The sequence below is a fragment of the Pseudomonas sp. LP_7_YM genome, assembly GCF_004364435.1.
In the GTDB taxonomy this organism is placed as follows: Bacteria; Pseudomonadota; Gammaproteobacteria; order Pseudomonadales; family Pseudomonadaceae; genus Aquipseudomonas.
Map to the genome: position 1 here is coordinate 1 of NZ_SOCT01000014.1, position 57,671 is coordinate 57,671.

Genomic DNA, 57,671 nt, shown 5'->3' on the forward strand with positions numbered 1-57,671 from the left:
TCCAACTCTTTGATTATCAAGGAGTTTTCCGTTTCGTCTGCGCCGGAAGTGGGGCGAATTATAGACACATCCAGAGGGGCGTCAACACTTAATTTGATGTTTCCATGAAAAAGATAAAACTCGAGGAAAATCAGCCGGTTCTTTCTGTTTATATAGGACGCTGCAAAAGATCGTCTTATAAGGAGCAAAACCTAAAGCACACCAGCCTTGCGTAAGGCCATGACAGCTTCCTCGGGCAACCCCAGGACCCCCGTCAGCACCTCAAGGGTATGTTCACCGAGCAATGGCGGCGCCCTACGGTATTCAACAGGCGTGCCCGAAAGCCGAATCGGGCTTGCCACCTGAGGCACTATGCCTCCCAACGCGTGGGGTAGGTCGAGCCTCAAGCCGCGCGCTTGCACCTGAGGATCGGCAAACACCTGCGCAACATCATTGATAGGCCCGCATGGCACGCCTGCACGCTCCAGCGCCACTACCCATTCACTCGTGGTCTTGAACACCGTGGCCTGCCGAATAAGCGGGATCAGTTCTGCCCTGTGCGCGACACGCTGCTTATTGGTTATAAAGCGCGGATCCTCCGCCCACTGTGGCTGCTCTGCGACTTCTGCAAACTTGCGAAACTGGCTGTCATTGCCCACGGTAAGAATAAAATCGCCGTCGGCTGTGGGAAAGTCCTGATAAGGCACGATATTCGGATGAGCATTGCCCAAACGCCGCGGCGGCTTTCCGGTCGTCAGGTAGTTCATCGCCTGGTTCGCCAGGCAGGCGACCTGCACATCGAGCAGCGCCATATCGATATGCTGGCCAGCGCCACCTTGGTCACGGTGGGCCAGGGCCGCCAGAATCGCAGATGTCGAGTACAGTCCGGTCAGAATGTCGGTCAGCGCCACACCCACCTTCACCGGTCCGGCACCTTCTTCACCTTCAGGAAGGCCGGTCAGACTCATCAGCCCACCCAACGCCTGAATCATGAAGTCATACCCCGCGCGTTTCGCATAGGGGCCGGTTTGACCGAAGCCGGTGATAGAGCAGTAGATCAGTCTCGGATTCTCAGCCTGCAACGACTCGTAATCCAGACCATAGGCCTTGAGGCCGTCGACCTTGAAGTTCTCGATCACGATGTCGGACTTCGCTGCCAGTTCGCGCACCAGCTTCTGGCCTTCGGGGCGAGTGAAATCGATAGTGACCGACTGTTTGTTCCGATTGGCCGACAGGTAATAGGCGGCTTCAGAGGTATTCTCGCCCCGAGAGTCCTTAAGGAAAGGAGGCCCCCAAGCGCGAGTATCGTCGCCACTGCCCGGGCGCTCGATTTTGATGACGTCCGCCCCCAGGTCCGCGAGAATCTGTCCGGCCCAAGGTCCGGCCAGTACCCGGGAAAGGTCCAGCACACGCAAGTGCGACAGCGCGCCCATGGTCGGCTCCTTAATAGAACGCCTGAATGCCGGTCTGCGCACGCCCCAGAATCAGCGCATGCACATCGTGAGTGCCTTCATATGTGTTCACGACTTCCAGATTGACCAGATGGCGAGCAATCCCGAATTCGTCGGAAATGCCATTGCCGCCGAGCATGTCACGCGCCATGCGAGCGATGTCCAGAGACTTGCCGCAGGAATTACGCTTCATGATCGAGGTGATCTCCACTGCGGCGGTGCCTTCGTCCTTCATACGCCCCAGACGCAAGCAGCCTTGCAAAGCCAGAGTAATTTCGGTCTGCATGTCGGCCAGCTTTTTCTGGATAAGCTGGGTGGCTGCCAGCGGTCGGCCAAATTGCTGACGGTCCAGCGTGTACTGGCGAGCGGTGTGCCAGCAGAACTCCGCAGCACCCAGCGCGCCCCATGAGATGCCGTAACGAGCGGAGTTGAGACAGGTGAAGGGGCCCTTGAGACCACGGACATCGGGGAAGATGTTCTCTTCAGGCACGAATACGTTGTCCATTACGATCTCACCGGTGATCGACGCACGCAGCCCGACCTTGCCGTGAATCGCAGGCGCAGTCAGACCCTGCCAGCCTTTCTCCAGTACGAAGCCACGGATGTCGCCGGTATCGTCCTTGCCCCAGACCACGAAAACGTCAGCGATCGGGCTGTTGGTAATCCACATCTTGCTGCCCGTCAGCCGGTAGCCGCCATCGACCTTTCTGGCGCGGGTAATCATCGCACCGGGATCGGAACCGTGGTTGGGCTCGGTCAGGCCAAAGCAACCGATCCACTCGCCAGAAGCCAGCTTCGGCAGGTATTTCTGTTTCTGCGCCTCTGTACCGAATTCATTGATTGGAACCATCACCAGTGACGACTGCACACTCATCATCGAGCGGTAGCCGGAATCGATACGCTCGACCTCACGAGCAATCAGGCCATAGCAGACGTAGTTCAAACCGCTGCCGCCGTATTGCTCAGGAATGGTCGCACCCAACAGACCGACTTCGCCCATCTCACGGAAGATCGCCGGGTCAGTGTGCTCATGGCGGAAGGCGTCCAGAACGCGAGGGGCGAGCTTGTCCTGCGCAAACTGCTCGGCGCTGTCGCGGACCATGCGCTCTTCTTCAGTGAGCTGCTGATCCAGCAACAATGGATCGATCCAGTTGAAGCTTGCCTTGGCGCCCATGATCTTCTCCTTACCAATAGTGTCCCGGCCAGCGCCGGGAAAAGTCGTGGTTGATCCTAGGTGCCGACCATGCCTTGGACAAACGAGGATTTCGCATAGCGCTGTGCTAATTTCTCACTCCGAAATCGTAAAAAGCGCCAGCTTCCCGCCCAACGAGTGAGGTTCATGTACATGCGTCGCAAGATCCCCAGTACCGCCGCACTGGTCAGCTTCGAGGCTGCCGCGCGTCATGAGAGCTTTACCAAAGCGGCCGAAGAACTTTCGCTGACTCAAAGTGCTATTTGCCGACAGATCGGAAGCCTTGAAGAATTCCTTAACGTGGAGCTTTTCCGACGCTCGCACAGAGGTGTGAAGCTGACAGAGGCCGGGCTTTCCTACAGCAGGCGCGTGGCGACACAACTCGACGCAGTGGAGCGCGACACGCTTTCAGTCATGGGTCATCAAGGTGCGAACGTGATCGAGCTCGCAGTGGTCCCGACCTTCGGCACCCAATGGCTTCTGCCTCGCCTTAAAGATTTCCAGCAGCAAAACCCTGATGTGACCATCAATCTGACCAATCGCACCCAGCCCTTTCTGTTTGCGGATACCGAATTCGACGCTGCCATCTATTTTGGGGATGCTGATTGGTCGGGTACGCAATCTCATCGTTTGATGAGCGAAAACCCCATGCCGGTGTGTAGTCCTGTTTTACTCGACAGCAAGCGCTACCTAAGCGCTGGCGACTTATCGGAAATGCCACTGCTGCAACAAACCACCAGGCCCTATGCGTGGCGCCAGTGGTTCGGCTCGCTGGACATGAATATCGCCCGTGACATGACAGGCCCGAGGTACGAGTTGTTTTCCATGCTGGCTCAGGCGGCCATGCATGAAATGGGCGTGGCCCTGATACCGCCATTTCTCATCCAGCGCGAGCTCACCGAGGAGCGGCTGGTGATCGCGAACGCCCACATACTGTCGAGCATAAAGGCCTATTACTTGATGATCCCCGAGCGAAAGGTCGAATCAGCTTCATTAAAAGCCTTCCGCGACTGGCTGGTGCAACAGGCTGCAACCTTTGCCCTGCCTTGACCTTAGGGGTGAAGCGTCAGCATGCCAGATTTGTAGCTCTAACTTAAAAAGCACTACAGATATACGCATATGTCGCATTTAAGAAACGCAGTGTTCTTTATCTAAAACATCCTAAGAGCTCTATAAAACGTGGCTTTCAGCCCGATTTGCAGTTCAAGCACTGCCAGACGATGAAAAAACTTAAAACCCTTCCATGACCTCTACAAACCTTTAATAAAAGGGGCTGTAGCGCTTTGTTGCGGCAAACGGTCACAGGGTGACTTGTAGTTAAATTGTCGTCACGTTACAGAATCCCTTGAAGGCCTCCCTGTTCCGCCTGCAAAATGCCGCGCCCCCGTCTTGTCCGGGTGGAACGTGGTGATCGCTGCCCCAGACGCACCATCCGCAGTGCGCTGGCCTATTTTTAAAAGATAAGAAGATCACGCAGGAGATTTTGACGTGCACATCGGTGTCCCTTTAGAAACTCAGTCCGGCGAAACTCGGGTTGCTGCAACTCCGGAAACCATCAAGAAGCTCATTGGCCAAGGCCACAAGGTCACTGTCCAGGCGGGTGCAGGCATTGCCGCCAGCGTCACGGACAGCGCCTATGAGGCGGCAGGTGCGACCACTGGCAGCGCTGTCGATGCCTTCGGCGCCGAGCTGATCCTCAAGGTCGTCGCGCCCGGCGACAGCGAGCTGGCTCTGATCAAGAACGGTACGGTCGTTATCGGGATGCTCAACCCCTTCAACAACGAGACCATCGCCAAAATGGCCGAGCGTGGCATCACTGCGTTCGCCCTCGAAGCGGCGCCGCGGACGTCCCGTGCGCAAAGTCTCGATGTGCTTTCTTCGCAAGCCAACATTGCCGGTTACAAATCGGTATTGCTGGCCGCGCATCACTATCCACGCTTCATGCCGATGCTGATGACCGCCGCCGGTACAGTGAAGGCTGCACGCGTGCTGATCCTCGGAGCGGGCGTTGCCGGCCTGCAGGCCATTGCCACGGCCAAGCGTCTTGGCGCCGTGATCGAAGCCTCGGACGTTCGCCCGGCGGTGAAGGAGCAAATCGAGTCGCTGGGCGCCAAGTTCGTCGACGTACCTTACGAGACTGACGAAGAGCGCGAAGCCGCTGTCGGCGTCGGCGGTTATGCCCGCCCGATGCCTGCCAGCTGGATGCAGCGTCAAGCGGTAGCAGTCCATGAGCGCGCCAAGCAAGCTGACATCGTGATCACCACAGCGCTGATTCCCGGCCGTAAGGCGCCCGTGCTATTGAGCGCGGACACTGTCTCGCAGATGAAACCGGGCTCGGTGGTCATCGACCTCGCGGCAGCTCAGGGAGGCAACTGCCCGCTAACCGTGGCTGATCAGGTAGTGATCGAACATGGTGTGACCATTGTCGGCCATACCAACCTGCCCGCCATGGTCGCTGCCGACGCTTCGGCACTTTATGCACGCAACCTGCTGGACTTCCTGAAGCTGGTCTTTAAGGAAGGACAGTTCGAGATCAACCTCGAAGACGACATCGTCGCCGCGTGCCTGATGTGCCGCGACGGTCAGATTGTCCGCAAGAACGGCTGAGGATAAAAACAATGGAAGACATGCTGATCTCTCACGGCGTCTACAACCTGATCATCTTCGTGCTGGCGATCTACGTCGGCTACCACGTGGTCTGGAACGTCACCCCTGCGCTGCACACACCGCTGATGGCCGTGACCAACGCTATCTCGGCCATCGTTATCGTCGGCGCCATGCTCGCTGCCGCCCTGACCGTGACCCCGCTGGGTAAAACCATGGGCACGCTGGCAGTGGCCCTCGCTGCCGTCAATGTGTTCGGTGGTTTTCTGGTGACCCGGCGCATGCTGGAAATGTTCAAGAAAAAGGCTCCGAAAGCCAAAGCCGAGGATGCCAAGCAATGAGCATGAACCTTGTCACTCTGCTGTACCTCGTCTCGGCGATCTGCTTTATTCAGGCACTCAAGGGCCTGTCGCATCCGACCACGTCCCGCCGCGGCAACCTGTTCGGCATGCTCGGCATGGGCCTGGCGGTGCTGACCACGATCGGCCTGGTGTTCAAACTTGCGGCACTGTCCACCGACGGCGCAAGCGCGGGAATCGGTTATATCGTCGTGGGCTTGCTGGTGGGCGGCACAGCCGGTTCTATCATGGCCAAGCGTGTCGAGATGACCAAGATGCCTGAGCTGGTGGCTTTCATGCACAGCATGATCGGTCTGGCCGCGGTGTTCATCGCCATCGCGGCGGTGGTCGAGCCTCAATCGTTGGGTATCGTTCAACACCTTGGCGACTCGATCCCGGCCGGTAACCGCCTGGAGTTGTTCCTCGGCGCGGCCATCGGTGCGATCACCTTCTCGGGCTCGGTCATCGCGTTCGGCAAGCTCTCCGGCAAGTACAAGTTCCGCTTGTTCCAGGGCGCGCCCGTACAGTTCGCCGGACAACACAAGCTCAACCTGATCCTGGGCCTGGCGACGCTGTTCTTCGGCGTCACCTTCATGCTCACCGGCAACCTGTTTGCGTTCAGCCTCATGCTGATTCTTGCGTTCGTGATCGGCGTACTGCTGATCATCCCGATCGGTGGCGCTGACATGCCGGTCGTCGTGTCGATGCTCAACAGTTACTCGGGCTGGGCGGCGGCCGGTATCGGCTTTTCGCTCAACAACTCGATGCTGATCATTGCAGGCTCCCTGGTGGGTTCGTCCGGTGCGATCCTCTCCTACATCATGTGCAAGGCGATGAACCGCTCGTTCTTCAACGTGATCGGCGGCGGCTTCGGCAGCGCGCCAGGTGCAGACACCGGGGGTGGTGCGAAAGAAGCACGACCTGTGAAATCCGGTTCGGCTGACGACGCGACCTTCCTGCTGACCAACGCAGACACCGTGATTATCGTTCCCGGCTACGGCCTGGCGGTAGCCCGGGCGCAGCACGCGCTTAAAGAGCTGACCGAGAAACTGACCCACGCCGGAGTCACCGTTAAATACGCCATTCACCCGGTGGCTGGCCGAATGCCTGGCCACATGAATGTCCTGCTGGCTGAGGCCGAAGTGCCATACGATCAGGTGTTCGAGATGGACGACATCAACTCCGAATTCGGTCAGGCCGACGTGGTGCTGGTGCTCGGCGCCAACGACGTGGTAAACCCGGCTGCGAAGAACGATCCGAAGTCGCCCATCGCTGGCATGCCTATCCTCGAAGCCTTCAAGGCCAAGACCATCATCGTCAACAAGCGCTCGATGGCCAGCGGCTATGCGGGCCTGGACAACGAACTGTTCTACCTCGACAAAACCATGATGGTTTTTGGCGACGCCAAGAAGGTCATCGAAGACATGGTTAAAGCAGTGGAATAAGGCTTTACCCAGGGACAGGGCCAACCCTCGACGCGAGTATCGGTCGAGGGTTTTTTACATCGAAAGCAAAAGTGATTTGCCGTGAAACCCTCTAATTAGTGCCCTTGAATGCGACCTTGGTCGCGGGACGAAAAAAGCCCAAGCCTCTAGACTTGGCCGCTTGCACCTTCGTGACGAGATGAAAAATCATGCACCGTGAACGTATTCGCCTGCCTTCTTTAATGAGCAAGGTAATGAGCGCGGCCGATGCCGCCTCCATGATCAAGGACGGTATGACCGTCGGCATGAGCGGGTTTACCCGCGCCGGTGAAGCGAAGGCCGTACCCAGGGCATTGGCCGAACTGGCGAAAGTTACCCCGCTGAAGATCAGCCTGATGACCGGCGCCAGCCTGGGCAACGATCTGGACAAGCAGCTGACCGAAGCGGGCGTGCTGTCCCGTCGCATGCCATTTCAAGTAGACAGTACCCTGCGCAAGGCCATCAACAACGGCTCGGTAATGTTCATCGACCAGCATTTGTCCGATACGGTCGAGCAGTTGCGTAACCATCAGATCAAGTCGGTGGATATCGCCGTCATCGAATGCGTGGCAATCACTGAAGAAGGGCATCTGGTGCTGAGCACGTCGGTCGGTAACTCGGCCAGCTTTGCAATTCTCGCCGAGAAAGTGATCATCGAAATCAATACGGCACACTCCCTTGAGCTTGAGGGTCTGCACGACATCTATATACCGACCTATCGCCCCACACGCCTGCCCATTCCTGTACTCAAGGCAGACAGCCGCATCGGCAGCCATGCAGTGAAGATCGATCCGGCGAAGATCGTCGGCATCGTATTCAGCGATCAGACCGATTCACCTTCAACTGTCCTGCCCGCCGATGATGAAACCCAGGCCATTGCCGGGCATCTGGTGGAGTTCTTCAAGAACGAGGTACGCCAGAACCGCCTGACCAATCAGTTGATGCCGCTACAAGCAGGCGTTGGCACCATCGCGAACGCGGTAATGATGGGTTTGATCGATTCGCCTTTCCACAACATGTCCATGTATTCCGAAGTGCTGCAGGACTCCACCTTCGATCTGTTCGAGGCCGGCAAGCTGGATTTCGCCTCGGGTAGCTCCATCACGCTGTCAGAACGCATGCACGATGCGGTGTTTAGCAACATCGAACAATACAAACCGAAACTATTACTGCGCCCTCAGGAAATTTCCAACCACCCCGAAGTCGTAAGACGCCTCGGCATCATCGCCATTAATACGGCACTGGAGTTCGACCTTTACGGCAACGTCAACTCCACACACGTTTGCGGCACGCGAATGATGAACGGAATCGGTGGCTCGGGTGACTTCGCCCGCAATGCGCACCTAGCCATTTTCGTCACCAAATCCACTGCCAAAGGCGGGGCGATTTCCAGCGTGGTGCCAATGGCCAGCCACGTTGACCACACCGAGCATGATGTGGACATCCTCGTGACCGAGTACGGGCTGGCCGACCTGCGCGGTTTGGCGCCTCGCGAGCGCGCGCGCGTGGTCATCGATAACTGCGTTCATCCCGCCTATCGTGAGGCGCTAAACGACTACTTCCGCAGGGCCTGCGCCATTGGCGGTCACACACCTCATGTGCTGCGCGATGCACTCGGTTGGCACATCAGGCTGGAAGAGACCGGTCGTATGCTCGGAGTATGAGAGAACAGTTGGTGACTGCCGGTGATCAGTCGTGGCTGTTATCCCGTCGCTGACGCCATTTGTTTGCAAAACTGTACTGCTGTACCGGTCCGTTTCTGCCACGGAAACGCAGATTTCACTTTTTCAGCGCACAAAATGCACTGATTCGGTGCCAGCCGGTACAGTTGCCCCCTAAATGAACAAAACAGTGCGCTTTCACGGTTAACTGGAGCAGCACAATACAAATGAACTGTGTCTGGAGAGGGAAGCGCAACGAGAGGAAGATTGGCACCAATCAAGTCAATCTCTAATCCCGCCACAAGCGGAAGGAAGAAGCACCATGGAACGCACCGTAAGTTCCGAACTGTTCTACGAAGAAACCGCACAATCCGCTAAAGCCTCGTTGCCGCTGCGCCTGTTCGCCAATGTGATGCTCTGGCAGCGCCGCCTGTCCAGCCGCCATCAGCTGGCCCGCCTGGATGCTCGCCTGCTGGCTGACGCCGGTATTAGCGAATCCGAGCGTTACGAAGAGCTGAGCAAGCCGTTCTGGCGCTAATTTAGCGTCTGCTGGTCCCAGGCTACGAGCCTCTCGCCAGCAACCCGAATTGTTCGTACAAGACCCGTCGCGGGCAACTGCTGACGGGTCTTGTCGTTTATGGGCCTGCAAACCGAAGGTTCCGTTGTCTTGGCTCGTGATGAAACTGCTCCGGCAATAAAATCACTATCATGACGATACAGTTAAACAAAAATTAAAAACAACCATTACAGTTCTTATTCTTCAGGCTCTTCAGCCATAAATTCTTTCTTCTGTCTGGACGATGAGGGCACGCGCGGGTAGTCCGTAAAGGATTGTTACGCTAGTCTTGCTGCATCTTGTGCCTCTATCGCCTGCGAGACAGCTTTGCTCATCGCCAGATTTGCGTGTGGCTTTTCGATTGACCCTTGTGGAGTTCCACCATGCCTCGTCTTCGTCTGTTGAGCGTAGCTGCACTCTTGATCGCAGCCTCCGGAGCCCAGGCTTCCAGCTTCGTTGTCACGACCGATACCGTCGTCCGTGCACTGGATGCCTCGTCTAACGCGACATCGAACATTTCGTCTTCCTTCCATAACGACAAGATCGTGCTTGCCGCTCGCGATGATGCTGCCAGCTTCGTTGCCAGCCAGGGTGACGTTCGTGGTTCTCGTCTGGAAGGCGCCTTTCAGCATATTCGCGAAATCAGCCCGGACTTGAAGGCTACCGACGAGCAACTGGCTCAGGCGATTCTGGCGATCTGATTCAAATCGTGACAGCTTTGGAAACGCTTGCCCCGTTACCTTCACTGGTTCTTGCCGGGGCATTGCGCTAGCCTTGCGCTTCGTTTTGCCGATACCGAAAACTCATGCGTTCATTGTCTCGCCTGTTGATTGCAACGATTGCCAGCCTGATGTGTATGTCTCAAGCCCAAGCATTCGACACAACCACACAAAGCCTGATCAAAACCGGGTACGCCACCAGTCAGGTGACGACCGGACCTTTCGATAACAAGCTGATACTTGCCGCCCAGGATGATGCAGCAGCGTTCATTGCCACTGATGGCCAACTGCGAGGAGCACAGCTGGAGTCGGCATTGATTTATCTACGTCAAACCTCTCCAAAACTTCATGCAAGCGACCTTGAACTGGCGCAGGCAATCCTCGTCCAATAATCACCTTTTACACCCCCCCTGTATTTTGGAGCCGTTCCATGCGTACCCCGCTGATCGCTGCCGCCCTCGGCCTGCTGTTGCTGACCGACGTCGCGCACGCGCAAACCCTGAAAGCCACCAGTAATATCGTTGTGCGTGCCTTGGGCCGCAGTGTCGATTTCACTTCTGACACCACATCCTCGGTTCGCAACTGGAAGATGGTTGTGGAAGCTCAGGACGACGCCGCCAGTTACGTCGCCAGCAATGGCAATATCCACGGTGCCCGTCTGGACGCCGCATTCGTCACCCTGCGCGAGCGTCTGCCCGAAGCCCGCAACGCCACTGATCAGGATCTGGCCGAAGCCATTCTCGCGCTGTGAGGCCCTTCTTCGTCTGGCTGCTGGCGTCGGCGCTCTCGCTGATTTGCCCGAGCGCCTTTGCCGGTCTGAGCCTGTCGCTGTACACCGACGGGCTTAATCCTGCACAGCAGCAGGCCAGCCAGACGTTGCTTGACGAGGCCATGGCGCACTTGCCGCCCATGTTCGTCAGCAAGCTCGACCGCAAAGTTGAAGTCCACTGGACCGATGACATGCCCTCCAACGCCTACGGGCGTGCGGATGGGCCTTATCGTCTGGACCTGAATCAACGCCTGTTGGCAGGTCTGACCGACGGCAGTGCAGCCACCGCTCGAACCAATCGACCCCACGGCACTGTGCGCGAAGAGATGCTCGCCACTGTCCTGCACGAACTTACGCACATTTATGATCATGCGCAGCTGTGGTCGCCGGAAGACCGCAAGCTGATCATTGCATGTGCGCGTCAGGGCAAAAGCGTGGGCAAGGTAGGGCTGCGCGACAGCTGCCGGGGTCAAACGGAGCGGCGTTTGACCTTGAGCGATGATCCGCGATTGCTGGATCTTGCAGGCTGGCCGCAATACGTCGGTCGGCGAGGAGCGCGCGAGGAGCGTAACGGCCAGGTTGCTCGCAGCCCTGACATGTACGAAATCAGCAGTCCGCTGGAATTCGTTGCCGTGAACATGGAGTATTTTCTACTCGATCCGGCGTACGCCTGTCGCCGTCCTGCGCTGTATGACTACTACAGAAAGCTGTTTGATTGGGCGCCTGCCGACAAAACTGAATGCCCGACTTTCTACCCGTACCTCAATGCCGGCAACGACTTCGCCCGCGAGCCGTTGGGCAAACTCGACCCGGAGCGGGTGTATGAAGTCGACTACCTGCTGGCCGAGGCCAACCAGAATCTGGTGAGCCGTTGGGGCCACAGCATGCTGCGGCTGGTGATCTGCAAACCGGGAAGGCCGCGAGGGCCGGATTGTCGTCTGGATCTGGATCAGCACCTGGTGCTGTCCTATCGCGCCTTCGTCAACGATTTGCAACTGTCCAGCTGGGCCGGTCTGACCGGGGGTTATCCGTCACGTCTGTTCGTGCTGCCGTTGGGTCAGGTCATCGACGAGTACACCAAGACCGAACTGCGCAGCCTGGCGTCAGTGCCGCTGAAGTTGTCGCGCGAGCAGATTGACGGGCTGGTCCGGCATGCGGCCGAAATGCACTGGGCTTACGACGGCGACTACTGGTTCCTGTCCAATAACTGCGCTGTGGAAAACCTGAAGCTGCTGCGCAGCGGCACCAACGATCCGCGCCTTGTCGGTCTGGACAGCATCATGCCTAACGGCTTGCTGGAGGTGCTAAAGGGCAGGGGGCTGGCGGACACCAGCGTGCTGGACGACCCAAAGAAAGCGTTACGGCTGGGTTATCGCTTTGACTCCTATCGTGATCGCTATCAGGCAATGTTCGACGTGCTGCGCAAGGCTACCGATGTGAAGCAGACGACGGTAGAGGACTGGCTGTCGCTGCCTGCAAAGGATCGGAAGCCGTATTTTGCCAAAGCGGATCTGCGTACCAGCGCGGCCATGTTGTTGCTGGAGCAGGCAGGGCTGCGCCGTCAGTTGCTGCTGGCTCAGGATGAGGTCAAGCAGCGCTATCTGAGCGCTGTGGAAAAAAAGGACAACCGCGTGTCCCAAGCCACCGGTACGCTGCAGGACATTCTCGCCAACAGTGGTTTTTTGAGTCGGCCTGCGGAATTACTCGGCAGCGGCGGCTATGGTCTGCCGCAGCAAGGTGAGTGGGTTCGTCTGGAAGCCGAGAGCAGCCAGCGGCAGAAACAGCTGCAACGGCTCAGCGGTGCTCTGGACACCGAGGTGAGGGCTTTGCTGGACCCTGGCCGCGCTGCAGAAATCGCCGCCACCGAAGACAACCTCAAGCAGGTCGGGGAGCATTTACGCGCGCTGCACAAGGCAGCGGGTGGGCTTGAGTTGCCTTGAAGACCGCTGGAAGGGGTTATTCACAAGGCGACAGCGGTATGGCACTCGTGCCGGCCTCTTCGCGACCGTCGTAACCTCCGGTTGCTCCCACAGGTCCCGTGGGGTCCCGCCGTTTTTGGCTGATTCAAGTGAGCTGCTGTCCTGCATGACCCGAAAGTCCACTGTCCTGCACAAACCTGTGGGAGCAAGATTGCCCGCGAAGGCGGCGAGCGGGGCGACAGAGATGCAGGGCACATGCTGCCTTCCGCGACCGGCTCAAGGCCTAGGCAGCCTCACCCGGCTCGGCGGGCAAGTGCTCGTCCAGATGCAGCCATGGCAAGCGGCTGTCGGTCCAGATGTGCCGCTCTGCCGGGGCCTGTTCGGGGTGGTCCAGGGTGGCGATGATGACGTCCATCGTTTCAGGGCTGTCGCGGGTGAACAACGCCACCTGCGCGCCACAGTTGTTGCAGAAATAACGCACGCACGTGGGGCTGGAGTCGTACGCCGCAGGGCTGCCAGCGGTCCATTTGAACACCTCCAGCGGCACGGTGATCCAGGTCACGGCAATCCCGCCCGAAGTCCGTCGGCATACCGAGCAGTGACAATGGGCGATGTCGCGCAAGGGCGCGTCGAGGTGGTAGCGCAGGTTGCCGCAATGGCATCCGCCAGTGTGCGTCTCACTCATGGTCGTTCTCCGGTTGGGGTTTAACGTCTGACTGCCTCTGCGCGTTTTTACTTCATATTTACTGCATCGATCATCGGCACACCATCGAAAGCTGGCTGAAAGCTAAGCGCTTTAGCATCTGCCCACCGCTGGCAACAGACCGGCAGAGCCAAGGCAAATCCTTCATGAGGTGCCTGGCCCATCTACAACAACAATTCGGTGATTCTGATGCTTGCATATGCTCCGCTTTATCCCTCTCTCGCGCCTCAACTCCACGCGCAGCTCGCCTTGAGCTGATTGCTTCGTTTCGTCTGTTCCTACGTCACGTAACGCCTGGAGTATCTCTATGTTGACCTTCCTCGGCTTTGCCATGGTTGTCGCTTTCATGTACCTGATCATGAGCAAGCGCCTGTCAGCGCTGATCGCTCTGATCATCGTGCCCATCGTCTTCGCCCTGTTCGGAGGCTTCGCGGCCGACATCGGCCCCATGATGCTGGCGGGTATTACCAAGCTTGCGCCCACTGGCGTGATGCTGATGTTCGCCATTCTCTATTTCGCGCTCATGATCGACTCAGGCCTGTTCGACCCGGCCGTGCGCAAGATCCTCAAGCTGGTCAAAGGTGACCCGGTCAAGGTCTCGGTCGGGACCGCCGTGCTGGCTTTGGTGGTGTCTCTGGACGGCGATGGCGCCACCACTTACATGATCTGCGTCGCGGCCATGTTGCCGCTGTACAGCCGCTTGGGTATGAGCCCGCGCATCATGGCCGGCCTGATCATTCTGGCAGGCGGTGTGATGAACATGACCCCTTGGGGCGGGCCAACGGCTCGGGCTGCCAGCGCGCTGCATGTCGACCCTTCGGACATCTTCGTACCAATGATTCCGGCGATGCTGGCAGGGGTGGTCGCGATTCTGGTGATCGCCTGGTGCTACGGCAAACGTGAGCGTGCCCGGCTGGGCGAGTTGCACTTGCCGGGCGACGAGGTCGATCACAGCGAAATCAGCGTCTCGCAGTTCCCCGACGCCCGTCGTCCGAAATTGATCTGGTTCAACGCTGCACTGACATTGGCGCTGATGGTCGCGCTGATCATGGGCCTGCTGCCCCTGCCGGTACTGTTCATGATCGCCTTCAGTATCGCCATGATCGTCAATTACCCATGCCTGCAAGCGCAGAAAGATCGCGTCGCGGCTCATGCCGGTAGCGTCTTGGCCGTGGTCGGACTGATCTTCGCCGCAGGCATTTTCACCGGTATCCTGTCCGGCACCGGCATGGTCGACGCGATGTCGAAAAGCCTGCTGGCGGTGATTCCAGACGCGATGGGGCCTTATCTGGCGGTGATCACAGCGGTTGTCAGCATGCCGTTCACCTTCTTCATGTCCAACGACGCCTTTTACTACGGCGTCCTGCCGGTGTTGTCAGAAGCCGCTTCGCACTACGGTATCAGCCCGGTAGAAATGGCACGTGCCTCGATCGTCGGCCAGCCCGTCCATCTGTTGAGTCCGCTGGTCCCGTCTACCTATCTGTTGGTGGCACTGGCGGGCATCGAATTCGGCGATCACCAGCGCTTTACTCTCAAGTGGGCCGTGCTGGTTTGCGCATGCATCCTGATTGCCGCACTGCTGATGGGGATATTCCCTGCATACAGCAGTCTATAACGCACATAACCTCCTAGCTGCCGCGCAAGCGGCACTGTGGATCAGACAAGTTCAAAGGAAAACCTAATGGAATGGCTGACCAACCCTGAGATCTGGGTTGCTTTCTTCACCCTGACCGCCCTTGAGATCGTTCTGGGCATCGACAACATCATCATGATCTCGATCCTGGTCAGCCGCATGCCCAAGGCAATGCAGCCGCGTACTCGGATTTTCGGCCTGGCGCTGGCGATGATCACGCGAATCCTGCTGTTGCTGTCGATCACTTGGGTCATGCGTTTGACCGACGATCTGTTCGTGGTGCTGGGCCAGGGTATTTCCGGCCGCGACCTGATCCTCTTTTTCGGCGGCCTGTTCCTGCTGTGGAAAAGCTCGCAAGAGATCTATCACGGCATGGAAGGCGAAGAGGAAGCGATCGACGAACCCAAAGGCAAGGGCGGGCTGTTCCTGTACACCATCATCCAGATCGCCATCATCGACATTGTGTTCTCGCTGGATTCGGTGATCACGGCGGTGGGCATGGTCTCCTACGTGCCGGTCATGGTGGCGGCAATCATCGTGGCAGTACTGATCATGATGTTGTGCTCGGGGGTGATCAGCGATTTCATCGACAAGCACCCATCGCTGAAAATGCTCGCGCTGTCGTTCCTGATCGTCGTCGGTACGGTGCTGATCGCCGAAGCTTTCGACGTGCACGTGCCTAAAGGCTATGTGTACTTCGCCATGGCGTTCTCGCTCGCGGTGGAGGCGATCAACATCAAGATGCGCACGGCGGTGGCCAAAAAGAAGGCATTGAAGGACGATGTGAAACTTCGCGACGATGTTTAGGGTCAAAAATGGCCGATGCGTTGTAGCTGAATGAAGAAAACGGGGCATTCGTGATGCCCCGTTTTTTATTGTGCGGTGAAGTGCCTGGGGTGTTTGGAGCGAATTCATTTCGCGAGAGGTTGGTGCATCTGGCCTCTGGCCCATGCATTCGCTCCTGCAGGAAATCTTCGCCGCTTAGCACGATGTCAAATGCCTGATAAATGACAGATTTGTTTCAAGAAATAATCGTCTGTGCCATGCTGGCAATCAGGCTTCAAGCCGACTAAAAAGCTATAGCAGAGCGTGTTTGTGGCAGCCATGCCCAGACGTCTTCGCTCACTACACGCTGCATTTTCAATCATTGCCCATCGGGCGTTGGCTATTCTGGCCCGCCGGGCATTTAACAGGGGGCTTTCCGTATGCTGACCCTGCTCGATTTGCTTTCCGCCGTCGCGCTGTTGATCTGGGGCACGCACATCGTTCGGACCGGCATTCTGCGCGTTTATGGCTCGCAGTTGCGCCGTGTGCTCAGTCAGAACATGTCCAAACGTCCGCTGGCTTTCGTCGCCGGGATTCTTGTCACCGCTGTGGTGCAGAGCAGCAATGCCACCGCGATGCTGGTGACTTCCTTCGTCGGTCAGAGCCTGATGGGGCTGACACCTGCCTTGGCGATCATGCTGGGTGCCGACGTCGGTACGGCGGTGATGTCGCGAATCCTGACGTTTGACCTGTCGTGGCTCTCGCCGCTGCTGATCTTCCTCGGTGTGATCTTTTTCCTTTCGCGCAAACAGACCCGCGTTGGTCAGCTTGGCCGCGTCGGCATCGGCCTGGGGCTGATCATTTTGGCGCTGCAATTGATCGTCACTGCCGCCGCGCCCATCACGCAAGCGGCCGGGGTAAAGGTGCTGTTCGCCTCGCTGACCGGCGATATCCTGCTCGATGCCCTGGTCGGGGCGATGTTTGCGCTGATTTCCTACTCGAGTCTGGCCGCTGTTCTGCTGACCGCGACCCTTGCGGGGGCGGAAATCATCAGCTTGCCGGTTGCGATCGGTCTGGTGATCGGCGCCAACATCGGCAGCGGCCTGCTGGCTTTTCTCAGTACCAGCATGCAGAACGTTGCCGGTCGCCAGGTAGCACTGGGCAGCCTGCTGTACAAACTGATCGGCCTGCTGCTGATCATCCCGGTGCTGACGCCGCTGGTGCACTGGATGGAAACCCTGGACGTCAGTCCTTCGAGTCTGGTGATCACCTTCCATGTGATCTACAACTCCCTGCGCTGCCTGATCATGCTGCCGACCGTCGGGCCGATGGGCCGCCTGTGTGCGTCGATCCTGCCGCAGGCCGCCGAGGTCAACGGCCAGACCAAACCGCGCCACCTGGACCTGACCGCGCTGGCGACACCAAGCCTGGCGCTGGCCAATGCCGTACGTGAAACCCTGCGCATGGGCGATCTGATCGACAGCATGCTTAGCGCGATGCAGGAAGTGCTGCGCGGCAATCAGACGGCCGTGACGCAGGAAGTCCGCCGTCTGAACGACGATGTCGAGGTGCTGTACAACGCGATCAAGCTGTATCTGGCGCAGATGCCGCGTGAAGACCTCAGCGATCAGGACAATCGACGCTGGGCGGAGATCATTGAGCTTGCGATCAACCTTGAACTGGCCAGCGGGCTGATCGAGCGCATGCTGCGCAAGGTCCAGCAGCAGAAGACTTCCCAACGCCGGTCTTTTTCCGACGTCGGCCTGGAAGAGTTGTCGGGGCTGCACGCGCAACTGATGGCGAACTTGCGACTGGGCCTGTCGGTGTTCCTCAGTGGCGACCCGGAAAGCGCGCGGCAATTGCTGCGTGAGAAACGACGTTTCCGGGCACAGGAACGGCGTCTGGCCCATGCCCATGTCAGCAGATTGCAACGCAAGATCGTGCAGAGTATCGAGACCAGCTCGTTGCACCTTGAGCTTATCGCCGATATGAAGCGACTCAATTCACTGTTCTGCAGCAGCGCCTATGCTGTTCTTGAAACCACCGATACCGGCGCCTTGCCGAGCGAAAGCCAGCCAGACTGATCAAGGTGAACGCCAGGGCCGGGTGGAAGTCTGTAACACATACCGGCCCGCTAGGAAGCCCGTTTTTATGCGTTGCCTGCTGTTCGCTTTTCTGTTTCTGACATCCCTTCCATCCCTGGCTATCGACCGCTTGCAGGTGGAGGGCTATGTGTTGCCCAACGGCCTGCAGTTGCTCCTAAAACCGGCTGAAAAGGGTCATGTGTCCATACGCCTGGTGGTCGGTATCGGCTTCGACGACTTCCCTTGCGAGGACAAAGAGCTGCCGCACCTGCTGGAGCATTTGCTGTTCAGTGGTATCGACGATTCCGGCGAGGGTGGGCTGGAGCAACAGATGCAGGCGCTGGGCGGTGAGTGGAATGCATTCACCAGTAATACCGACACCACGTTCGTGATCGAGGCACCGGCGCGCAATCAGCGCAAGGTTCTGAACCTGCTGCTCAATGTGCTGACCCACACGCAAATCAATCAGGCCAATCTGGATACGGTCAGACGTATCGTCGAGCGTGAGGACGGCGGCCACTATTCCCACTTGCAACGCTGGCTGGACAAGCGTGACCTGGGGCACACCGCCAGCAATCAGCTAGCCGTGGAACTGGGGCTCAAATGCGCCGAGCGCCCTGAAGTCGATCACCTGACGCTGGAGCAGATCCAGAACATTCACGACAACTGGTACGCCTCCAACAACATGACGCTGATCATTGTCGGCGATCTGGACAAGCTGCTGCCGGCCTATCTGGAGCGTACCTTCGGCCAGCTCAATGCCGTGGACCCGACCGAGCATCCGCCTCTTGCCACCGTGACCCAAAAAGCCGAGCCCGGGCGTACGTTGATCCGCGGAACACTGGGTGACGGTGCGCGGCTACACCTGCTGTTTCCCGAGCCCGACATGGGTGAGCAGCACGACGAAACGTGGGATCTGGTCAAGGCTTATCTGGACTGGGCGCTGTACAGCGAACTGCGTCTGGAAAAGGGCTATTCCTACGGGCCGTGGGCTGATCGCGAGGCCTTTGGCGATACCGGCTTTCTCAGCCTCAATGCCGATCTGGACCGCGACCAGACCGACGCGGCGGTGACGTCGGTCCGTTCGATGCTGGAGCGACTGCGCAAAGACGGCATGGATCCGGCCACTTTCGCCCGCTTGCAGCACGCCTCGATTGCCAAGCAGGCGTGGGCGGCGCAAGGGAACAGCGCGCTGGCCGATTATTACTGGGGCGCCTTGAACGATTATGAAGACGGCCGATTCGAAGATCCGGCAAAGCGCACTCGTGCGGTCAGTCTGGATCAAGCGAACAAGGCCATGCGCCAATTGCTGGCTCAACCGGGTTACCTGCGTATCGAAGAGCCGTTGCTAGGTTATGACGAGCTGTATGAGATCGGTTTGACGTTGGCAGTGCTGGTGGTTTTGCTGATTGCATGGCGATGGCGGGTGTACAGGAAACGGTCGCGCTGAGTAAATGTCTACGCGACCTGTGGGCGCGCACGCTGACAGCCCTGTGTGTTGGATATTGCTATCCTGCCAAGGATTTTTCCCCCCTTCAAAGTGAACACCGCCATGCCGGACCTTAACGCCCTCATGCAGAACTCCTACGTACAGCGCGTGCTGGAGTTCATCAAGCGCTACCCGGGGCTGATTGCGTTCTTTGGTTTCTGCTCTGGCATTGGCAGTTTCATTCTGGTGGATCGGCAAGCCAAGCTGGCGACCTGGATCGCGGTGATCATGCTGGTGAGCTGGATCTGGCTGATGGTCGAGAACAGCGCCGTCGCCCTGATTGCCAGGCTGTTCAAACGCGAAATTCCCCAACCGCTGTTGCGTTACGCCACACAGATGATCCATCAGGAAAGTCTGTTCTTCGTGCTGCCATTTTTCTTCGTCACCACGACCTGGAACAGCGGGCAGCTGGCGTTCACAGGCTTGCTGGCAGCCGCAGGACTGGTGTCGATCACTGACCCGCTGTATTACAAATGGCTCGCGCCGCGCCGCTGGCTGTTCATGGCGCTGCACACCTTGACGCTGTTCGCCGCGCTGCTCACCGCGTTGCCGATCATCCTGCACCTGACCACCGCCGAGAGTTACAAACTGGCGCTGGTCACGGCGATGGTGCTGTCCATCCCGAGTCTGGCGTCGAGTTTTCCGATCACCAACTGGAAGCGCGGTGTCGGGCTGATATTCCTGACGCTGGCCATCGGTGGCGCCGGCTGGTTGCTGCGCTCCTGGGTGCCGCCCGCGACGCTGTGGCTGACCGAGGTTGCGGTGAGCACGCGCTTCGACAACCAGAACCGAACCCCTGGTGAAAGCATTCAGGAGGTCGGCGTCAATCAACTGCGCAGCAGTGGCCTGTACGCTTACACCTCGATCAACGCACCACGGGGGCTGGACGAACGGATCTATCATGTCTGGCGCCATAACGGCGAAGAGGTGGATCGCATCGCCCTGGATATCCACGGCGGTCGCAAGGAAGGCTATCGTGCGTGGACGCACAAACAGAATTTCCCGCCAGATGTGCTCGGCAAATGGCAGGTGAGGGTGCTGACAGAGGATGGCCAGATGATCGGCGTATTACGCTTTAAAGTGACCGATACCGATCAGCCAGCGGTGACCCGCAAGAAAATCACGCCAGCAGGTTTGAAGCCCGGTGCAGATACTGCGGGCTCGGACAATGCCGACAACGCGCCGGCGGCGAAGCCGTCCGATGCAGCAAAACCCCAATAAGCCTGCCACCATGACCGCATCGAGCTACCTCGCGACCAGGGCTGCCAACACAGCCGGCAGCGTCTCGCTGGATACGTCGACCCATCCCACGCAATTGAGAATCGCCGGGGACTGGACGCTTGCTCATTACCACGAGCTCAGGCAACAGACCGATGCGCTCAGCGATGGCTTCGCAGCCTCAGCGCAAGTGGACATGAGCGAGCTGGGCGCGCTGGATACAGCAGGGGCCTCGCTGCTGGTCGAGTTGCTCGGCGTACAACGCCTGCGTCTTCTGGCGGTTCAGGCGCCCAATCTTCCCGAATCCAGCCGCGCCCTGATGCAGACCATCCAGAGCGCGTTGACTGATTACCACCAACCGCAGAAAGACTCGGAAATCGCAACAGGCACCCAATTGCTGGCACGGATCGGCTGTGCGGTGGAAGTGGTCTGGAACGACACCCTGCAACTGTTGGGCTTCATCGGGCTGATCCTGCAAACCTTCGTCACCACGATGCTGCGCCCCAAGCGCTGGCGCACCACCTCGGTCATTGCGCACATCGAGCAGATCGGCCTGGATGCCGCACCCATCGTTGCGCTGCTCACGTTCATGGTCGGCGCAGTGGTGGCGTTTCTTGGGGCCACGGTGCTCAAGGCGTTCGGCGCAACCATCTTCACCGTCGACCTGATCGGCTTTTCCTTTTTGCGGGAATTTGCCGTGTTGCTGACCTCGATTCTTCTGGCAGGCCGCACCGCCAGCGCATTCACCGCACAGATCGGCTCGATGAAAGCCAATGAGGAACTCGACGCTCTGCGCACTCTGGGGTTGAGCCCTACAGAACTACTGGTCCTGCCCCGCGTGCTCGCCTTGCTCGTCTCGCTGCCGATGCTGACGTTTCTGGCGATGATCTGCGGCATTGTGGGCGGCGGCGTGGTCTGCGCCGTGTCGCTGGGGATCTCGCCGGCCATGTTCCTTTCCCTGATGCAGGCCGATATCGGCGTACAGCATTTTCTGGTGGGAATCATCAAAGCGCCGATCTTCGCCTTTTTCATCGCGGCGATTGGTTGCCTGGAAGGCTTCAAAGTGCAAGGGAGCGCTGAATCGGTAGGCGCTCACACCACATCGAGCGTGGTGCAGTCGATTTTCGTGGTCATTGTGCTGGATGCACTGGCCGCAATGTTCTTCATGGAGATGGGCTGGTGACACGACGCTGCGTTCAACCCGGCGAGGCGGTGATTCAGGTACGTGGCCTGTGCAACCGCTTCGGCCCGCAGGTGGTTCACGAAAATCTCGATCTGGATGTGTATCGCGGGGAAATTCTCGCCGTGGTCGGCGGCTCGGGCAGCGGCAAGTCGGTGTTGCTGCGCAGCATTGTCGGACTGCAGCGGCCGAATGAAGGGACTGTCCAGGTCCTGGGTCAGGATTTGCTGAATCTATCGGATAAAAATCGCTCACAGGTTGAGCGACGCTTCGGGGTGCTGTTTCAGAAAGGCGCCTTGTTCTCTTCGTTGACCATTACCGAGAACGTCGCACTGCCGCTGATCGAGCACGCGGGCCTGAGTCGGCAAGACGCTGAGCATCTGGCGGGAATAAAAATGGCTCTGGCCGGCTTACCACTGTCGGCGGCGCATAAATACCCCTCGGAGTTGTCCGGCGGGATGATCAAGCGCGCCGCCCTGGCCAGAGCGCTGGCGCTGGACCCGGACATTCTGTTTCTCGACGAACCCACAGCCGGTCTCGATCCGATCGGCGCAGGCGCGTTCGACCAGTTGATCCTGACCTTACGTGATGCGTTGGGCTTGAGCGTGTTCATGGTCACCCACGACCTGGATACGCTGTACACCATCACCGACCGCGTGGCGGTCCTGGCGCAGAAACGCGTGCTGGCTGCCGACAGCATCGACAAGGTGGCGGCTTACAAGGACGCCTGGATTCACGAATACTTCCATGGCCCGCGTGGCCGCTCGGCCTACGCAGCGGCCACCCACCCACACGAGGTCTCATGATGGAAACCCGCGCCCATCACGTTTTGATCGGCCTGTTCACGGTTATCGTGGTTGCAGCCGCGCTTTTGTTCGGTCTGTGGCTGGCCAAGTCCAGTGTCGATACCGCTTTCAAGGATTATCAGGTGGTGTTCAACGAGGCCGTGACCGGTCTCTCCCGCGGCAGTCCGGTGCAGTACAGCGGGATCAAGGTCGGCGACGTGGTCAATCTGCGCCTCGATCCGCTGGACCCACGCCGCGTACTGGCGCAGATCCGAGTGGCAGGGGAAACCCCGATCAAGCGCGACACCTTCGCCAAACTGGCTTTGGCAGGAATCACGGGCACCTCGCTCATTCAGCTCAGTGGCGGCACGCCGCAAAGCGAAGAGCTGAAGAGTCAGGACGGCAATCTGCCAGTGATCGTCGCCTCGCCATCGCCGATCTCGCGTTTACTCAATGACAGCAACGACCTGCTGACCGGAATCACCAGCCTGCTGCACAACACCAACGAGATGTTTTCCTCGGACAATGTGAAGACCCTCACCAAAACCCTCGAACACCTTGAGCAGACGACAGGGGCAATTGCCGATCAGCGCGACGATATCCGCCTGGCGTTGAAACAAATGACGGTGCTCAGCAAGCAAGCGGGCGCCACGCTGGAACAGACCTCCACCCTGATGCGCAATGCCAATCAATTGGTGACCACTGACGGCAGACAGACCATCGCCAGCGCGCAACAGGCCATGAAGTCCCTGGAGCAGAGCAGCATGACCATTAATACGCTGCTCAAGGACAATCGCGACTCGGTGAACGGCGGCCTTCAGGGCCTGGGTGAATTAGGTCCGGCAATTGGCGAACTGCGTGACACCCTGGCCTCGCTCAAGAACATCTCGCGTAGTTTGAACGCTAACCCCAGCGGCTACCTGCTCGGTAGCGAGAAGCACAAGGAGTTCGAGCCATGAGGCCTGCCAATCACTCTCTTATCCGGCTGTTAACGGCAAGCGCGCTGCTGTCGCTGGGCGCCTGTTCGATTCTGCCCAAGCAGGCGCCATCGGACGTGTATCGCCTGCCGACGGCGGCAAGCAGCAGCCAGGCCGCACCACCGGTCTCCTGGTCGTTGCGTGTAACGAGGCCCAAGTCCAGCGAAGCCCTGGACAGTCCGCGCATCGCGGTCATCCCTCAGGGCGATGTGATCAGCAGCTATAAAGGCGCGCGCTGGAGCGATCCGTCGCCAGCCCTGCTACGTAACCACCTGACCGACGCGTTTTATCGCGACGCTCGGGTGCCGTCGATCAGCACTGACGACAGCAACCTGCAAGCGGACTTCGAACTGGGAGGGGAACTGCAGGCGTTCCAGAGTGAATATCGCGGCAAGGCCATCGAGGTGGTGATTCGACTGGATGCGCGGCTGGCCGATGATCGTCAGCGTATTGTCGCCAGCCGTCGTTTCGAGGTGCATCAGCCGGTCGCCGACAAGCAGGTCCCAGCCGTTGTGGCGGGCTTCGGGAAGGCCAGCGATACGCTGACCGCCCAAGTGCTGCAATGGACCGTAGACCAAGGCCAGAGGCATTACACCGCCGAGCCGAAGAACCAATAGCAGACCGCGATAGCCGCGACCACCCCTGAGAACTCCGCCAGCAGCGCGCAGCCCACCGCATGACGCGCACGCTGGATACCGACCGCACCGAAGTACACCGCCAGCACGTAGAAGGTGGTTTCGGTGCTGCCCTGAACGGTCGCCGCGACCAACGCCTGAAAACTGTCCACGCCTTGGGTTTTCATGGTCTCGATCAGCATCGCCCGCGCGGCGCTGCCTGAGAACGGTTTGACCAGTGCGGTGGGCAGGGCATCGACGAATCGGGTGTCCAGCCCCGTCCACTGCACCGCATGGCGTATGCCTTCCAGCATCAGGTCCAGCGCACCGGAAGCGCGCAAGACGCCCACGGCGCAGAGCATCGCCACCAGATACGGCAGCAGATTCTTTGCGACGTCAAAGCCTTCTTTGGCGCCGTCGACAAAGGTTTCGTACACCTTGACCTTGCGCAACGCGCCGATCACCAGGAACAGTATGATGATGCCGAACAGCGTCACGTTGCCGAGGACCGATGACAGGCTGGACAGGGCAGCGGCGGAAAGGCCGGCCAGGATCGCCATGAAGCCGCCCAGCAATAACGCGCCGGGAATCAGATAAGCCAGTACCACTGGATCCCACAGACGCAGGCGCTGCATGAAGGCCACGGACAGCAGGCCGACCAGGGTCGAGGCACTGGTCGCCAGCAGGATCGGCAGAAACACCATGGTCGGATCCGCCGCGCCTTGCTGTGCGCGGTACATGAAGATGGTGACCGGCAGCAGGGTCAACGAGGAGGCGTTGAGCACCAGAAAGAGAATCTGCGCATTGCTGGCCACTGTCTTGCTGGGGTTGAGTTCCTGCAGCGAGCGCATGGCCTTGAGGCCAATGGGGGTCGCGGCGTTGTCCAGGCCCAGTGCATTGGCCGCAAAGTTGAGGGTGATCAGGCCCAGCGCAGGGTGGCCACGCGGGACCTCCGGCATGAGACGGTGGAACAGCGGGGCGAGGACTTTGCCGAGCCAGTCGACGATCCCGGCTTTTTCGGCAATGTTGAGAAAGCCCAGCCACAGCGTCAGGGTGCCGAACAGCAGCACCATGACCTCCACCGAAAGCTTGGCCATCGCGAAAATGCTTTCGACCATGGCAGCGAAGACGCCGGAATTACCGCCAACCAGCCACTGTGTCAGCGCGGAAATCGCCGCGACCACGAAAAAACCAAGCCATAGGCCGTTGAGCATCAGTTAACCCCCCTCGCAAGATGCGGCGATGATAGCGGCGGGGGCGTAAACAACAAACCCTCTGTCACGTTGCGTTGAGCGCTGTGGAAGCTTCGGAAAACTACGACGGTGGCGAAAGCGGTGTCAGCAAGTCCGCCTTCGCCACCGTCGTAACCTCCCACGGACTCAGCACTTTGCCAATGGCACAATCTGCGTAAGCCCACACAGGGTCAGCACTTTTGCAGTTGGCCTAATCTGCGCAAGCTCCCACTGGGGTCAGTGGCGCTGCATCTTCAAACAACAAACCCCGGCAGGCCGGGGTTTGTGTTTAATGCCGATCAGCAATCAATCGACAGTCGACTGACCTGCGGGCAAGGATTCCTTGCTGCGCCAGTGCGGCAGCGAATTCCAGTAGCGCTCGCCCTTGGCGTCGTCGTACATGCCTTCCCAACGCGAGATGACCAATACCGCCAAGGCATTGCCGATGACGTTCAGGGCGGTGCGCGCCATGTCCATGATGCGGTCGACGCCAGCGATGAATGCCAGTCCTTCCAGCGGAATACCGACACTGCCCAGCGTCGCCAGCAGCACCACGAACGATACGCCAGGAACACCCGCGATGCCTTTGGAGGTCACCATCAAGGTCAGCACCAGCATGATCTGCTGGCCGATGGACAAGTCGATGCCGTACAGCTGAGCAATGAACAGCGCGGCAATACTCTGATACAGCGTCGAGCCGTCAAGGTTGAACGAGTACCCGGTCGGCACCACGAAGCTGCTGATGGCCTTTGGCGCGCCATAGGCCTCCATCTTCTCGATCACGCGGGGCAACACGGTCTCGGAGCTTGCGGTGGAGTAGGCCAGCACCAGTTCATCCTTGAAGATGCGCATCAGCTTGGTCACCGAGAAACCGAAGAGACGAGCAATCAGGCCCAGTACGACGAAGGCAAAGAACGCGATGGCGACGTAAACCAGAATCACCAGTTTGGCCAGCGGCAGCAATGACGCGAAGCCGAAGTTGGCCACGGTCACCGCAATCAACGCGAACACCCCGATCGGCGCGTAGTTCATGATCATGTGCGTGACTTTGAACATGGTCTCCGACACGCCCTGGAAGACCTTGACCAGCGGCTCGCGTACCTCGGCACTCAGACTGGACAGACCCAGACCGAAGAATACCGAGAAGAAGATGATCGGCAGCATGTCGCCCCGCGCAACGGCGGCGAAGATGTTCGACGGGATCAGATTGAGGATCGTGGCGATGAACGCGTGATCGTGCTGCACTTCAGCAGTGGTCTTCTCATATTGCGAGATATCCACCGTGCCCAGCGTGCTCATGTCGATGCCGGTGCCCGGGTGGAACACGTTGGCCAGCAAAAGGCCGACGACGATGGCAATGGTTGTGACGACCTCAAAGTAAAGAATGGTCTTCAGGCCGATGCGGCCGAGCTTCTTCGCGTCGCCCACCCCCGCGATGCCCACTACCAGAGACGAGATCACGATAGGGATGACGATCATCTTGATCAGGCGAATGAAGATGTCACCTGCCGGTTGCAGGATGTTGCTGATCCACCAGGCCTTGTCAGCGCTGAAGTGATTGAGAACCGCTCCCAGTGCGACCCCCAAAACCAGACCGATCAGAATCTGCCAGGCGAGGCTGAGTTTTGCCTTCTTCATGTCTTTAACCTTGTTGTAGTTGGCATGGACATTTCTCACCGACGCGTTCGACATCGCTCTGATAAGCATGGTCAATGCGCGGATACCCTGGATCTGTCCAGAAGGTCTCTGCAAACGAGCGTCCGAGCTCTCGGCAGGCGGAAAAAGGGCGCAACTATTCCCATCCAGACCTTCAACGTCTAATGCCGTAAATGCCTACCTCATGCCAAATCGGCATGAGGCAAATCAAAGACTTCGATTAAATTGCCACGAAACGTAACATTCGCGCGAATAAATATATGCTGAGGAGTGGCTAAAACGTCGCCTATGGCGAGGAGGAGAAGGCTGAGAGGACGCAAGTGACAAAATGGTCACATAACGCCAAACCGTCATTCGAAAAGTGGGTTTCTCGATATACGGTCGAAAAGGGGGATGGGGTGCATAGCTCGCTTGCGCATCGCAAGCCCAAGTCTGATGCCTGTATGAGAGGCGATGTGACGATGGGCTTGCGTTACGGCTGCCTGACCCGGCCCACGAATGGGAGTACTCCCTGTACACCTGGCGCGCTGCAACCACTCCTTTGATCAGAACACGCCAGCCCCTTGGTCACGCGCAACCCTCCTCGAGCTGCGCGACTTCAGGAAAACCCAATGAAATTCGGTCTTCCGTCATTTGAATCAGTACCAGTTAGGATCTTTCTTTAGTTGTTCTTTCAGAAGGCCTTGCATGCCTTCGTCAGGATTACCAAGGAAGCGATAGTCTGCGTGGCGCGTCGGCGATTTGTCCGTCGGCAAGCCTGCAGGCACTTCAACCAACATGGCATACGCATGGGCTTTGTTCAGGCTGAACGCGACGATGAGCCGTTTGTTGATGCACGTGTCCTGGGTTTCGCAAAGAGGCCCTACCAGGTATTTGTCACCATCCTCGGTCACCGCATTCATCTGCTCCGACGAGCCGGACAGATTGATCACCCAATCGGGCAAGCGCTCTTCTTTCTTGACCACTGCCGACCAAGTCTGGCGATACTCCGGATCGGAACTCAATAACTCGCTGACCCGCGACTGTCCGTCGTTCGCTGCCATCACAGAGGCGCTGGCGCTCGTCAAGAGCGCCAGGGTCAGGGCATAAAAATGCTTGCCAACCATGATGTTCAGCCTCGACCGCGACGACCGAAGAAGAACGACACGACGAACATTACCAGGAAGACGACAAAGAGAATCTTGGCGATACCTGTGGCGGTGCCTGCGATACCACCGAAGCCTAGAACTGCTGCGACGATAGCGATGATCAGAAATGTAATAGCCCAGCTCAACATGGTGACTCTCCTTACTGTTTTTTAATTTTTAACTACAGCCACGTGTCGAATTCGACCCCTTGGCGTAGATCGCGTCTCTGCCATCACCCGATGCTCAGAAAACCCAACTCTGCTGATGCGGTGCCTGCTCAACGGCATCGGTTGCGTCTTCAACCGGTTGTAGACTCAAACCGACATCCGTGGCCTTCAACGCGCTTGCCTTGGCAAAAGTTGCGGAATGGCTGTAGATGCGCTGAATGTGCGTAATCTGCCTGCTTTGATTCCAGTGAGCGAACTGCTGAACGACGATCAGCGTGATCATCAACGCCAGACTCGCGAACAAACCTTGCTGCAAATGCAGAGGAGAGATACGCAGTGCAGCAAGACGTTGAGTGTTCATTCAGCAAGCTCCGGGCAATCTTGTCGGTCGACGGTTCAGACCGTTGTTACCTCAGATGTTGCAGCCTGTGTGCCAGGTTTTTTATTGGAGAAAAACCTTTAATAATCAATAGGTTAACCTGAACCGAAAGATGAGTCTTACACGCAAGCTGCACGATTGAGCGTTTGGCACCGTGCGTATTGCACGAAGGGAGATGAACAGCTGTCGCGGGCGCCGCGCATACCGCAGACGTAAAGGTCCTCACACAGGACCCTTAACATCAGGAGGTGTAGCTCTATCTGTTCGTCACCCTGCGCTTCGGGTCATGACTCGCAAAGCATCGGCATCCACGCCTTTTACGCCTCGAATATTCCGAGCGATTTCCACCGCCAGTTCCTTCTCGGCGTAATTGGCGACAACGCCATCGAGGCTAACGACCCCGCTCTTGGTTTCGACTTTTATATTCAGGCCGTCAAGATTACGGCTGTAGATAAGACAGGATTTGACCTTGCTGGTAATCCAGGCATCGCTGAACTCCTCACGCACACTGTCCGCTTGCGCCGCGTTCTGCTCCTTGATGGTCTGAGTGTCGCGAGCGCTGAGGCTGATCAGGTTATTGACGTCAGTCACGCCATCGGTATTGCTCGCCAGGCTGCCGGCCAGCTGCTTGGCCTGGGCGTCTTTCGCCTGGCCCTTCAACGTCACTACGCCGCGCGCAGCGGTTACATCGATGTTCAGACCTTCGGTAACGCTGTTCCAGAGCAATTTGGATTTGATGGTCGCGATGAGCGTTGCGTCGTCGAATCGCTGCGCCATATTGGGCTTGGTGCCGGGTTCGGTAGCGACTTGAGGGTCAATCTGCAACTGGTTATCGACCTTGGTGATGCCTTGGATATCACCGGCGATTTGTGTCGCCAGATCCTTGTCGACCTCATTTTCCACCGTGCCGTTAAGCGTGGCCGTACCTTGCTCGACCTTCACGCCAATGTTGAATGGACTCAAATGGCGATTGAGCGCGAATGCTGTCCATATCGAACCTTCCTGGCGCGCCTGGGCCAACTGCGTCTGTAAATCCCCCTCGGCCGCCTGAGCAACAACGGGCGTTAACCCCAACAGACCAGCGGTGGCTACAGCCAGAGTGATTTTCTTCAGCGGGTGCATGGCAAGTCTCCAGACAGTTACAAAAGGACTACTGCAGAGACTTTTCATTTGTTCGGATGTTCTGTCTGGCCGGCACTTTCTGAAAGCTGTTTTCAATCCCCATGCCAGGCAGATGTTAGAAGAAAAAGGCACAGATCAAGGAGTTACCTGATTTTTTCTCAGACAGGTACCATGCAACTCGCCGAATCAATCAGAATGGACCATGCAACTTGCCCGATTTTTCCGGGACTAACCAAGATCATTCATTTAGGAGCGTAGGAAAAATGGAAGCAGCCACTGAGAATCAGGGCCGTATTCTGCTTGTGGACGATGAGTCCGCCATCCTTCGCACCTTCCGTTATTGCCTGGAAGATGAAGGCTACAACGTCGCCACGGCCAACAGCGCTGCGCAGGCTGAAGCGTTGCTGCAACGGCAGGTGTTCGACGTTTGCTTTCTGGATCTGCGTCTTGGGGAAGACAACGGTCTGGACGTGTTGGCGCAGATGCGCATTCAAGCACCCTGGATGCGCGTGGTTATCGTCACCGCGCACTCGGCGGTCGACACCGCAGTAGACGCCATTCAGGCGGGCGCCGCTGACTATCTGGTCAAACCGTGCAGTCCCGACCAATTGCGTCTGGCAACCGCCAAACAGCTGGAAGTCCGTCAACTGTCGGCGCGCCTCGAAGCACTGGAAGGCGAAGTACGCAAGCCCAAGGACGGCCTCGATTCCCACAGCCCGTCGATGATGGCGATTCTGGAGACGGCACGTCAGGTGGCCAACACCGATGCCAATATTCTGATCCTTGGCGAATCAGGCACCGGTAAAGGCGAGCTTGCCCGGGCCATTCACGGCTGGAGCAAGCGTGCGAAAAAAGCCTGCGTCACCATCAACTGCCCGTCGCTGACGGCGGAATTGATGGAAAGCGAGCTGTTCGGCCACAGTCGCGGCGCGTTCACCGGTGCCAGCGAAAGTACCCTTGGCCGGGTCAATCAGGCCGATGGCGGTACTTTGTTTCTCGACGAAATCGGTGATTTCCCGCTGACCTTGCAGCCCAAGCTGCTGCGCTTTATCCAGGACAAGGAATATGAGCGCGTCGGGGATCCGGTGACGCGCCGCGCTGACGTGCGCATCCTGGCAGCCACCAATCTGAATCTGGAAGACATGGTCCGTGACGGGCGCTTTCGCGAAGATCTGCTTTATCGTCTGAACGTCATCACGCTGCATTTGCCACCGTTGCGCGAACGCGGCGAGGACATCCTGACCTTGGCAGATCGTTTCCTGGCCCGCTTCGTCAAAGAGTATGGCCGTCCCGCCCGGGGCTTCAGCGAAGAGGCACGTAGCGCGCTGATCAACTACCGCTGGCCTGGCAACATTCGAGAACTGCGTAACGTCGTCGAACGGGCGAGCATTATCTGCCCGCAGGAAAAAGTCGAAGTCAGCCATCTGGGAATGGGCGAGCAGCCGACCAACAACGCCCCGCGCGTAGGCGCGGCGCTGAGTCTGGACGAACTGGAAAAAGCCCACATCGGGGCGGTGCTCGCCACCAGTGACACCCTCGATCAGGCCGCACGAACGTTGGGCATCGATGCCTCGACGTTGTACCGCAAACGCAAGCAGTACAACCTGTGACAGGACGCCCATGAAGCTCGCGATGAAGTTGCACACCCGACTGTTCCTCAGCATCTCGGCGCTGATAACGGTTGCGTTGCTGGGCCTGCTACTGGGGCTGGTCAGCGTCATGCAGATGGCCAAATCGCAGGAGGACTTGATCCGCCACAACTTCATCACGCTCGATATTGGCCTCAAACTTCGGCAGAACCTGGGTGACCAGTTGGTGATGCTGCTCAGGGACAAGCCCGATGAGGCCGCGCTGAAACAACATCAGGAAGAGTTTCATACGCTGCTCGACAAGGGCATTGATCATGACCAGCAAACCAATACCCCCAGCGGCTTTGAAAAGGCGCGGGCGGATTACGAGCAGTTCCTCGACTCCCTCAAAGCAACGAACGATTCCGCCGACGCGATAAACGACGATAAAGCCGTTATCTCATCCTTCAACTCACTGCGTAACGGGTTGCTCGACGCCCATCGTCAGGCGCTGGAGAACATCAGCCACGCCGAAAGCGCTTCGCGCAGCCGTGCGCTCTGGGTTGCCGCGCTGCTGGGGCTGGTCGGGCTCGCCGTGCTGGCAATCGGCTTTGTAACGGCTCACGGCATCGCCCGGCGCTTTGGCGCGCCGATCGAAGCATTGGCAAAGGCTGCTGATAATATCGGGCGCGGCAATTTTGAGGTCACACTGCCGATTTCCTCCGCTACCGAGATGAATCAGCTGACCCGCCGCTTCGGCATCATGGCTGAGGCTCTGCGTCAGCATCAGGTGACCAACGTCGATGAGCTGCTCGCCGGTCAGCAGCGCCTGCAAGCAGTGCTCGACAGCATCGACGATGGTCTTCTGATGATCGACCGCCAAGGGCGGCTGGAGCACTTAAACCCTGTTGCGCAGCGGCAGCTGGGCTGGGAAGAAGGGCGGCTGGGTCAAGGACTCGGCGAGGCCTTGCAGCGTCCGGAACTGGATGAGCAGCTTTATCTGGTCTTGCGTGGCGGGACTCTGGAGCGCGCTCCGGAAGACTTGTCTATCGAGATCGACGGCGAAACCCGCCTGTTGACCTACAGCCTGACGCCCGTCAGCCATACCAAAGGTCATATTCTGGGTGCGGTGATGGTGCTGCATGACGTCACCGAGCAACGCGCTTTCGAACGGGTCCGTAGCGAATTCGTCTTGCGCGCTTCTCACGAGCTGCGTACGCCAGTGACGGGCATGCACATGGCTTTCGGCCTGTTGCAGGAGCGTTTGCACTTCCCTCCGGAGTCCCGCGAAACGGACCTGCTGCAGACCGTTAACGAAGAAATGCAGCGCCTGATGCAGTTGATTAACGACCTGCTGAACTTCTCCCGCTATCAGAACGGTCTGCAGAAACTGACCCTCGCGCCGTGCGACGTCAACGACCTGCTGCACGAAGCGCGTGAGCGTTTTGCCGAGTCGGCACAAGAGCAGGAGGTAACGGTGCTGCTGGAGATGCAGGAGCCACTGCCACGCCTGCAAGCGGACAAGACTCAACTGGAACGCGTGCTGGATAACCTGCTGGACAACGCCATACGCCATACCCCTCGGTCCGGGCTCATTCGACTGCAGGCGCGTCGACATGGCGAGCGGTTGATCATCAGCGTTGAAGACAACGGCGAAGGCATTGCCTACGGCCAGCAGGCGCGGATTTTCGAACCCTTTGTCCAGGTCGGCCGCAAGAAAGGCGGCGCGGGTCTGGGATTGGCCTTATGCAAAGAGATCGTGCAACTGCACGGCGGGCGCATGGGCGTGTATTCAAGACCGGGACAGGGCACCCAGTTCTACATGGCGTTGCCGTTGTAAAAGGCCGCATAGGGAGGCTGCAGACCTATTTCAGGCCTGCTCAGGCTACATCCTCGGCCCTTCGCCCTGCGGTGCGCCGTCCGCCTGTAACAAGTTCGGTGAATTTCGCAGCGGTCAGCGGTCGGGCGAAGAGCCAGCCCTGGCCGTAGATAACACCCTCGCTTTTTAGCAACAAGGCTTGAGATTCGAATTCGATGCCCTCGGCGATCACCTTTAATTGCAGCGCGTGGGCCATGCGAATGATGTGCGGCGCCACACCGCTGCTGGCCGCGTCATGCCCCAGCGCATCGATGAAGGCCTTATCGATCTTCAGACAGTCCACCGGCAGCGTCTGCAGATACGCCAGACTGCAATAACCCGTCCCGAAATCGTCGATCAACACCTGATGCCCTCTGTCACGCAAGGCCTGCAGGTGGTTGCGCGCGACGATGACGTCAACCATCCCGCGCTCGGTCACTTCAAAGGCAATCTGCCGAGGCGCTACGCGATGCAAGGCGAGCAGTTTCGCGGTGACACGGCCGATGCGCGGCGCCATCACATCGCAGGCCGCGAGATTGACCGAAACATACAGATGCGGATTGGCGCGCAGCAAGTGACCTAGCTGCTCCAGCAACTGCTGCAGGACGAAATCGGTAATTTGCCGAATCTGGCCGGTGTTCTCGGCGAGCGGAATGAACAGGTCAGGGCTGGTCAGCGTACCGTCGGGCCGGCGCCAGCGAACCAGAGCCTCAGCGCCCACGCACAAGCGGGTATTGAGGTCAAAAATGGGTTGATACAGCACCTTCAGCTCACCCCGACGCAGGGCGCCTTGCAGTTCGCCACCCAGCGACTGCCGCTGACGAACAAGTTGCAGCACCAGCAGACCTATACAGAACGACACCAGGACACTGGCCGGGAGCAGCAGCCACCAGGCGCCCGTGATTTTCTGCTGCAAGCCACTGCGCGGCGTAATCAGCACCAACTGATATTCCGGGCTCTGTGTAGGCATCCGGTAAATCAGCTTGTCCTGCGTGGTCATCAGCGTTTCTGCGGATGTCAGGGTCCAGTCTCGCGTCGGGGGCCAGGTTTGCGTCGGGCCCAGGACCGGCACCGCCTTCCTGCCTTGATCCAGCACCACCACCAGGCTCCCGCCCGGCGGCAAGTCCACCACATCGGTGAGATGACCACGGGAAGTCGACACGCGGAAGTCGCCGCGCCCGAGCACTAGGGACGCGAGGTTGTCATCGGGTTGAGTCGAGGTGTTGAGCCAATAATCGTAAATCGGCCCACGGATGTCCGGCGCTCGCGGCTCGCCGATCATGCTTCGACGCTGCAGTGTCCAGCTGGAGCAGGACGGTGGGGCGCCCAAGTAGGCGGCTTCATAAATGAAGCGATAACGCGAGTTGACCTGGCGCAACTGCTCAATCATCTGTGGGCTGCAGCCGCGCAACGGCTGCGCTTCAAGCTGGTCAAGACCGGCACGCAACTGGTTGAACAGCTGCTCCAGACGCACTAGAAACCGCTCACCCTGAGCATTCATCTGGGCACTTTCTTCCTGCCGCGCCTGATGCATCGCCAACCCGAAACTACCAGCCAGCAGTACGACGATACTGAGCACCATCGCCAGCAGAGCCAAGAGCGAAGGGCGATAAAGAACTGAGCGCAGCTGCGATGGAGCCGTGAACATGGACCAATATCCAGGTGAATGCCAATGAGGTATAGCAATAAGCGCGAACATAGCCCGTCAAAAAATACGACTAAGGATAATTCAGTGCTTGCGGTTGAGTACCTGAAGAATAGCTGCGCTCTGTACATCGGGCTCGCCGTCGAATTTCTGTGCGCGATAGTGCATCTGGAATGCCGCCAGAACATGCCGCGTGGCGATGTCCCACTCACCCGTTTGCGGCGTCGAATAACCCAGAAGCGCCAGTTGCTGCTGAAACCACGTTGCACTGAGCACTATGCCCATCATTTGCGACTGCTGCTGTACAACCTGGCGCTCGTCCGGCCAGATACCCAACCCTTCCTGCGCCAACCGCTTCCAAGGGAAAAGCGGACCCGGATCGAGCTTGCGCAACGGAGCAATATCGCTATGACCGATTACGTGGCGTGGGTCGAGCTTGTTACGTTTGACGATATCTTTGAGCAGCGTAATCAGCGCCTTGATCTGCGCCTCGCTGTAGGGATACCAGAGCCGGCCGGTCGGCGTATCGTGGTATCCCGGGTTAACGATCTCGATACCGATGCTGCTGGAGTTGAGCCAAGTGCGCCCCTCCCACTCGCTGTCCCCGGCGTGCCAGGCGCGCTGGGATTCATCCACGAGTTTGTAAATGGTTGCCGGACCGTCACCAATCAAATAATGCGAGCTCACTTCGCCGTGGGTAAGCAACGCCAAGGAGCGCTCAAGGGACGCCGAGGTGTAATGCACCACCACGAACTGCGCGCGGCTGTCGTAATTGACGGAAGGGTGGCTGGTATCCAGCGCAGGTCCGCTGGAACAGGCTGTCAGCAAAAGGATGAGGCAAAGCGCGTAGTAAGGCTTCATAAGCGGCAGAATACATAGCTAAATAATGCAACAGTGTAACGTAGTGCCAGCGTGGCGCTCAAAATTACCACCCGATCTGGTTACACGTTACAACCGTCACTAACCCTGCTCGATGCGATTGCGGCCTTCGTGCTTGGCGCGATAAAGGGCCTGGTCTGCACGCTTGAGTACAAGATCGCTATGCTCACCGGGCTTAAAGGTGGTCATACCCATCGACACCGTAATCGTCACCCGCTCACCCTTGAAGTGAAACGGGCATTGCTCGATGGTTTGGCGCACGCGCTCGAGCAGCGCAATACCGTCGTCGCTCTGAGTGTGGGGTAGCAACACAACAAACTCTTCTCCGCCAAAACGGGCGATGAAGTCAGAAGCACGCAGGTGTTTTTTCAACTGGGTGGCAACGATCTTCAGCACCTTGTCCCCCGCCAGATGACCATAGCCGTCGTTGATGCGCTTAAAGTGATCCAGATCGAGTATTCCCAGCAACAGGCTGGATCGGTGTTTGTGCAGTTGCCCGACTTCGTACTCCAGCCGCTCGTTCCAGGCCGCACGGTTGGGTAGCCCGGTGAGCGTGTCGATCAAGGCTTTTTGCCGTTGCTCTTCAAGGTGCGCGTGGATGCCTATCGCCTCCTGCTCCATGGTTGCCACACGGCTAGCGAGGGCCTGGAGCCGGGACGCAACTTCGTGCTCGCGCTCGTCACGCTGCTTCTGATGGGCGTCCATGGTCCCAAGCAAACTTTCAAGACGCGTTTCCAGCACTGTCTTGAGGCTGCTGAGGTCAGCCGCTTCCTGCACACTGCTCTGCAAATCCCCTACGTATTCGCGGAGTTGATCGTTCAGCTCTCGCGACGCAGTCTGCTGACCGGCGTGATCGTCACTGGCGGCCTGCAGGTTGGCCTGAAAGGACACCAAGCGCTCGTTCAACTGCTTGAGGTACAGCTCGAACTCGTGTTGGCCACTATCGGTGATCGCCAGCATAAGCACGGCAAGATCGTCGAGAATCGGCAGCAGTTCGTACCAGTTCAGACCATTTTCAAGCCTGACGCGCATGGCTTCTGCTTGCGGACGGTGATGCTCCGGGAGGGCCAGTTCGTTGAGCAGCCCCAACAGGGTGTCTTCGATATGTACGGCAACCGAGCTGTAGCTCGGCTCGGGGGAAGAGGGCAGAGCGTAAGGACCCTCGTCATCGCTTTCGTCCCCGGCGAGATCGGGGTCAGGTTCGGGCTCGACTGTTGCTTCCTCGTCGGGACCGCCGCCATTCGGCTCTTGATCGGCCTCATTTGCTACTGCTTCGGCATGCTCCTTTGGCCGCTGTTCCCTCACCTCGACCGCTTCATTGGGGACAGGGCTTTGGTCTGTTTGTCCTACGGACAGGGTCTCAGGCTCGGCAGGCGCAACCTCTTTTGGGTGTTCTTGCGCGATAGCGCCCACAACGGAGTCGACACGTTCAACCGAGTCTGACTCCACTTCGATTGCGGGCTCGCTGGCTTCAGTGTCAGCTTCGGTTGCGGGTGTCGGAACCACGGGGGCAGGCGGCTCCGGCGCCATCGTTGGCTCAGAAGCTTCAACAGCCGGCGCTGTGCTGGCGGTAGGCTCGTCGACACTACCAGCGATTGCAGCAGGTGGCGCCTCGTTGGTCCACTGCGCGGCCTGTGCCTTTGGCTCGCTTGGCGCTTCACCCTCCACTGGCGCAGGCGTCAGTATCTCAGGCGTCAGCGCTCTTGCATCCGGGAGGTCAGATACAGATGCGCTCACCTCCTGAACGGCTTCCCGGCCGCCAAACAAGCGCTGCAGTAAACCTGGACGAGCGGCTCCTTGCACGTGTTCAAGCCGAGACAGCGCCTCGCCTTGAAGCCCGCTCAGTTCGCTGAGCAGCAGCGGCAACTCACGGGCCTGATTGACGCGCTCTTCGAGGCCCTTGGCGAAGCGCTTGAGTGGCTTGGTGACTTCTTTGGGCAGTGGCAGCGATTGCAACTGCGTCACCAGCGCCGTCAGCGCCGTCCCCATCTGCTCGGCGCGCTGCTCTCGACGCTGTTCGGACTCCAGCACCGCCTTTTCCAGCCGCGGGATCAGCGCAGCGAGACCTGCGTCCATGTCGTCCTTGCGAACGACCTCGCGCATTTCCTTCATGCATTGATCGACGGCCCTGTCGGCTCCCTCTGCCGCCAGGCTGCTGCGCACCAGACCGCGCCGCAGCAAGTCCAGGCGGGCATTCCAGCGCTCTTCAAGCTTGTCCTGCTGCTCGATGCTCTTGAAGTACTTTTCTTTCCAGCGTTCGACTTCGTCGCTCATTCCTAAAGCTCACGAGGAGATGTGCTTATTATCGGCAGGGAGTCACTCATTAATGAGGCCGGCAAGCGAATCTCCACCGCAACCGGCAGGTGGTCGGAAATAGGCAGGGCCAGCACCTGCACTTTTTCAAGCGTCAGGGTGGGGCTCAGAAGAATATGATCCAGGCAACGCTGCGGGCGCCAACTGGGGAATGTCGCCTCGATCTGTGGCGCAAGCAGGCCCAGATCACGCAGAGGGGAGTTTTCCAGCAAATCGGCTGCATGGGTGTTCATGTCTCCCATCAGCACCTGATGCTTGTAGCCACCGATCAACTCACGGATATAGGCGAGCTGCCGGGTTCGAGCACGGGCGCCTAACGCCAGATGCATGACCACCACCACCAACGCATCCTCGCCTTCGCCGAAGCGCACAAGGATTGCGCCGCGACCTGAAGGGCCTGGCAAGGGGTGATCTTCGATGTCCCAGGGACGCAGACGGCTAAGCACACCATTGCTGTGCTGAGCGAAACGCCCCAGGTTGCGATTGAGTTGCTGATACCAGTACGGGAAGGCGCCAAGCTGGGCAAGGTGCTCGACCTGGTTGACGTAGTTCGACCTGAGGCTGCCGCCATCGGCCTCCTGCAATGCAACCAGATCATAGTCGTTGAGCAGGGTGCCGATCTTTTGCAGATTACCGGCCCGGCCGTTGTGAGGCAGCAGATGCTGCCAGCCACGGGTCAGGTAGTGCCGGTAACGCTCGGTGCTATTACCCACTTGAATATTGAAGCTGAGTAACCGGAGTCGGCCATCGGCCGGTAATCCGGTTTCCTGCAGATGCCGCTCGTTGACCTTGGGGATGTGTCGGGCAACGGTGCGTTCAGTACCCCAGCGCCTCATGATCGGCGCTTACTTGGCAGTCAGCGTGGCGCGTTCTTTGGCGATCAACTGATCGGCCACCTCCAGCGTTTGCTCAGGACTACCAGCGGTGCCGAGATCGAACCGGTATTTGCCGTTGACGATCATGGTTGGAACGCCACTGATTTCATACTTCTTGGCCAGTTCCTTGTACTGAGCGACCTTGCCCTTCACAGCGAAAGAATCATAGGTTTCGAGAAACTTGGTCTTGTCGACACCCTGGGTTGCCACGAAATCAGCCATGTCGTTCTTGTCAGTCAGACGCTTGCCGCCTTTCTGAATGGCATCGAACACGGCGGTGTGGACCTTGTGCTCCACGTCCATGGTATCCAGAGTGATGAACAGCTGACCATGGGCATCCCAAGGGCCGCCGAACATGGCTGGAATACGGATGAAGTGAACATCGGCCGGGAGCTTCTCAATCCATGGGTTGATGGTCGGCTCGAATGCATAGCAGTGCGGGCAGCCGTACCAGAACATTTCGACGACTTCGATCTTGCCCGGTTCGGCGACCGGAACGGCGCTTTTGAGCTCGACATATTGCTTGCCGGCTTCGATCGGCTCTGCAGCCTGGGCGGTGAGACCGAACAGACTGGTGAACACCAGAGCGGCGCTGAGAATCAGATTACGCATGCTTAACTCCTGGGCTTGAAAGTCACCCCGATGGTCGAAGTTGGACCGATTGAGGTGATACGAGTTCGCAAGTGTAACGCTTGCGGGCACAAAAAAGGGCAGCCATTCACTACCCTTTTTAGCCCGCCCGAGCAAAAAGCATTCAGCCCTGGATCACCTGTGAATCAAGGCTTTAGGCCTTAATCCACGCTTAACGCAGACTCTGTATGTAAGCCGACAACGCGTCGATATCCTGGCTGCCAAGTCTGGAGGCGATCGTGCGCATGACCCTGGTGTCCTCATCGTTGGTTCGCTGTCCCTCGCGAAAAGCCTCGAGCTGTTTTTTCACGTAGTCCGCATGCTGACCACTCAGGCGCGGAAAGCCGGCAGCGGCGTTACCCGTCCCGTCAGGGGCATGGCAACCGGTACAGGAGGGCACGCCTTGATCGATCTTGCCGCCACGAAACAATGCCTCGCCTTTTGCAGCCAGTTCGGCATCAATGACGCCCACGGTGCCTTTCTGAGCGGAAAAGAAAGCGGTCATATCGGCCAGATCCTGCTCGCTCAGGTTGCTCAGCATGCCGGTCATTTCCAGAATCACGCGCTTGCCATCCCTGATCTCATGCAGTTGCTTGAGCAGATAGCGTTGGCCTTGTCCGGCCAGCTTCGGAAAAACAGGCGCTACGCTGTTACCATCCGGCCCGTGACAGGCGCCACACACTGCAATTTTCGCCTGCCCGGCGACAGGGTCCCCCACTGCCTCGGCGGCCGGCGCCGCGCTGGTGAATCCCAGGACCAAAACCAGACTCACCCATTGCTTGTTCATCGGCTAATCCAATATCCACTGTTGATATAAGGCCAGTCCGACTTCTGCGAACTCAATCCTGCGGGATGGGACGAAGCACACACGAAAATCCGCAGCATTATATACTTGCGGCCAGCGAACGGAAAACGACACCCCGTTGCCGCATGATTGCCGCAACGCCCTCACCGGATATCCCATGCAACTCAAAAACCCGATCCTCGGTTTGTGCCAACAAGCCAAGTTCATGCTCAGCGCTGCCAAAGTCGACCAATGCCCGGACGACGAAGGTTTTGAAGTGGCCTTTGCCGGCCGCTCCAACGCTGGTAAATCCAGTGCACTGAACACCCTGACCCACGCCAGCCTAGCGCGTACGTCGAAAACCCCCGGACGTACCCAACTGCTGAACTTCTTCGGCCTGGATGACGACCGCCGTCTGGTGGACCTGCCGGGTTATGGGTATGCGAAGGTGCCCATCCCGCTCAAGCAGCACTGGCAGCGCCACCTGGAAGCCTATCTGGGCAGCCGTGAGAGCCTCAAGGGTCTGATTCTGATGATGGACATCCGTCACCCGATGACCGACTTCGACCTGCTGATGCTCGATTGGGCCATCGCCAGCGGGATGCCGATGCATATTCTGCTGACCAAAGCCGACAAACTGACTTTCGGTGCAGCCAAGAACACGTTGCTCAAAGTCCAGTCGGAAATCCGCAAGGGCTGGGGCGATACCGTGACCATCCAGTTGTTCTCGGCGCCTAAACGCATGGGCCTGGAAGAGGCGTACACCGTGCTCGCCGACTGGATGGAACTGGAAGACAAGGCACCGGCAGCCTGAATTGCAGGCAAAAAAAACCCCGGACTTCATATGGGGAGGGGAAGTTCGGGGTCTAAGCCCAGACCTCTTAGGGAGGGGTCCGGATATCTGCCAACACTTAACACAACATAGGAGCATGAATGGCTACATCAGCCATTCGCAAACTCTGACCGAACCTGAGCCGGGGAAGTTCAAAATCCGCGGAAATTTAATGTCGGCAGGGCAGGTGGTTTTTGATTCCAGGCGCCGCCCGTAGCCGTGTGCTAGCCTGCGGCGGCGGTATCACCGCTCCCCGATTCGATTTCCGAGACACCGCTTTCGCGCCCCTGCAGCAGGGGCGCCAAGCGCTTAGTGCGCCTCATCCCAGTTGTTCCCTGCGCCTACTTCCACCAGCAGCGGCACGTCCAGATTCGCCGCACCGCTCATATGGACGCGGATGTCCTTGCTGATCTGTTCGACCAGATCCTCACGCACTTCCAGCACCAGTTCGTCGTGAACCTGGAGAATGACGCGAGCGTCCAGACCTGAAGTTTCCAGCCAACCGTTCACGGCTACCATCGCGCGCTTGATGATGTCAGCGGCAGTGCCTTGCATCGGCGCGTTGATCGCCATGCGCTCGGCGCCTTTGCGCAGCGCCTGGTTCTTGGCGTTGATATCCGGCAGGTACAGGCGTCGACCGAAAATGGTCTCGACATAGCCCCGCTCGGCCGCCTGAGTCCGGGTGCGCTCCATATACTCCAGCACGCCGGGATAGCGGGCGAAATAGCGATCGACATAAGCTTGGGACTGCTTGCGATCAACACCAATCTGCTTGGCCAGGCCAAACGCGCTCATGCCGTAAATCAAGCCGAAGTTGATCGCCTTGGCGCTGCGGCGCATGTCATGGGTCACCTCGGCCAGCTCGACACCGAATACTTCGCCCGCGGTTGCGCGGTGTACGTCCAGATCGTTGCGGAAGGCGTGCAGCAGCCCTTCATCTTTCGCCAGGTGCGCCATGATTCGCAGTTCGATCTGCGAGTAGTCCGCCGCCAGCAGCTTGTAGCCTTTCGGTGCGACGAATGCCTGTCGAATCCGACGACCTTCAGCGGTGCGGATAGGGATATTCTGCAGATTCGGATCACTGGAAGACAGGCGGCCGGTCACTGCCACTGCCTGGTGATACGAGGTGTGAATGCGCCCTGTACGCGGGTTGATCTGCTCAGGCAAGCGGTCGGTATACGTGCTTTTCAGTTTGCTCATCGAGCGGTACTGCATCAGCACCTTGGGCAGCGGAAATTCCTGCTCGGCAAGTTCGGCCAGCACCGCTTCAGCCGTGGAGGGCTGGCCGGTGGCGGTCTTGCTGATGATCGGCATGCCCAGCTTTTCGTAAAGGATCACGCCCAGCTGCTTGGGCGAGCCAAGGTTGAACTCTTCCCCCGCAATGGCAAACGCCTCACGCTCAAGCTCGGTCATCTTGTTGCCCAGCTCGACGCTCTGATTGCCCAGCAATCTGGCATCGACAAACGCGCCCTGGCGCTCGATACGCGCCAATACCGGCATCAACGGCATTTCGATGTCATTCAGCACAGGTTGCAGACTTGGAATATTGGCCAGCTTCTCCTGCAAGGTTTCGTGCAGACGCAGCGTCAGATCGACTTCCTCGGCGGCATAAATACCGGCCTGTTCCAGGGCGATCTGATCGAAGCTTAATTGCTTGGCGCCTTTGCCTGCGATCTCCTGGAAATTGACCGGGGTGTGGCTCAGGTATTTGGCGACCAGACTGTCCCGGTCGTGGCGCGTGGCTGTGGAGTCGAGTACGTAAGATTCGAGCATGGTGTCGAACTTGACGCCCTGCACAGCGATGCCCTGATTTTGATCCCCACCGATGGCGCAGTTGGCCAGCAAGTTGATCGCGAACTTGGCGTGCTGACCGACCTTGACCTTGCTGGCGTCCTCAAGCATCGGCTTGACCGCCTCAAGCACCGCATCACGGTCCAGTTGTTGAGGCACGCCCATGTAGGCGTGCGTCAGCGGGATATAGCAGGCTTCGTGGGTCTTGATGGCGAACGACAAGCCGACGATTTGTGCGCGCTGGGCGTCGGTGCCGTTGCTCTGCACCACGAACGCGAACAGCTTGGCGGCCTGGAGTTTTTGCAGCCAGTCGTCGAATTGGGTCTGCTCGAGAATCAACTCGTATTGGGCCTCGATGACAGGTGCAGGCTCTTCGACGGTAGCGATTTCAGCCCCTTCCTGCCTGGCCTCACGCTGTAGATCGGTGATCCAGCTCTTGAATTCAAGCTCGGTGTACAGCGCCAGCAAGGCTTCGCGATCCGGTTCGCCAAAGTGCAGGGCGTCCAGTTCGATGTCCAGCGGCACGTCGATCTTGATGGTCGCCAGCTGATAAGACAGGAATGCCATGTCTTTGTGCTCTTCCAGCTTGGCGGGCAGCGATTTGGCGCCACGCAATGCCAGGGTCGGCACTTTGTCGAGGTTGTCGTAAAGCTCTTTCAGGCCGCCATTGATGCCTACCAGCAGACCGGCGGCGGTTTTCTCACCCACACCGGGAACCCCGGGGATGTTATCGACCTTGTCACCCATCAACGCCAGGTAATCGATGATGTGCTCAGGACCGACGCCGAACTTTTCCTTCACACCGGCCACATCCAGCACGCTGCCGGTCATGGTGTTGACCAGGGTAATGTGGCCGTCGACCAACTGCGCCATGTCTTTGTCGCCCGTAGAGATGACCACCGGACGATCAGCGGCGGCGCTGCTGCGTGCCAGCGTGCCGATCACGTCATCGGCCTCGACGCCTTCAACGCACAGCAGCGGATAGCCCAGACCCCGAACGCAGTTGTGCAGGAAGTCGATCTGAACGCGCATGTCGTCGGGCATGCTCGGGCGATTGGCCTTGTACTCGGCGAACATCTCGTCGCGGAACGTGCCGCCCTTGGCATCGAAAACCACGGCAAACGGGCTGTCCGGGTACTGTTTGCGCAGGCTCTTGAGCATGTTCAGCACACCCTTGACCGCGCCGGTCGGCAGGCCTTTGGACGTGGTGAGTGGCGGTAGCGCGTGGAAGGCGCGGTACAGGTAAGAAGAACCGTCCACCAGGACGAGAGGCGCTTGACTCATGTGAGGGATCAACCTTTTCGGCGGGGTCGGCGCTAGAATGCGCGGACCGTTGACGACAAAGGAACAAGGTTATCATGCGCACGCTAAATCGCCTGTTTCTGGTCAGCTTGACGGTTGCTTGCCCATTAATGGCACTGGCGGAAGATGACGACGCTCCATCGCCTGAACCTGACGTCACGATCAGCACCGATGGCGACAATTTCGTTCAGGAATACAAAGCCAACGGTTTCGTTTACGCGGTAAAAATCACGCCAAAATACGGCAAACCGTACTATCTGGTGCGCGCCGACGGCACCAGCGGTCAATTCATTCGTGCCGATCAACCGGACATGCTGATTCCCCAATGGGTATTATTCAGCTGGTAACGCCCTACATTCACCTTTTGCTGGCAGTGTTCATATGTCTGTTTTTACTCCCCTGGCTCGGCCCGAGCTGGAAGCTTTTCTCGCCCCGTACGGGCTTGGCCAACTGCGTGATTTCCAGGGCATCGCAGCCGGAAGTGAAAACACCAACTTCTTCATCAGCATGGAACAGGGCGAGTTCGTACTGACGCTGGTTGAACGGGGTCCCGTGCAGGAAATGCCGTTCTTCATCGAGCTTCTGGACGTGCTGCACGACGCCGACCTGCCAGTGCCTTATGCGCTGCGCACCACTGACGGTCAGGCGCTGCGTGAGCTCAAGGGCAAACCGGCGCTGCTGCAACCGCGACTGTCGGGCAAACACCCAAGCAATCCCAATACTCAACACTGCGCGCAAATTGGCGAGCTGATGGCGCACATGCACCTGGCCACCCGCGAAAAAACCATCGAACGTCGGACCGACCGTGGGCTGGACTGGATGCTGGAGGAGGGCGGCAATTTCATTTCGCATCTGGACGAGGCCGAAGGTGCGCTGCTGCAGGCTTCGGTAAAAGAGATCGAGCGTCAGAAAGCCAGGATCATGGCCTTGCCGCGCGCCAACGTGCACGCCGACCTGTTTCGCGACAATACCCTGTTCGAAGGCACTCACCTGACCGGCGTGATCGACTTCTACAACGCCTGCTCAGGTCCGATGCTTTACGACGTGGCGATTGCCGTGAATGACTGGTGTTCGTTCGAAGACGGCAAGATTGATGCGCCACGGGCTCGCGCACTGCTGGGTGCCTACGCGGCGTTACGCCCGTTCACTGCCGCAGAGGCAGAGCTGTGGTCGACGATGCTGCGAGTAGGTTGCGTGCGGTTCTGGCTGTCTCGCCTGATTGCGGCCGAAAGTTTCGCTGGCCAGGACGTCTTGATTCACGACCCGGGGGAATTCCGCAAACGCCTGGAGCAGCGTCAGGAGACCCACATTCCGCTGCCGTTTGCGTTGTAACACCAAGTCCTCTTACGGGCTCAGCGGTGGGAGGGAGCTTGCTCCCGAGGAGGCCAGTACAATGGCGGCTGTCACCCGCCTTCACGAGTCCACCGCGCCTGCAATGTCGTGCAATGCCCAAGCTCCAACGCATGCACGCCATCTGTAGAGCGGCTGCGCATCACAAACTCTCAAGACACCCCGCCAGATCACCCGCCAGCTTGTCCAGCAGCTGTTCATAGCCCTGAGCCGTGGCGGGTGTATAGCCCCCCAGACCATCCAGCTCGGCCAGTTTCACCGGCAGGCCGGCACTGAGGGTATCGGCCAGACGTGGGCGCAGGGGTGGCTCGCTAAAGACGCAGGTCTTGCCGTATTCGGTCAACCGCGCGCGCATCGCTGCCACGTGTCGAGCGCCGGGCTGCACTTCGCCGCTGACCGCAAATACCCCGGCATGCTTGAGCCCATAGGCCTCTTCGAAGTAATCGAACGCCTCATGGAACACGAAATATTTCTTATCCATAATGCCTGCAACGCGCTGTTTGATTCTGGCATCCAGCGCGTCCAGCCGGGCGTCGAAAGCGTTCACATTGCTTTCGTAACGGTCGGCATTGTCCGGATCCGCCTGGCTCAAGTCCGCCGCCATTTTCGCAGCAATCACCCTCGCGTTGGCCGAGGACAGCCACAAGTGAGCATCGACGCTGCCAGGGCGGTGATCGTGGTCATGCTCGTCTTTATCGCCGTCGTTATCGTGATCGCTGCTTGCAGTGAAATGACGCAAGTGCATCCCCGGCAGCGACTGCACAGGCACTGAGGTCTTGGTGCGGCCTGTCAGCACACGTGGCAGGAAGGTTTCCATGTCAGGACCGATCCAGTAAAGCAGATCGACTTCCTGAACGCGCCGCACGTCGGATGGACGCAACGCATAGTTATGTGGCGACGCGCCGGGCGGGAGCAGCACTTCCGGCACCGCGATGCTGTCTTGCACGGCGGCGGCGATCAGCTGCAGCGGCTTGATGCTGGTCAGGACGCGAACGTCGGCCTGGGCGCAGGTGATTGCGGAGATGAATACGACAAAAAGTAAAAAAAGTCGGGACACGATGACCACTCATGAGGGCAGGAACGGGTAACATAATAACGTCTCTCTCAAAAGCCGTCGCCGCCCATGTCTAAAACACCACTGGCCAGTCGCCCCCACGATCACTCTCATTGCGTGCACAGCGCGCTCGCCGAAGCCGATGCGCTGTGCGCCGGTAAAGGCCTGCGCCTGACCGCTTTGCGTCGTCGTGTGCTGGAATTAGTGTGGCAGAGCCATAAGCCGCTGGGCGCTTACGACATTCTGGCTGTGCTGAGCGAAGAAGACGGTCGTCGCGCCGCGCCGCCAACCGTGTACCGCGCATTGGATTTCCTGCTGGAAAACGGTTTGGTCCACCGCATTGCTTCGCTCAACGCCTTCGCCGGCTGCAACCACCCAACGCACGCGCACCAAGGCCAGTTCCTGATCTGCCGCGAGTGCCATGCTGCCATTGAGTTGCAGCATGCTGCCATCAGTGCATCCATTGTGACGGCCGCCAACGAAGTAGGCTTTGCCGTGGAAACCCAGACCGTGGAAATCGTCGGGGTATGTGCCGGTTGCAAGGCCGCCTGATGAGCGATGCACTGATCCGCCTGACGGATGTCAGCGTCACTCGTGCTGGCCAGAGCGTGCTGGAAAATATCCAGCTAAGCGTCAGATCCGGTGAAATTGTCACCCTGATCGGCCCTAATGGCGCAGGCAAGACAACACTGGTGCGCGCGGTACTGGGCCTGCTCAAACCCGATTCGGGCGACGTATGGCGCAAGCCGAAGCTGCGGGTCGGCTACATGCCGCAGAAGCTGCAAGTGGACGCCACACTTCCGTTGTCGGTCCTGCGTTTTTTGCGCCTGGTACCGGGCGTTGATCGTAATAAGGCAAGGGCTGCCCTGGTGGAAGTCGGTGCCGGAAAAGTTATCGACAGTCCGCTACAGGGCATTTCCGGGGGCGAGATGCAGCGTGTCCTGCTGGCGCGTGCGCTGCTGCGCGAGCCTGAGCTGCTGGTGCTCGATGAACCCGTGCAAGGCGTTGATGTAGCCGGGCAGGCCGAGCTTTACGCGCTGATCACCCAACTGCGCAATCGTCACAACTGCGGCGTGTTAATGGTGTCGCACGACCTGCATCTGGTGATGAGCACCACCGACCAGGTGGTTTGCCTGAATCGCCACGTCTGCTGCTCCGGTCATCCTGCACAGGTCAGCAACGATCCTGCATTCGTCGAGCTGTTTGGCCAGCATGCGCCAAACCTGGCGATCTATCACCACCATCACGATCACGCCCATGACCTGCACGGCGGGGTCTGCCAGCCCGCGCTCGCCGCTCGCGACCATTCGCACCCTCACACTCACGATCATGACCACGGGGACAGCTGCAAGCATGGCTGACTTTCTACTCTATGCCTTGCTCGCAGGCCTTGCTCTGGCAGTAGTGGCCGGCCCATTGGGCTCATTCGTGGTCTGGCGGCGCATGGCCTATTTTGGCGACACCCTGTCTCATGCTGCGTTACTCGGCGTGGCCCTGGGCTTTTTGCTGGACATCAGCCCGGCCCTGGCCGTAACAGTCGGTTGCCTGTTGCTCGCCGTACTGTTGGTGATGCTGCAGCAACGCCAGCCGCTGGCGTCGGACACGCTGCTAGGGATTCTTGCGCCCAGCACGCTATCGCTGGGCCTGGTCGTCCTGAGCTTCATGCGTGACGTGCGCATCGACCTGATGGGTTATCTGTTTGGCGATCTGCTGGCAATCAGTCCCGTCGACCTGGCCTGGATTCTTGGCGGCAGTGCGGCGGTTCTGGTGCTCATCTGCGCACTCTGGCGTCCGCTGCTGGCAATCACCGTGCAAGAAGAACTGGCGACCGTCGAAGGGTTGCCGGTAGCAACCCTGCGCATGACGCTGATGTTATTGATCGCCGTGGTCATCGCCGTCGCCATGAAAATCGTCGGCGTGCTGCTGATCACATCGCTGCTGATCATTCCTGCCGCTGCGGCACAGCGTCACGCCCGCTCGCCCGAGCAAATGGCCCTTGGCGCCAGCGTAATCGGCATTCTCGCGGTCTGCGGCGGGCTGGCGTTATCGTGGTTCAAGGATACGCCGGCAGGCCCGTCTATCGTGGTCTGCGCCGCCGCCTTGTTTTTGCTCAGCTTCGTTTTGCCCAAGCGGTAGAACCTTGGATAGGAAGTAGAGTCATACTCGGCAATAATTGGATGGCGGCAATGTGCAATGATTCGATCCAGCGTTGCCTATCGCGATCAGTTATTTTCGGTGCAAGGCACTTATGTGTAGACTTGCTCGTTTTTTGCGCAAATAGAGAATCGCAGGAATGAAGCCGTACGCATCCCGTTATCTGCTGCTTGCTGCATTTTCCATGCTGTTGGGCGCTTGTCAGAGCAAGCCGGTCGAACAACCCGTTTCGGTCGCGGCACCCGATGCCTACCAGCAATTGGAACAGAATATCGCTAGCAGCGAATTGGCCACCGCTGAAGATCAGCTTGCCGCTCTGCAGAGCAAGAACGCCGACGATCCGCGCCTGGAGCAGTATCAACGTCAGTTGGCCGAGGCCTATCTGAGCCGCAGCCAGATCGTGCTGCAGAAGGGCGACGTCAACGCTGCAGCCACTGCGCTGAGCCGCGCCCGGGCGCTGATGCCCAAAGCTCCGGCATTGACCAGCGGTGTGAACGGCGCCATCGCCAACGCCCGCAAGGCTGAACTCGACAAGGCCGAAGCCGACCTCAAAGCGGCTGAAGCCAGGCGCACGGCGCGGATCATTGATCCAGCTGTAGAAAGCACCACTATCGAGCTGAAGATCACCGACTCGAAACAACTGCGTCGCCAGTTGAACGACATTGCGGCTGACGTGACTGCTTTCAACTGCGATGTGACCGTTCAGGTCCCTCGTACCGATGACTATCCTTGGCTGGCAAACCTGCTGGCCAAGCGTGTAACGAAGATCAATCCGGATTTCGAATTGCAGATTCAGCGTGAGATTGAAAAGAGCGAACCTGCCCAGATCATCCTGAAACCTGCAAAATCCTGATCAATTTTTGCTCAAAAAAAGGCGTTGCCCTTCCGGGTAACGCCTTTTTTATTGGCTGAAGCCTCGTTGCACGGCCTCCCGTTGGGAGCGGACTCACTGGTTAAGCATGCGTCATGCAACGGAGATAGCCAGGCAACGCGGACCTCTGGCGAATGACTTCGCTCCACAGCCAACCAGGTCGGCTGTGGAAACGAATTCACCTACAAAAAGGTGCAATACCTTTAAGCAGGAATCGCTTTGGCCTTCGGCTCACGCGCCCACACCCGGTGCTGTTTGATCGCATCGAAGAAAGCGGCGAACGACTGGGTGTCCGACACCGCGAGCAAGCCCGCATCGGCTTCCAGACGCAGCAAGTCGATCAGTTCCTTGGCTTCGCCTGCGTAGGAAATGGCCTTGAGGTGCTTATACGCCTCAAGCACGTAGTGCAGAGCCACGCCATTACCGCTCAGTGCCTTGACTGAAGCCGCGCCGCCCGGAATGAACACTGCATCGAAAGCAATCGAAGGCAAACCTTCGATCGATGCATCCACAGCCAGGGTTTGACCGCCAGCCGTCTTGACCGGAGCGGAGGTTGGGCCAAGCACCTTGGCGTGAGCCGATTCTGCCTCCAGCGCAGCCTTCATGGTTGCCACGGCTTTTTCATCGACGCCGTCAGCCACCAGAATCGCGACCTTGCGGGAAGCAATGTCACCAGACAGCAGATTGACTTGGCTCAGCAGCGGCGACTTGTCGACGGTTAGCTTGCCGGTTTTCGGAGCCTTGACGGTCGGTCCTGTTGGCGCAGGCAGGCCAAGGTTCGCAGCGACGCGCGCTGCCAGCGTGGTGTCGATATTGGCGAGGATCTCGTTCACCTGACGTGCCCGAATGTGCTCACGTTCCACTTTGCCCAGTTCGAAGCTGTACGCCGCGATGATGTGCTCTTTCTCGTGTTCGCTCATGCTGTTGAAAAACAGCGTGGCTTGGGAGAAGTGATCACCAAACGAAGGGCTGCGCTCGCGAACCTTGTTTGCTTCAACGCGCTCGTGATACGTCTCGAAGCCGCCATCTTGCGGTGCTGCCGGCGTTTCCTTCGGCCAGCCACCATCGATGGAGTTAGGCTCGTAAGAGGCGCGGCCCTTGTCAATGGTCATGCGATGCTGGGCGTCACGCTGGCTGCTGTGATTTGGCGCAATCGGACGGTTGATCGGGATCTCGTGGAAGTTCGGCCCGCCCAGACGGCTGATTTGCGTATCGGTGTAGGAGAACAGACGACCTTGCAACAGCGGGTCGTTGGAAAAGTCAATGCCTGGCACGATGTGGCCTGGGCAGAACGCAACCTGCTCGGTTTCAGCGAAATAGTTATCCGGGTTGCGGTCGAGCACCATCTTGCCCAACAGCGTGACCGGCACGAGCTCCTCGGGAATGATCTTGGTCGGATCAAGCAGGTCGAAATCGAAATTGTGCTCGTCTTTTTCCTCCACGATCTGCACACCCAGTTCCCACTCTGGGTAATCACCCATTTCAATCGACTCGGACAGGTCGCGACGATGGAAGTCGGTGTCCTTACCCGCCAGTTTCTGGGCTTCGTCCCACAGCAGGGAGCAAGTACCGTACTTAGGCTTCCAGTGGAACTTGACGAACGACGATTTACCCTCGGTGTTGATCATGCGGAAGGTATGGATCCCGAAACCCTGCATGGTACGCAGGCTTTTCGGAAGGGCACGGTCGGACATGGTCCACAGCACCATGTGCGCGGATTCCGGCACCAAGGAAACGAAGTCCCAGAATGTGTCATGCGCCGAGCCGCCGGTAGGAATTTCGTTGTGTGGCTCTGGTTTTACAGCGTGCACGAAGTCCGGAAACTTGATGGCATCCTGAATGAAGAAGACCGGCATGTTGTTGCCGACCAGGTCGAAGTTGCCTTCACCGGTATAGAACTTCACCGAAAAACCACGCACATCACGTACGGTGTCACCGGAACCACGCGGACCTTGCACGGTAGAAAAACGCGCGAAAACCGGGGTTTTCTTGCCTGGATCGCGCAAAAATTCTGCCTTGCTCAGTGCCGAGTGGTTCTCATACGCCTGGAAGTAACCATGCGCCGCAGTACCGCGGGCATGCACGATGCGCTCCGGGATGCGCTCATGGTCAAAGTGCGTGATCTTTTCACGCATGATGAAGTCTTCCAGCAGCGAAGGACCACGATTGCCGACTTTCAGGGTGTTCTGATTGTCAGAGACTTTCACGCCTTGGTTGGTTCGCAAAGCCTGACCGGTAGCGTCCGAGCGAAACTGCTCGAGGCTCTCGAGTTTTTCGTTGGTATTACCCCGATCCAGGGTATCGGTGCCCGCAAGTTCGCTCTTGGGTGTAGCCGTTACAGGTGTAGGTTTTTTAGTAGCCATCGGACAAAAACTCCTCGGTTCAGGCGGCTCTTTTCTTGGTCTTTCGCAGAGAAAGCCGGTATGAGCTCGGTAAGCAGGAATTTCCCGGCCAAGACAGGGAAGATTTCAGCGCTTATGTAGTGACTGAGGATAAAAATAGCCGTTCCGTGTTTTTTCAAAACTTTGCTGTAAAGCTGCCTTTCCTCCGTCGTTATGACCGTTCTGCAGGTGCTGCGCTAAATAAATGCTAAGAATTGCGGGCCCAATCCGGGCCTGACAGGCTAAAATGCGCGCCCGGTTTACCCAGCCGAGGCGATAGACGGTTCTATCTTGCAAATCGCCCAGCAGCGTTCGAGACCTTTTCTCACGCTGAATTTTCTACCGCGCCCCCACAAGGTTCGCTAAGTGATCGAGTTTCAAAACGTCCATAAAACCTATCGCGTTGCCGACAGGGAAATCCCCGCGCTGCACCCCACCAGCCTGCAGGTCGAAAACGGCCAGGTGTTTGGCCTGATTGGCCATTCCGGTGCCGGTAAAAGTACCCTGTTGCGCCTGATTAACCGCCTGGAAGCCCCGAGCGGTGGCAGGATCCTGGTCGATGATGTCGATGTCACCGCGCTGGACGCCGACGGTCTGCGCGGCTTTCGGCGGCAGGTTGGCATGATCTTCCAGCACTTCAACCTGCTGTCCTCCAGAACCGTGGCTGATAACGTCGCCATGCCGCTGACCCTGGCCGGGGACATGTCCCGCACCCAGATCGATCAGCGAGTGGCCGAGTTACTGGCGCGAGTGGGCCTGTCCGATCATGCGAAGAAATTCCCGGCGCAGTTGTCAGGGGGTCAGAAGCAGCGGGTCGGCATCGCACGTGCCTTGTCGACCAAACCAAAAATACTGCTGTGCGATGAGGCCACCAGTGCGCTGGACCCTCAAACCACAGCGTCGGTCCTGCAACTGCTGGCCGAGATCAACCGCGAGTTGAAGCTGACAATTGTCCTGATCACCCACGAAATGGACGTGATTCGTCGAGTCTGTGACCAGGTGGCGGTGATGGACGCAGGCGTGATCGTCGAACAGGGCGCAGTGGCGGATGTGTTCCTGCATCCCAAACACCCGACCACTCGCCGTTTCGTCCAGGAAGATGAGCAGCTCGACGAAAATGACCTGAACTCCGACTTTGCCCACGTTGAGGGTCGCATTGTGCGTCTGACGTTCCAGGGCGAAGCGACCTACGCGCCATTACTGGGCACTGTCGCTCGCGAAACCGGGGTGGACTACAGCATCCTGGCCGGCCGTATCGACCGCATCAAGGACACTCCCTACGGGCAACTGACGCTGGCCGTCACCGGCGGCGATATGGACGCTGCGTTCGCGCGCTTCACCGCTGCTGACGTACACATGGAGATCCTGCGCTGATGGAAACCCTCGTCACTCTGTTTTCCAACGTCGACTGGTATGAAATCTGGGTTGCCACGGGCGACACCTTGATCATGCTCGGCATTTCTCTGGCATTCACCGTGCTGCTGGGCTTGCCGCTCGGGGTGCTGATGTTCCTCACCTCGCCGCGTCAGTTGCTCGCGAACAAGCCGGTGTATTCCACTATTGGCCTGATCGTGAACATGCTGCGCGCACTGCCGTTCATCATCCTGTTGATCGTGATGATGCCGTTGACCGAGATCATCACCGGTACTTCGCTGGGCATTCTCGGCACGTTACCGCCCCTGATCGCGGGAGCGACACCTTTCTTCGCCCGGCTGGTCGAAACTGCGCTACGCGAGGTGGATCGCGGGATCATCGAAGCGACTCAGGCGATGGGCGCCTCCACTCGGCAGATCATCGTCAAAGCCCTGCTGCCCGAAGCGCGTCCTGGCATCCTGGCGGCGATCACTGTCACCGCGATCGCGCTGGTGTCATTCACTGCCATGGCTGGCGCCGTGGGCGCGGGTGGTCTGGGCGACCTGGCGATTCGTTACGGGTACCAGCGCTTTCAGAACGATGTGATGTTCGTCACGGTCGTATTGCTGTTGGTGCTGGTACAGATTCTGCAAACCGTGGGCGACAGGCTGGTCGCGCACTTTTCCCACCGTTAATAGATTCGTCGGTCCTCTTCGCACGCGTGCAAGTGGTGACCGGCATACGCCTGCCGCCGCGCGCGCATCAGAGGAGCAAGAGAGATATGAAGAAGCTGTTGGCCGTATTCGCTGCAGTGGCTGCGCTGTCCGCCCACGCCGATGAAACCCTGACCGTCGCTGCCAGTGCAGTGCCGCACGCCGAGATTCTCGAGTTCGTGAAACCGACGCTGGCCAAGGAAGGCGTGACACTGGATATAAAGGTTTTCAACGACTACGTTCAGCCGAATGTGCAAGTTGATCAGAAGCGCATGGACGCCAACTTCTTCCAGCACCAGCCGTATCTGGATGAATTCAACAAGGGCAAGGGCACGAACCTTGTCAGCGTGGCGAAGGTTCACGTCGAGCCGTTCGGCGCCTATTCGGACAAGCTCAAGAACCTGGCTGACCTGCCTGACGGCGCGACCGTAGCCCTGCCGAACGATGCAACCAACGAGGGCCGCGCTTTCCTGCTCCTGGTCAAGGCCGGCCTGATCACGTTGAAGGACCCGAACAGCATCACCGCAAAACCAAGCGACGTGCAGCAGAACCCCAAGAACCTGAAGTTCCGCGAGCTGGAAGCAGCTACTTTGCCGCGCGTACTGACGCAAGTGGATCTGGCGTTGATCAATACCAACTACGCACTGACGGCCAAGCTCGATCCGACCAAGGATGCGCTGATCATTGAAGGCCAGGAGTCGCCCTACGCGAACATTCTGGTGACCCGCGAAGACAATAAGGATTCGCCTGCTATCCAGAAACTGGTTGCCGCGCTGCACAGCCCGCAAACCCGACAGTTCATCCTCGATAAGTACAAAGGCGCCGTGGTGCCGGCGTTCTGATCAGAGTGTGGGTCTGCCGCAGATCATGCGGCAGACCCACAGCCGCTCCTGCCCGAACGGCGCAGGATCTATCGGGGCGGAGCGCCCTGTTTTATTTCCTCTCCAGCAACCCCGGTAATTGCGCCCCCAGCTTGCGCGTATTGAACGGTGCACGGATGAAACCGCGTTGAGTGCCGTCCGGGCCGAGCAGGGCCAGGTTGCCGCTGTGATCAACGGTGTAATTCGGCTTGCTGGTATCAGCGGGAATGAAAGGAATGCTTACCGCGTTTGCCAGTTTCTGAATGGTCTCGACAGGCGCGACCAGACCCAGAAACTGTTTGTCGAAATAGCCCAGATAGGTTTTGAGTTGCTGCGGCGTGTCCCTGTTTGGATCAACGCTGACCAGCACCACACGCAACTTATCAGCGGCAGCTTTGGGGAGTTCACCCTTGATCTGACGCAGTTGGGCGAGGGTGGTCGGGCAGATGTCCGGGCAAAAGGTGTAGCCAAAAAACAGTAGCGTCCATGCGTCCTTGAACACGTCCAGCGAGACCGGTTGTCCGTCCTGATCCGTAAACTTCAGGCTCGGTATTTCGCGGCTTTGTGGCAGCAGAATAACCCCGGCGTCGATCAACGCCGTCTGATCACCCTGGTCCTTGCCGGAAAATACGCGGCTGACGGACAACCCCAGCAGCAATGCAATGATCGCCACGAGCATGAAGACGGTTTTTTGAGTGCGGGTCATGTATTCAGCATCAGGTAATGATTCACAAGGCAGCGCGATGTGGATTGCGGCTTACAGTCGATGGCCACGGTACAACACCAGGGCGCCACGCAGAAAGGCAATCCCGTCGCCTGGGGCGTGACTTTTCGACAATTAATATATGCAAAAAGCTGGAAGCAGCCTTTCGCAGAGCCGGCCCAAGCGCGCGCCTTGGCCAAAGACGCGCGAAGCCCTCCGTGATTGCTCCCGTGGTACTCGGGATGCGACATACGCAGGACCTGGCTTTAAGGTTTACACACCCTCTTCAATGCAATGCCGGACCACCAATCGAGGTACGAATTCGCCCCTCGACCCGACGCTTGAGAAGGCGTTGTTCCAGCAACAGTTTCGAACCCTGCGCCGCATTGGCACGGGCCCACTCTTCGAGCAGCTCAAGGCAGGAGTGGTCGATGTAGCTGAGGTTGCTCAGCGGCACATGCAGCGTGATGCCAGTTGGAACGCTGTTCAGGGTTTGAGTCAGCGCAGGCACCTTGAGGAAAGTGGCCGCACCGTTCAAACGCAGCTCCATTTCGCCCTCGGCTTCAAGGTCCACCAGATTGATCTTCAGACGCGATGCGTTCAGCGCCAGCTTCAGCAGCGTAAGTGCAAAGCCGATCAATACACCGGTGAGCAGGTCGGTCAGGATGATTGCACTTGCCGTGGCGCCGTAGATGAACATCGGCATGCGCCCATAACGCCCCAGACCCCGCAGTGCCTTGAGATCCACCAGCTTGAAGCCGGTATAGACCAGCACACCCGCCAGACTTGCCACCGGGATGCTCTGCAGCACGCAGGACAGCAGCAGCACGAAAGCCAGCAGCCACACGCCGTGGAACATCGCCGACAGCCGGGTTTTGGCGCCCGCCTGCACATTGGCCGAGCTGCGCACGATAACGCCAGTCATCGGCAACGCACCCACGAGACCGCAAAGCATATTGCCGACACCTTGGGCGCTGAGTTCCCTGTCGAAGTCCGAGCGCTGCCCGTCATGCATCCGGTCCACCGCCGCTGCCGAGAGCAGCGTCTCGGCGCTGGCAATGAAAGCCACGGCAATGGCTGCGATCAGAATCGACGGATCCGCCAGACTCAGCAGGTCTGCCGGACGCAGCCAGTCGATGGCTTGCGCTAGATTGGCCGGCACTTCGACCCGTTTGACCTCAAGGCTCATCGCCAGACTGACCCCCGTGGCGATGCCTACACCAAGCAATGCGCCCGGCACGAAGCGCAGGGCGTGGGGCCGACACTTTTCCCACAACCACATGATTGCGATGGTGCCCAAACCCAACATTCCGGCCTGCATCCCGCTGCCCGGCCCAATGGCGCCGAACAGCGTTTGCGGGAAGGCAATCAGGTTATCCAGCCCTGAGGGTTTAGGACCGCTGTCGAACATTACGTGGGCCTGGGATAACACGATCAGCACGCCAATGCCCGCCAGCATGCCGTAGACCACTGCTGGCGCCGTGACCCTGAACCAGCAGCCGAGTTTGAAACGTCCCGCGAGCAATTGCAGCAGCCCCGCCAGCAGCAGGATCGGGCCGAGCATGGCCATGCCGTGTTCGCGTACCAATTCGAACACCAGCACCGCCAGACCCGCGGCCGGGCCGCTGACTTGCAGCGGGGAACCGGCCAGCCAGCCGACCACGAGGCCACCAATGATGCCAGTGATCAGTCCCTTGGCCGGAGGCATGCCGGACGCGATTGCGATGCCCATGCACAGCGGCAGGGCCACCAGAAAAACCACCACGGAAGCCAGCAGCTCCCGTGGTAACAAGGATTTGAGATCTGTAGTAGCCATGACGACTCTCCGGAGATTCTTCAGACGTGACAACGCCCGACGGCCTGCGCAAGACGCGGCCGCTATGAGCTTCATTGGTTGGAACCGTCAGTGCCGGCGCAGCGTTACGGGGGTATCGCTGCGCTCAGCGGGATGATCAATAACGTCCGCGAGGTAC

Annotated in this window: 52 protein-coding genes (1 of these 52 running past the window's edge); 31 read left to right on the plus strand and 21 right to left on the minus strand. The window is 58.7% G+C overall.

Annotated elements, in window-relative coordinates:
- Positions 1–191 precede the first annotated feature (191 nt).
- Positions 192–1,412 carry a CaiB/BaiF CoA-transferase family protein gene (locus EC915_RS21945; protein ID WP_133752609.1) on the minus strand — a complete coding sequence of 407 codons (1,221 nt, stop codon included), beginning with the start codon at positions 1,410–1,412 and terminating at the stop codon, positions 192–194.
- 10 nt (positions 1,413–1,422) lie between these two features.
- Positions 1,423–2,604 (minus strand): acyl-CoA dehydrogenase, encoded by a 1,182-nt coding sequence (locus EC915_RS21950; RefSeq protein WP_133752610.1) that lies wholly within the window; start codon positions 2,602–2,604, stop codon positions 1,423–1,425.
- Positions 2,605–2,775: 171 nt separating this feature from the next.
- On the opposite strand from EC915_RS21950, the gene EC915_RS21955 reads away from it, so the two are divergent.
- From EC915_RS21955 to EC915_RS22000, 10 genes are all read left to right on the plus strand, one after another.
- Positions 2,776–3,672: a LysR family transcriptional regulator gene (locus EC915_RS21955; RefSeq protein WP_133752700.1), complete on the plus strand. Its 897-nt coding sequence runs from the start codon at positions 2,776–2,778 to the stop codon at positions 3,670–3,672.
- A gap of 438 nt (positions 3,673–4,110) precedes the next feature.
- A complete protein-coding gene (locus EC915_RS21960; RefSeq protein ID WP_133752611.1) occupies positions 4,111–5,229 on the plus strand; it encodes a Re/Si-specific NAD(P)(+) transhydrogenase subunit alpha in 1,119 nt (372 codons plus the stop codon).
- A gap of 11 nt (positions 5,230–5,240) precedes the next feature.
- Entirely contained in the window at positions 5,241–5,567 is a 327-nt protein-coding gene (locus EC915_RS21965; protein WP_062386518.1) for an NAD(P) transhydrogenase subunit alpha, read from the plus strand.
- Positions 5,564–7,009 (plus strand): NAD(P)(+) transhydrogenase (Re/Si-specific) subunit beta, encoded by a 1,446-nt coding sequence (locus EC915_RS21970; RefSeq protein ID WP_133752612.1) that lies wholly within the window; start codon positions 5,564–5,566, stop codon positions 7,007–7,009. The genes EC915_RS21965 and EC915_RS21970 overlap by 4 nt, the downstream gene beginning before the upstream one ends.
- 188 nt (positions 7,010–7,197) lie before the next feature.
- Positions 7,198–8,691: an acetyl-CoA hydrolase/transferase family protein gene (locus EC915_RS21975; protein WP_133752613.1), complete on the plus strand. Its 1,494-nt coding sequence runs from the start codon at positions 7,198–7,200 to the stop codon at positions 8,689–8,691.
- Positions 8,692–9,010: 319 nt separating this feature from the next.
- Positions 9,011–9,226, plus strand: coding sequence for a DUF1127 domain-containing protein (locus tag EC915_RS21980; protein WP_133752614.1), 216 nt, complete (start codon positions 9,011–9,013; stop codon positions 9,224–9,226).
- A 401-nt stretch (positions 9,227–9,627) separates the two neighbouring features.
- Entirely contained in the window at positions 9,628–9,945 is a 318-nt protein-coding gene (locus EC915_RS21985; protein ID WP_133752615.1) for a DUF2388 domain-containing protein, read from the plus strand.
- 104 nt (positions 9,946–10,049) lie between these two features.
- Positions 10,050–10,355, plus strand: coding sequence for a DUF2388 domain-containing protein (locus EC915_RS21990; protein WP_133752616.1), 306 nt, complete (start codon positions 10,050–10,052; stop codon positions 10,353–10,355).
- Between the two features lie 38 nt (positions 10,356–10,393).
- Positions 10,394–10,714, plus strand: a complete 321-nt coding sequence (locus EC915_RS21995; protein WP_133752617.1) for a DUF2388 domain-containing protein — start codon at positions 10,394–10,396, stop codon at positions 10,712–10,714.
- Positions 10,711–12,672, plus strand: a complete 1,962-nt coding sequence (locus EC915_RS22000) for a DUF4105 domain-containing protein (protein ID WP_133752618.1) — start codon at positions 10,711–10,713, stop codon at positions 12,670–12,672. The genes EC915_RS21995 and EC915_RS22000 overlap by 4 nt, the downstream gene beginning before the upstream one ends.
- A 262-nt stretch (positions 12,673–12,934) precedes the next feature.
- Here EC915_RS22000 and EC915_RS22005 read toward each other — a convergent pair whose 3' ends face one another.
- Positions 12,935–13,336 carry a GFA family protein gene (locus tag EC915_RS22005; RefSeq protein ID WP_133752619.1) on the minus strand — a complete coding sequence of 134 codons (402 nt, stop codon included), beginning with the start codon at positions 13,334–13,336 and terminating at the stop codon, positions 12,935–12,937.
- 325 nt (positions 13,337–13,661) lie between these two features.
- Between EC915_RS22005 and EC915_RS22010 the strand changes: the two genes are divergently transcribed.
- The 9 genes from EC915_RS22010 (at position 13,662) to EC915_RS22050 (ending at position 24,102) form a co-directional block, all read left to right on the plus strand.
- On the plus strand, positions 13,662–14,969 hold the full coding sequence (locus EC915_RS22010) for a CitMHS family transporter (RefSeq protein WP_133752620.1): 1,308 nt from the start codon (positions 13,662–13,664) through the stop codon (positions 14,967–14,969).
- A 66-nt stretch (positions 14,970–15,035) separates the two neighbouring features.
- Positions 15,036–15,794: a TerC family protein gene (locus EC915_RS22015; RefSeq protein WP_133752621.1), complete on the plus strand. Its 759-nt coding sequence runs from the start codon at positions 15,036–15,038 to the stop codon at positions 15,792–15,794.
- Positions 15,795–16,192: 398 nt separating this feature from the next.
- Positions 16,193–17,836, plus strand: a complete 1,644-nt coding sequence (locus EC915_RS22020; protein WP_133752622.1) for a Na/Pi cotransporter family protein — start codon at positions 16,193–16,195, stop codon at positions 17,834–17,836.
- Between the two features lie 67 nt (positions 17,837–17,903).
- Positions 17,904–19,286 (plus strand): pitrilysin family protein, encoded by a 1,383-nt coding sequence (locus tag EC915_RS22025; RefSeq protein WP_133752623.1) that lies wholly within the window; start codon positions 17,904–17,906, stop codon positions 19,284–19,286.
- A gap of 102 nt (positions 19,287–19,388) precedes the next feature.
- On the plus strand, positions 19,389–20,546 hold the full coding sequence (locus EC915_RS22030) for a DUF5924 family protein (protein ID WP_166651058.1): 1,158 nt from the start codon (positions 19,389–19,391) through the stop codon (positions 20,544–20,546).
- Between the two features lie 10 nt (positions 20,547–20,556).
- Complete coding sequence (locus EC915_RS22035; RefSeq protein WP_133752702.1) at positions 20,557–21,726, plus strand: ABC transporter permease; 1,170 nt, start codon at positions 20,557–20,559, stop codon at positions 21,724–21,726.
- Positions 21,723–22,529: an ABC transporter ATP-binding protein gene (locus EC915_RS22040; RefSeq protein ID WP_133752624.1), complete on the plus strand. Its 807-nt coding sequence runs from the start codon at positions 21,723–21,725 to the stop codon at positions 22,527–22,529. Before EC915_RS22035 ends, EC915_RS22040 begins: the two co-directional genes overlap by 4 nt.
- Entirely contained in the window at positions 22,529–23,467 is a 939-nt protein-coding gene (locus tag EC915_RS22045) for an MlaD family protein (protein ID WP_133752703.1), read from the plus strand. Before EC915_RS22040 ends, EC915_RS22045 begins: the two co-directional genes overlap by 1 nt.
- Positions 23,464–24,102 (plus strand): ABC-type transport auxiliary lipoprotein family protein, encoded by a 639-nt coding sequence (locus tag EC915_RS22050; RefSeq protein WP_133752625.1) that lies wholly within the window; start codon positions 23,464–23,466, stop codon positions 24,100–24,102. Before EC915_RS22045 ends, EC915_RS22050 begins: the two co-directional genes overlap by 4 nt.
- Here EC915_RS22050 and EC915_RS22055 read toward each other — a convergent pair.
- The 6 genes from EC915_RS22055 to EC915_RS22080 form a co-directional block, all read right to left on the minus strand.
- Positions 24,075–25,313, minus strand: a complete 1,239-nt coding sequence (locus tag EC915_RS22055; protein WP_133752626.1) for a nucleoside recognition domain-containing protein — start codon at positions 25,311–25,313, stop codon at positions 24,075–24,077. The genes EC915_RS22050 and EC915_RS22055 overlap by 28 nt on opposite strands.
- Positions 25,314–25,637: 324 nt before the next feature.
- Positions 25,638–26,969 carry a glutamate/aspartate:proton symporter GltP gene (gltP, locus tag EC915_RS22060; RefSeq protein ID WP_133752627.1) on the minus strand — a complete coding sequence of 444 codons (1,332 nt, stop codon included), beginning with the start codon at positions 26,967–26,969 and terminating at the stop codon, positions 25,638–25,640.
- 656 nt (positions 26,970–27,625) lie between these two features.
- Positions 27,626–28,093 carry an inhibitor of vertebrate lysozyme family protein gene (locus tag EC915_RS22065; protein ID WP_133752628.1) on the minus strand — a complete coding sequence of 156 codons (468 nt, stop codon included), beginning with the start codon at positions 28,091–28,093 and terminating at the stop codon, positions 27,626–27,628.
- Positions 28,094–28,098: 5 nt separating this feature from the next.
- Positions 28,099–28,263, minus strand: a complete 165-nt coding sequence (locus tag EC915_RS22070) for a DUF1328 domain-containing protein (protein WP_002555679.1) — start codon at positions 28,261–28,263, stop codon at positions 28,099–28,101.
- Positions 28,264–28,357: 94 nt separating this feature from the next.
- Positions 28,358–28,642, minus strand: coding sequence for a hypothetical protein (locus EC915_RS22075; RefSeq protein ID WP_133752629.1), 285 nt, complete (start codon positions 28,640–28,642; stop codon positions 28,358–28,360).
- Positions 28,643–28,927: 285 nt separating this feature from the next.
- Entirely contained in the window at positions 28,928–29,782 is an 855-nt protein-coding gene (locus tag EC915_RS22080) for a BON domain-containing protein (protein WP_133752630.1), read from the minus strand.
- A gap of 263 nt (positions 29,783–30,045) precedes the next feature.
- On the opposite strand from EC915_RS22080, the gene algB reads away from it, so the two are divergent.
- Both algB and EC915_RS22090 read left to right on the plus strand, forming a co-directional pair.
- Positions 30,046–31,392 carry a sigma-54-dependent response regulator transcription factor AlgB gene (algB, locus tag EC915_RS22085; RefSeq protein WP_133752631.1) on the plus strand — a complete coding sequence of 449 codons (1,347 nt, stop codon included), beginning with the start codon at positions 30,046–30,048 and terminating at the stop codon, positions 31,390–31,392.
- Between the two features lie 10 nt (positions 31,393–31,402).
- On the plus strand, positions 31,403–33,190 hold the full coding sequence (locus EC915_RS22090; protein WP_133752632.1) for a KinB sensor domain-containing domain: 1,788 nt from the start codon (positions 31,403–31,405) through the stop codon (positions 33,188–33,190).
- A 40-nt stretch (positions 33,191–33,230) separates the two neighbouring features.
- Here EC915_RS22090 and EC915_RS22095 read toward each other — a convergent pair whose 3' ends face one another.
- The 6 genes from EC915_RS22095 to EC915_RS22120 all read right to left on the minus strand — a co-directional run bounded on the left by EC915_RS22095 (position 33,231) and on the right by EC915_RS22120 (position 40,337).
- Positions 33,231–34,856, minus strand: a complete 1,626-nt coding sequence (locus EC915_RS22095; protein ID WP_133752633.1) for an EAL domain-containing protein — start codon at positions 34,854–34,856, stop codon at positions 33,231–33,233.
- A gap of 81 nt (positions 34,857–34,937) precedes the next feature.
- The gene (locus EC915_RS22100; RefSeq protein WP_133752634.1) at positions 34,938–35,714 is read right to left on the minus strand and encodes an N-acetylmuramoyl-L-alanine amidase; all 777 of its coding nucleotides are present in this window, start codon (positions 35,712–35,714) and stop codon (positions 34,938–34,940) included.
- A 99-nt stretch (positions 35,715–35,813) separates the two neighbouring features.
- Positions 35,814–38,006 carry a diguanylate cyclase gene (locus EC915_RS22105; RefSeq protein WP_133752635.1) on the minus strand — a complete coding sequence of 731 codons (2,193 nt, stop codon included), beginning with the start codon at positions 38,004–38,006 and terminating at the stop codon, positions 35,814–35,816.
- 2 nt (positions 38,007–38,008) lie between these two features.
- The gene (locus EC915_RS22110) at positions 38,009–38,884 is read right to left on the minus strand and encodes an endonuclease/exonuclease/phosphatase family protein (RefSeq protein WP_372237945.1); all 876 of its coding nucleotides are present in this window, start codon (positions 38,882–38,884) and stop codon (positions 38,009–38,011) included.
- A 6-nt stretch (positions 38,885–38,890) separates the two neighbouring features.
- Positions 38,891–39,532, minus strand: a complete 642-nt coding sequence (locus tag EC915_RS22115) for a thiol:disulfide interchange protein DsbA/DsbL (RefSeq protein ID WP_133752637.1) — start codon at positions 39,530–39,532, stop codon at positions 38,891–38,893.
- Positions 39,533–39,722: 190 nt separating this feature from the next.
- Positions 39,723–40,337, minus strand: a complete 615-nt coding sequence (locus tag EC915_RS22120; RefSeq protein ID WP_133752638.1) for a cytochrome c — start codon at positions 40,335–40,337, stop codon at positions 39,723–39,725.
- A 175-nt stretch (positions 40,338–40,512) separates the two neighbouring features.
- Here EC915_RS22120 and yihA point away from each other — a divergent pair, with 175 nt between their 5' ends.
- On the plus strand, positions 40,513–41,148 hold the full coding sequence (gene yihA / locus EC915_RS22125; RefSeq protein WP_133752639.1) for a ribosome biogenesis GTP-binding protein YihA/YsxC: 636 nt from the start codon (positions 40,513–40,515) through the stop codon (positions 41,146–41,148).
- Between the two features lie 327 nt (positions 41,149–41,475).
- Here the strand turns inward: yihA and polA are convergent, their stop codons facing one another.
- Positions 41,476–44,241: a DNA polymerase I gene (gene polA, locus EC915_RS22130; RefSeq protein ID WP_133752640.1), complete on the minus strand. Its 2,766-nt coding sequence runs from the start codon at positions 44,239–44,241 to the stop codon at positions 41,476–41,478.
- 74 nt (positions 44,242–44,315) lie between these two features.
- On the opposite strand from polA, the gene EC915_RS22135 reads away from it, so the two are divergent.
- Both EC915_RS22135 and EC915_RS22140 read left to right on the plus strand, forming a co-directional pair.
- Entirely contained in the window at positions 44,316–44,606 is a 291-nt protein-coding gene (locus EC915_RS22135; RefSeq protein ID WP_133752641.1) for a DUF2782 domain-containing protein, read from the plus strand.
- 34 nt (positions 44,607–44,640) lie between these two features.
- Positions 44,641–45,591, plus strand: a complete 951-nt coding sequence (locus EC915_RS22140; RefSeq protein ID WP_133752642.1) for a homoserine kinase — start codon at positions 44,641–44,643, stop codon at positions 45,589–45,591.
- Between the two features lie 160 nt (positions 45,592–45,751).
- Here the strand turns inward: EC915_RS22140 and EC915_RS22145 are convergent, their stop codons facing one another.
- The gene (locus tag EC915_RS22145; protein ID WP_177413424.1) at positions 45,752–46,666 is read right to left on the minus strand and encodes a zinc ABC transporter substrate-binding protein; all 915 of its coding nucleotides are present in this window, start codon (positions 46,664–46,666) and stop codon (positions 45,752–45,754) included.
- A 66-nt stretch (positions 46,667–46,732) separates the two neighbouring features.
- On the opposite strand from EC915_RS22145, the gene EC915_RS22150 reads away from it, so the two are divergent.
- The 4 genes from EC915_RS22150 to EC915_RS22165 all read left to right on the plus strand — a co-directional run bounded on the left by EC915_RS22150 (position 46,733) and on the right by EC915_RS22165 (position 49,670).
- On the plus strand, positions 46,733–47,215 hold the full coding sequence (locus EC915_RS22150; protein WP_133752644.1) for a Fur family transcriptional regulator: 483 nt from the start codon (positions 46,733–46,735) through the stop codon (positions 47,213–47,215).
- A complete protein-coding gene (znuC, locus tag EC915_RS22155; protein ID WP_133752645.1) occupies positions 47,215–48,024 on the plus strand; it encodes a zinc ABC transporter ATP-binding protein ZnuC in 810 nt (269 codons plus the stop codon). Before EC915_RS22150 ends, znuC begins: the two co-directional genes overlap by 1 nt.
- On the plus strand, positions 48,017–48,799 hold the full coding sequence (znuB, locus tag EC915_RS22160; RefSeq protein WP_133752646.1) for a zinc ABC transporter permease subunit ZnuB: 783 nt from the start codon (positions 48,017–48,019) through the stop codon (positions 48,797–48,799). Before znuC ends, znuB begins: the two co-directional genes overlap by 8 nt.
- 157 nt (positions 48,800–48,956) lie before the next feature.
- Positions 48,957–49,670, plus strand: a complete 714-nt coding sequence (locus EC915_RS22165; protein ID WP_133752647.1) for a PA5502 family lipoprotein — start codon at positions 48,957–48,959, stop codon at positions 49,668–49,670.
- Positions 49,671–49,891: 221 nt separating this feature from the next.
- Here the strand turns inward: EC915_RS22165 and katE are convergent, their stop codons facing one another.
- Entirely contained in the window at positions 49,892–52,051 is a 2,160-nt protein-coding gene (gene katE / locus EC915_RS22170; protein WP_133752648.1) for a catalase HPII, read from the minus strand.
- 384 nt (positions 52,052–52,435) lie between these two features.
- On the opposite strand from katE, the gene EC915_RS22175 reads away from it, so the two are divergent.
- The 3 genes from EC915_RS22175 (at position 52,436) to EC915_RS22185 (ending at position 54,977) form a co-directional block, all read left to right on the plus strand.
- Positions 52,436–53,443, plus strand: coding sequence for a methionine ABC transporter ATP-binding protein (locus EC915_RS22175; protein ID WP_133752649.1), 1,008 nt, complete (start codon positions 52,436–52,438; stop codon positions 53,441–53,443).
- A complete protein-coding gene (locus tag EC915_RS22180) occupies positions 53,443–54,117 on the plus strand; it encodes a methionine ABC transporter permease (RefSeq protein ID WP_133752650.1) in 675 nt (224 codons plus the stop codon). The genes EC915_RS22175 and EC915_RS22180 overlap by 1 nt, the downstream gene beginning before the upstream one ends.
- Before the next feature lie 86 nt (positions 54,118–54,203).
- Positions 54,204–54,977, plus strand: coding sequence for a MetQ/NlpA family ABC transporter substrate-binding protein (locus EC915_RS22185; protein WP_133752651.1), 774 nt, complete (start codon positions 54,204–54,206; stop codon positions 54,975–54,977).
- A 91-nt stretch (positions 54,978–55,068) separates the two neighbouring features.
- On the opposite strand, the gene EC915_RS22190 is transcribed toward EC915_RS22185, so the two are convergent.
- The 3 genes from EC915_RS22190 to EC915_RS22200 form a co-directional block, all read right to left on the minus strand.
- Entirely contained in the window at positions 55,069–55,701 is a 633-nt protein-coding gene (locus tag EC915_RS22190) for an SCO family protein (protein WP_133752652.1), read from the minus strand.
- Between the two features lie 283 nt (positions 55,702–55,984).
- A complete protein-coding gene (locus EC915_RS22195) occupies positions 55,985–57,514 on the minus strand; it encodes a SulP family inorganic anion transporter (RefSeq protein ID WP_133752653.1) in 1,530 nt (509 codons plus the stop codon).
- A 136-nt stretch (positions 57,515–57,650) separates the two neighbouring features.
- Positions 57,651–57,671, minus strand: partial view of a carbonic anhydrase gene (locus EC915_RS22200; protein ID WP_133752654.1) — the final stretch only. It continues 714 nt past the right edge of the window; only the last 21 of its 735 coding nucleotides appear in the window; its start codon lies beyond the right edge, outside the window; its stop codon occupies positions 57,651–57,653.

Coding starts and splice junctions, on each gene's coding strand:
- EC915_RS21945 (WP_133752609.1), bottom strand. CDS start 1,412: ATGGGCGCGCTGTCGCACTTGCGTGTGCTGGACCTTTCCCGGGTACTG.
- EC915_RS21950 (WP_133752610.1), bottom strand. CDS start 2,604: ATGGGCGCCAAGGCAAGCTTCAACTGGATCGATCCATTGTTGCTGGAT.
- EC915_RS21955 (WP_133752700.1), top strand. CDS start 2,776: ATGCGTCGCAAGATCCCCAGTACCGCCGCACTGGTCAGCTTCGAGGCT.
- EC915_RS21965 (WP_062386518.1), top strand. CDS start 5,241: ATGGAAGACATGCTGATCTCTCACGGCGTCTACAACCTGATCATCTTC.
- EC915_RS21970 (WP_133752612.1), top strand. CDS start 5,564: ATGAGCATGAACCTTGTCACTCTGCTGTACCTCGTCTCGGCGATCTGC.
- EC915_RS21975 (WP_133752613.1), top strand. CDS start 7,198: ATGCACCGTGAACGTATTCGCCTGCCTTCTTTAATGAGCAAGGTAATG.
- EC915_RS21980 (WP_133752614.1), top strand. CDS start 9,011: ATGGAACGCACCGTAAGTTCCGAACTGTTCTACGAAGAAACCGCACAA.
- EC915_RS21985 (WP_133752615.1), top strand. CDS start 9,628: ATGCCTCGTCTTCGTCTGTTGAGCGTAGCTGCACTCTTGATCGCAGCC.
- EC915_RS21990 (WP_133752616.1), top strand. CDS start 10,050: ATGCGTTCATTGTCTCGCCTGTTGATTGCAACGATTGCCAGCCTGATG.
- EC915_RS21995 (WP_133752617.1), top strand. CDS start 10,394: ATGCGTACCCCGCTGATCGCTGCCGCCCTCGGCCTGCTGTTGCTGACC.
- EC915_RS22005 (WP_133752619.1), bottom strand. CDS start 13,336: ATGAGTGAGACGCACACTGGCGGATGCCATTGCGGCAACCTGCGCTAC.
- EC915_RS22010 (WP_133752620.1), top strand. CDS start 13,662: ATGTTGACCTTCCTCGGCTTTGCCATGGTTGTCGCTTTCATGTACCTG.
- EC915_RS22015 (WP_133752621.1), top strand. CDS start 15,036: ATGGAATGGCTGACCAACCCTGAGATCTGGGTTGCTTTCTTCACCCTG.
- EC915_RS22020 (WP_133752622.1), top strand. CDS start 16,193: ATGCTGACCCTGCTCGATTTGCTTTCCGCCGTCGCGCTGTTGATCTGG.
- EC915_RS22025 (WP_133752623.1), top strand. CDS start 17,904: ATGCGTTGCCTGCTGTTCGCTTTTCTGTTTCTGACATCCCTTCCATCC.
- EC915_RS22030 (WP_166651058.1), top strand. CDS start 19,389: ATGCCGGACCTTAACGCCCTCATGCAGAACTCCTACGTACAGCGCGTG.
- EC915_RS22035 (WP_133752702.1), top strand. CDS start 20,557: ATGACCGCATCGAGCTACCTCGCGACCAGGGCTGCCAACACAGCCGGC.
- EC915_RS22045 (WP_133752703.1), top strand. CDS start 22,529: ATGGAAACCCGCGCCCATCACGTTTTGATCGGCCTGTTCACGGTTATC.
- EC915_RS22050 (WP_133752625.1), top strand. CDS start 23,464: ATGAGGCCTGCCAATCACTCTCTTATCCGGCTGTTAACGGCAAGCGCG.
- EC915_RS22055 (WP_133752626.1), bottom strand. CDS start 25,313: ATGCTCAACGGCCTATGGCTTGGTTTTTTCGTGGTCGCGGCGATTTCC.
- gltP (WP_133752627.1), bottom strand. CDS start 26,969: ATGAAGAAGGCAAAACTCAGCCTCGCCTGGCAGATTCTGATCGGTCTG.
- EC915_RS22065 (WP_133752628.1), bottom strand. CDS start 28,093: ATGGTTGGCAAGCATTTTTATGCCCTGACCCTGGCGCTCTTGACGAGC.
- EC915_RS22070 (WP_002555679.1), bottom strand. CDS start 28,263: ATGTTGAGCTGGGCTATTACATTTCTGATCATCGCTATCGTCGCAGCA.
- EC915_RS22075 (WP_133752629.1), bottom strand. CDS start 28,642: ATGAACACTCAACGTCTTGCTGCACTGCGTATCTCTCCTCTGCATTTG.
- EC915_RS22080 (WP_133752630.1), bottom strand. CDS start 29,782: ATGCACCCGCTGAAGAAAATCACTCTGGCTGTAGCCACCGCTGGTCTG.
- algB (WP_133752631.1), top strand. CDS start 30,046: ATGGAAGCAGCCACTGAGAATCAGGGCCGTATTCTGCTTGTGGACGAT.
- EC915_RS22090 (WP_133752632.1), top strand. CDS start 31,403: ATGAAGCTCGCGATGAAGTTGCACACCCGACTGTTCCTCAGCATCTCG.
- EC915_RS22095 (WP_133752633.1), bottom strand. CDS start 34,856: ATGTTCACGGCTCCATCGCAGCTGCGCTCAGTTCTTTATCGCCCTTCG.
- EC915_RS22100 (WP_133752634.1), bottom strand. CDS start 35,714: ATGAAGCCTTACTACGCGCTTTGCCTCATCCTTTTGCTGACAGCCTGT.
- EC915_RS22105 (WP_133752635.1), bottom strand. CDS start 38,006: ATGAGCGACGAAGTCGAACGCTGGAAAGAAAAGTACTTCAAGAGCATC.
- EC915_RS22115 (WP_133752637.1), bottom strand. CDS start 39,532: ATGCGTAATCTGATTCTCAGCGCCGCTCTGGTGTTCACCAGTCTGTTC.
- EC915_RS22120 (WP_133752638.1), bottom strand. CDS start 40,337: ATGAACAAGCAATGGGTGAGTCTGGTTTTGGTCCTGGGATTCACCAGC.
- yihA (WP_133752639.1), top strand. CDS start 40,513: ATGCAACTCAAAAACCCGATCCTCGGTTTGTGCCAACAAGCCAAGTTC.
- polA (WP_133752640.1), bottom strand. CDS start 44,241: ATGAGTCAAGCGCCTCTCGTCCTGGTGGACGGTTCTTCTTACCTGTAC.
- EC915_RS22135 (WP_133752641.1), top strand. CDS start 44,316: ATGCGCACGCTAAATCGCCTGTTTCTGGTCAGCTTGACGGTTGCTTGC.
- EC915_RS22140 (WP_133752642.1), top strand. CDS start 44,641: ATGTCTGTTTTTACTCCCCTGGCTCGGCCCGAGCTGGAAGCTTTTCTC.
- EC915_RS22150 (WP_133752644.1), top strand. CDS start 46,733: ATGTCTAAAACACCACTGGCCAGTCGCCCCCACGATCACTCTCATTGC.
- znuC (WP_133752645.1), top strand. CDS start 47,215: ATGAGCGATGCACTGATCCGCCTGACGGATGTCAGCGTCACTCGTGCT.
- znuB (WP_133752646.1), top strand. CDS start 48,017: ATGGCTGACTTTCTACTCTATGCCTTGCTCGCAGGCCTTGCTCTGGCA.
- EC915_RS22165 (WP_133752647.1), top strand. CDS start 48,957: ATGAAGCCGTACGCATCCCGTTATCTGCTGCTTGCTGCATTTTCCATG.
- katE (WP_133752648.1), bottom strand. CDS start 52,051: ATGGCTACTAAAAAACCTACACCTGTAACGGCTACACCCAAGAGCGAA.
- EC915_RS22180 (WP_133752650.1), top strand. CDS start 53,443: ATGGAAACCCTCGTCACTCTGTTTTCCAACGTCGACTGGTATGAAATC.
- EC915_RS22185 (WP_133752651.1), top strand. CDS start 54,204: ATGAAGAAGCTGTTGGCCGTATTCGCTGCAGTGGCTGCGCTGTCCGCC.
- EC915_RS22190 (WP_133752652.1), bottom strand. CDS start 55,701: ATGACCCGCACTCAAAAAACCGTCTTCATGCTCGTGGCGATCATTGCA.
- EC915_RS22195 (WP_133752653.1), bottom strand. CDS start 57,514: ATGGCTACTACAGATCTCAAATCCTTGTTACCACGGGAGCTGCTGGCT.